Annotated in this window: 37 protein-coding genes and 1 pseudogene; 15 read left to right on the forward strand and 23 right to left on the reverse strand. The window is 58.3% G+C overall.

Annotation, left to right across the window (positions count from 1 at the left end):
* The 5 genes from MPC4_RS13845 to MPC4_RS13865 all read right to left on the reverse strand — a co-directional run.
* Nucleotides 1–166 (reverse strand): PEP/pyruvate-binding domain-containing protein (locus tag MPC4_RS13845; RefSeq protein WP_174512458.1); only part of this gene is annotated, 166 nt, incomplete at its 3' end.
* A gap of 976 nt (nt 167–1,142) precedes the next feature.
* A complete protein-coding gene (locus MPC4_RS13850; protein ID WP_174513030.1) occupies nt 1,143–1,934 on the reverse strand; it encodes an SDR family NAD(P)-dependent oxidoreductase in 792 nt (263 codons plus the stop codon).
* 11 nt (nt 1,935–1,945) lie between these two features.
* Nucleotides 1,946–3,397: an FAD-dependent oxidoreductase gene (locus tag MPC4_RS13855; protein WP_210253648.1), complete on the reverse strand. Its 1,452-nt coding sequence runs from the start codon at nt 3,395–3,397 to the stop codon at nt 1,946–1,948.
* 44 nt (nt 3,398–3,441) lie between these two features.
* Complete coding sequence (locus tag MPC4_RS13860) at nt 3,442–4,311, reverse strand: isocitrate lyase/PEP mutase family protein (protein WP_174513032.1); 870 nt, start codon at nt 4,309–4,311, stop codon at nt 3,442–3,444.
* Nucleotides 4,312–4,348: 37 nt separating this feature from the next.
* Nucleotides 4,349–4,954, reverse strand: a complete 606-nt coding sequence (locus tag MPC4_RS13865; protein WP_174513033.1) for a cysteine hydrolase family protein — start codon at nt 4,952–4,954, stop codon at nt 4,349–4,351.
* 201 nt (nt 4,955–5,155) lie between these two features.
* Here MPC4_RS13865 and MPC4_RS13870 point away from each other — a divergent pair, with 201 nt between their 5' ends.
* The 4 genes from MPC4_RS13870 (at nt 5,156) to MPC4_RS13885 (ending at nt 11,524) form a co-directional block, all read left to right on the forward strand.
* Complete coding sequence (locus MPC4_RS13870; RefSeq protein ID WP_210253649.1) at nt 5,156–5,821, forward strand: GntR family transcriptional regulator; 666 nt, start codon at nt 5,156–5,158, stop codon at nt 5,819–5,821.
* A gap of 351 nt (nt 5,822–6,172) precedes the next feature.
* Nucleotides 6,173–7,654 (forward strand): carbohydrate porin, encoded by a 1,482-nt coding sequence (locus tag MPC4_RS13875; protein ID WP_174513035.1) that lies wholly within the window; start codon nt 6,173–6,175, stop codon nt 7,652–7,654.
* A 185-nt stretch (nt 7,655–7,839) separates the two neighbouring features.
* Nucleotides 7,840–9,297: an FAD-dependent tricarballylate dehydrogenase TcuA gene (tcuA, locus tag MPC4_RS13880; protein ID WP_244629014.1), complete on the forward strand. Its 1,458-nt coding sequence runs from the start codon at nt 7,840–7,842 to the stop codon at nt 9,295–9,297.
* A 418-nt stretch (nt 9,298–9,715) separates the two neighbouring features.
* Nucleotides 9,716–11,524 (forward strand): sigma-54-dependent Fis family transcriptional regulator, encoded by a 1,809-nt coding sequence (locus tag MPC4_RS13885; protein ID WP_174513036.1) that lies wholly within the window; start codon nt 9,716–9,718, stop codon nt 11,522–11,524.
* A 106-nt stretch (nt 11,525–11,630) separates the two neighbouring features.
* On the opposite strand, the gene MPC4_RS13890 is transcribed toward MPC4_RS13885, so the two are convergent.
* From MPC4_RS13890 to MPC4_RS13925, 8 genes are all read right to left on the reverse strand, one after another.
* Nucleotides 11,631–12,656: an electron transfer flavoprotein subunit alpha/FixB family protein gene (locus tag MPC4_RS13890; protein ID WP_174513037.1), complete on the reverse strand. Its 1,026-nt coding sequence runs from the start codon at nt 12,654–12,656 to the stop codon at nt 11,631–11,633.
* Nucleotides 12,653–13,432, reverse strand: a complete 780-nt coding sequence (locus tag MPC4_RS13895; protein ID WP_174513038.1) for an electron transfer flavoprotein subunit beta/FixA family protein — start codon at nt 13,430–13,432, stop codon at nt 12,653–12,655. The genes MPC4_RS13890 and MPC4_RS13895 overlap by 4 nt, the downstream gene beginning before the upstream one ends.
* The gene (locus MPC4_RS13900) at nt 13,429–14,844 is read right to left on the reverse strand and encodes an FAD-dependent oxidoreductase (RefSeq protein WP_210253650.1); all 1,416 of its coding nucleotides are present in this window, start codon (nt 14,842–14,844) and stop codon (nt 13,429–13,431) included. The genes MPC4_RS13895 and MPC4_RS13900 overlap by 4 nt, the downstream gene beginning before the upstream one ends.
* On the reverse strand, nt 14,841–15,662 hold the full coding sequence (locus MPC4_RS13905) for an aspartate/glutamate racemase family protein (protein ID WP_174513039.1): 822 nt from the start codon (nt 15,660–15,662) through the stop codon (nt 14,841–14,843). Before MPC4_RS13905 ends, MPC4_RS13900 begins: the two co-directional genes overlap by 4 nt.
* Nucleotides 15,663–15,689: 27 nt before the next feature.
* Entirely contained in the window at nt 15,690–16,985 is a 1,296-nt protein-coding gene (locus tag MPC4_RS13910; protein WP_174513040.1) for an acyl-CoA dehydrogenase family protein, read from the reverse strand.
* 49 nt (nt 16,986–17,034) lie between these two features.
* Complete coding sequence (locus MPC4_RS13915; RefSeq protein WP_174513041.1) at nt 17,035–17,580, reverse strand: flavin reductase family protein; 546 nt, start codon at nt 17,578–17,580, stop codon at nt 17,035–17,037.
* Nucleotides 17,580–18,347 (reverse strand): alpha/beta fold hydrolase, encoded by a 768-nt coding sequence (locus MPC4_RS13920; protein WP_210253651.1) that lies wholly within the window; start codon nt 18,345–18,347, stop codon nt 17,580–17,582. Before MPC4_RS13920 ends, MPC4_RS13915 begins: the two co-directional genes overlap by 1 nt.
* Nucleotides 18,348–18,486: 139 nt before the next feature.
* Entirely contained in the window at nt 18,487–19,377 is an 891-nt protein-coding gene (locus MPC4_RS13925) for a VOC family protein (protein ID WP_174513043.1), read from the reverse strand.
* A 442-nt stretch (nt 19,378–19,819) separates the two neighbouring features.
* Between MPC4_RS13925 and MPC4_RS13930 the strand changes: the two genes are divergently transcribed.
* From MPC4_RS13930 to MPC4_RS21795, 4 genes are all read left to right on the forward strand, one after another.
* Nucleotides 19,820–21,427 (forward strand): electron transfer flavoprotein-ubiquinone oxidoreductase, encoded by a 1,608-nt coding sequence (locus tag MPC4_RS13930; RefSeq protein ID WP_210253652.1) that lies wholly within the window; start codon nt 19,820–19,822, stop codon nt 21,425–21,427.
* Between the two features lie 7 nt (nt 21,428–21,434).
* On the forward strand, nt 21,435–22,184 hold the full coding sequence (locus MPC4_RS13935) for an electron transfer flavoprotein subunit beta/FixA family protein (protein ID WP_174513045.1): 750 nt from the start codon (nt 21,435–21,437) through the stop codon (nt 22,182–22,184).
* Nucleotides 22,184–23,119, forward strand: a complete 936-nt coding sequence (locus MPC4_RS13940; protein ID WP_174513046.1) for an electron transfer flavoprotein subunit alpha/FixB family protein — start codon at nt 22,184–22,186, stop codon at nt 23,117–23,119. The genes MPC4_RS13935 and MPC4_RS13940 overlap by 1 nt, the downstream gene beginning before the upstream one ends.
* A 520-nt stretch (nt 23,120–23,639) precedes the next feature.
* On the forward strand, nt 23,640–23,921 hold the full coding sequence (locus MPC4_RS21795; RefSeq protein WP_425312477.1) for a tyrosine-protein phosphatase: 282 nt from the start codon (nt 23,640–23,642) through the stop codon (nt 23,919–23,921).
* Here MPC4_RS21795 and MPC4_RS13950 read toward each other — a convergent pair.
* The 4 genes from MPC4_RS13950 to MPC4_RS13965 all read right to left on the reverse strand — a co-directional run bounded on the left by MPC4_RS13950 (nt 23,859) and on the right by MPC4_RS13965 (nt 28,168).
* Nucleotides 23,859–25,079 (reverse strand): MFS transporter, encoded by a 1,221-nt coding sequence (locus tag MPC4_RS13950; RefSeq protein WP_174513048.1) that lies wholly within the window; start codon nt 25,077–25,079, stop codon nt 23,859–23,861. The two genes, MPC4_RS21795 and MPC4_RS13950, sit on opposite strands and share 63 nt — an antisense overlap.
* A gap of 334 nt (nt 25,080–25,413) precedes the next feature.
* Nucleotides 25,414–26,451 carry a 4-hydroxy-2-oxovalerate aldolase gene (gene dmpG / locus MPC4_RS13955; RefSeq protein ID WP_174513049.1) on the reverse strand — a complete coding sequence of 346 codons (1,038 nt, stop codon included), beginning with the start codon at nt 26,449–26,451 and terminating at the stop codon, nt 25,414–25,416.
* Nucleotides 26,451–27,392 (reverse strand): acetaldehyde dehydrogenase (acetylating), encoded by a 942-nt coding sequence (locus MPC4_RS13960; RefSeq protein WP_174513050.1) that lies wholly within the window; start codon nt 27,390–27,392, stop codon nt 26,451–26,453. Before MPC4_RS13960 ends, dmpG begins: the two co-directional genes overlap by 1 nt.
* Entirely contained in the window at nt 27,389–28,168 is a 780-nt protein-coding gene (locus MPC4_RS13965) for a 2-keto-4-pentenoate hydratase (RefSeq protein ID WP_174513051.1), read from the reverse strand. Before MPC4_RS13965 ends, MPC4_RS13960 begins: the two co-directional genes overlap by 4 nt.
* Before the next feature lie 95 nt (nt 28,169–28,263).
* Between MPC4_RS13965 and MPC4_RS13970 the strand changes: the two genes are divergently transcribed.
* Complete coding sequence (locus MPC4_RS13970; protein WP_174513052.1) at nt 28,264–29,022, forward strand: IclR family transcriptional regulator; 759 nt, start codon at nt 28,264–28,266, stop codon at nt 29,020–29,022.
* 335 nt (nt 29,023–29,357) lie between these two features.
* Here the strand turns inward: MPC4_RS13970 and MPC4_RS13975 are convergent, their stop codons facing one another.
* From MPC4_RS13975 to MPC4_RS13995, 5 genes are all read right to left on the reverse strand, one after another.
* Nucleotides 29,358–30,413, reverse strand: coding sequence for a branched-chain amino acid ABC transporter permease (locus tag MPC4_RS13975; RefSeq protein WP_174513053.1), 1,056 nt, complete (start codon nt 30,411–30,413; stop codon nt 29,358–29,360).
* 9 nt (nt 30,414–30,422) lie between these two features.
* Nucleotides 30,423–31,286, reverse strand: coding sequence for a branched-chain amino acid ABC transporter permease (locus MPC4_RS13980; protein WP_174513054.1), 864 nt, complete (start codon nt 31,284–31,286; stop codon nt 30,423–30,425).
* Between the two features lie 6 nt (nt 31,287–31,292).
* Nucleotides 31,293–32,012, reverse strand: coding sequence for an ABC transporter ATP-binding protein (locus MPC4_RS13985; RefSeq protein ID WP_174513055.1), 720 nt, complete (start codon nt 32,010–32,012; stop codon nt 31,293–31,295).
* Nucleotides 32,013–32,015: 3 nt separating this feature from the next.
* On the reverse strand, nt 32,016–32,753 hold the full coding sequence (locus MPC4_RS13990; RefSeq protein WP_174513056.1) for an ABC transporter ATP-binding protein: 738 nt from the start codon (nt 32,751–32,753) through the stop codon (nt 32,016–32,018).
* Nucleotides 32,754–32,833: 80 nt separating this feature from the next.
* On the reverse strand, nt 32,834–34,174 hold the full coding sequence (locus tag MPC4_RS13995; protein WP_174513057.1) for an ABC transporter substrate-binding protein: 1,341 nt from the start codon (nt 34,172–34,174) through the stop codon (nt 32,834–32,836).
* A 743-nt stretch (nt 34,175–34,917) separates the two neighbouring features.
* On the opposite strand from MPC4_RS13995, the pseudogene MPC4_RS14000 reads away from it, so the two are divergent.
* Nucleotides 34,918–36,109: pseudogene (locus tag MPC4_RS14000) on the forward strand (multidrug effflux MFS transporter).
* A 47-nt stretch (nt 36,110–36,156) separates the two neighbouring features.
* Here the strand turns inward: MPC4_RS14000 and MPC4_RS14005 are convergent.
* A complete protein-coding gene (locus tag MPC4_RS14005; protein WP_210253653.1) occupies nt 36,157–36,879 on the reverse strand; it encodes a GntR family transcriptional regulator in 723 nt (240 codons plus the stop codon).
* 483 nt (nt 36,880–37,362) lie between these two features.
* Here MPC4_RS14005 and MPC4_RS14010 point away from each other — a divergent pair, with 483 nt between their 5' ends.
* The 5 genes from MPC4_RS14010 (at nt 37,363) to MPC4_RS14030 (ending at nt 42,319) form a co-directional block, all read left to right on the forward strand.
* Complete coding sequence (locus MPC4_RS14010; RefSeq protein WP_244629013.1) at nt 37,363–38,106, forward strand: fumarylacetoacetate hydrolase family protein; 744 nt, start codon at nt 37,363–37,365, stop codon at nt 38,104–38,106.
* A gap of 29 nt (nt 38,107–38,135) precedes the next feature.
* Complete coding sequence (locus MPC4_RS14015) at nt 38,136–39,728, forward strand: AMP-binding protein (RefSeq protein WP_174513058.1); 1,593 nt, start codon at nt 38,136–38,138, stop codon at nt 39,726–39,728.
* 17 nt (nt 39,729–39,745) lie between these two features.
* Nucleotides 39,746–40,132 (forward strand): Zn-ribbon domain-containing OB-fold protein, encoded by a 387-nt coding sequence (locus MPC4_RS14020; protein ID WP_174513059.1) that lies wholly within the window; start codon nt 39,746–39,748, stop codon nt 40,130–40,132.
* A gap of 13 nt (nt 40,133–40,145) precedes the next feature.
* The gene (locus MPC4_RS14025; RefSeq protein ID WP_174513065.1) at nt 40,146–41,294 is read left to right on the forward strand and encodes a thiolase; all 1,149 of its coding nucleotides are present in this window, start codon (nt 40,146–40,148) and stop codon (nt 41,292–41,294) included.
* Nucleotides 41,295–41,362: 68 nt separating this feature from the next.
* The gene (locus MPC4_RS14030; protein WP_174513060.1) at nt 41,363–42,319 is read left to right on the forward strand and encodes a VOC family protein; all 957 of its coding nucleotides are present in this window, start codon (nt 41,363–41,365) and stop codon (nt 42,317–42,319) included.
* Nucleotides 42,320–42,777: the final 458 nt, after the last annotated feature.

Below are 42,777 nucleotides of genomic sequence, written 5' to 3' on the forward strand. Positions count from 1 at the left end.
CGAGCGCCGCGTTCACATCGGCTTCGAGTTCGGGCGGGTAGCTCTTCCCGTTCGTGTAGAAATAGGTGCAGACTTCCGTCGTAATGGTGAAGCCGGGGGGCACGGGAAGGCCGAGATTGGCCATCTCGGCGAGGTTTGCGCCCTTACCGCCGAGAAGGTCGCGCATTTTGGTCGTCCCTTCGGCCTTGCCGCCGCCGAACGCGTAAACCCATTTCGTCTTCGGCGCGCCGCTTTCTGTCGTCAAAGTCCCGCCGAAGCTTTCTATGCTGTGATGCTGCGCTGCTTAGGCTTTGCAAAATCTAAAGGTAAAAAGTCTCGGCGCATTTTGCGAATGCGAGCTAGATGCATGGCCTCAGCACGTGGTTGAAAAAGGAGGCGGGTCCAGAGGATGGCTCGCATGGACCCGCCCGAGTTTACAGCCAATAGGGAAGGAGTTTGGCCGTAATGCTAAACAGGAAACAAGGGAGCGAGTGACCCGAATTCGTTCTCGCGCCCAAGTTGGCTTAGGGGATTGAGAGCCGCATCACGGCCGGCACGCGGAACCGCTCGCCGCCTATGACAGTAAGGCGCGCCTGGACGATATCGTTCTTCTGCCATCCCAATAGAATTTGATGGTCAATGTCTAACGCCCGTCACTTGAGGTCTGAAGCGGCCATACCGCCAAACGTCAACGAAGCCTTAGCCGGTAAACTGCGCACTGTCAACAGTTATCCATAAATCCCAGGTGCCTTTTGGCCTTTTGCGCCCGTAGTCTGAAATGCTTCAAGACCGAATTCCAACGAAAGCGATCAATGCCGATCCGGTTTTAGGAGGTCAGACGCTGTAATTTCTTCGACCCGCATCAATTGATCCCAGAATTCCCCAAGTATCGGCGAAAACCCAGCCACCGTGAGGCAGTTCTCGAACTTTTGCCGAATTATTAGCTCTGACGACGCTTCGAAGCGGCTGCGGTGAACGATGGGGGCCGCGGGGCTTTACTACGATCTCCACGGGTGATGTTCTCGGCCTCTCGCGGAGGCTCTCGATGATCTCCACCCAATCGGTGAGCGCCAGCAACGCGGAGTCAGCAAGCGCCTGCGGATTGAGTGTTGCAAGGTCAATGGATCCGATTGTCTTTCGATCTCGTGTCGGATTGAGTTTCGCTAATCCATCCACAACCCGCCGTTCACGTCGACGATCTCGCCGGTGATGAAAGCGCTTTCCTCAGCTGCGAGGAAAGCGATAGCGGCGGCCACCTCCTTAGCGGAGCCCATCCGACCGACCGGGAGCTGGCGCACGAGCGCGGCCGGGAAGTTTGTCGTCATCGGACTTGCGATCGGGCCGGGCGCCACGGCGTTGACGGTGACGCCGTGCGCCGCCAACTCCTTGGCGAGGCAAAGGGTCAGCGCATGCACACCCGCCTTAGCGGCCGCATAGGCGGCATTGGCCGCCTGCGCTTGTTCACCCGGGTCGAGCCACGGCCGTGGGTTACCGCCGTTCTTGGCGAGCGCCGAACCGACGTTGACAATGCGCACGTACCCTTTCGCCTTCATCGGCGCGATGACAGCCTGGTTGCACAGGAACACACCTTTTAGATTAATCGCCTGAACCCGTTCCCAATCCTCCACGGAGATCGATTCGAACGATCCCAAAGAGGTAATTCCGGCTACCGTCACCAAAATGTCGACACCCCCGAAAGCGTCGACAGCGGCAATGACTGCATCTTGAACTTGCGCTTTGTCGGATACGTCAGTGGGCGCGGTGAGAATGCCGACGTCGAAGCTCGATAGTTCGGCCGTTAGCGCCGCGAGATCGCCGATGCCGGCGAGGCAGAGGTTGGCGCCGCCGGCGGCCAAGCGCAACGCGACAGCGGAGCCGATGATCCCCGCCGCGCCAGTCACGATGGCCGTCCGCCCCGTAAAATCCACGGCCACCTGACCGGTACGCAAAGTCATAGCGGCTTACCCTAAAGAGCGGCGGCGTGTTGAGCGGCGAGGCGCCCAAACACCGCTCCGCGCAGGACGGAAGTCGAGCCGGTATAGACTCGGTAATAGATGCCTGCCGTCTCGCCAGCGGCGTAAAGCCCGGGCAAAGGGTCACCATCCGTGTTCAACACTTGGGCGTGGCGGTTGATCTTGAGTCCGCCAAAAGTGAAGACGTTGGCCGAGATGATAGGATAGCAGCGATAGGTCGGCGTATCGATCGGCCGCGCCCAGTTCGACTTCTTCGGCTCCAGTCCTTTGGTCGCCAGACCATCTAGCTCCAATGGCTTGTACACGCCGTCGCGGCAGGCGGCGTTATAGGCGTTCACCGTTTGCTCCAAAGTCCGGGGGTCGAGGCCGATCTTGTCCGCCAGCTCTGCTAGCGCGCCGCCGGTGATCGGCGATTGATTGGTGCGCAGGCTCTTTTTCCAATTCGGCACCTCCTCGATTTTGGCGTCGAGGATTAGGTAGGCAATGCCGTCACGCTGCTCGTAGATGCGACGGGTAACGCTCTCATATACGGCGTCGACCGTACCCGGAGCCTCATCAGCGAAGCGCTGACCATCCTTGTTCACCAGAATGCCATAAGGGAAGGTGAATACCGCGGGCTCGGCGACGTCGGAGCGCGGGTCAACCGGCTCGGCGTGGTAACTGCCAAAATCACCGTTCGGCGCGGCTCCAATTTCAAGCGCCATGCGGATGCCTTCGCCTTTGTTGTAGTAGCCGCCGCGCGCTACAGGCCGCAGGTTGATGGAGCGCGGTCCGAGGTATTGCGCTAGCATTTCCGCGTTGCCCTCGAAACCGCCACAGGCCAACACGATGGCTTTGGCCGACACCGCGCGACGCTTACCTCGCTGCTGAACAACAAGACCTGCAACGGCGCCCTCAACGTCCGTCAGGAGCTTTTGTGCGGTAGAGTTAAAATGGATAGCGACGCCCTTTTCCTTGGCCTTGGCGGTGAGCGTCTCGACCAGGGCTAGCCCCCCGCCCACGGGCAAGAGACGCGTCGTTGTCGTGGTAATGAACGCGGTCGGCAGGAACTCAAACTTGACGCCAAGCCTTTCCAGCCAGCGTAATGTCGGTCCCGCGTTCTCTGCGAGACTTCCGATAATCTCCGGGTCCAACATACTGAGCGAGCGCATCAGAGGCGACCAATTCTGGTAGTCGCGCGTCGCTTCCTGTAGGAAGCTCGGGTCGATGTAGCCGCCAGCGTTTTCGGCAAAGTGATATTCGAAGTCGTCGGCCGTTTCATCCACGCTTTTCATGCGCAGATAGGCCTCTGTGTAGCGCGTGTTGCCTCCATGCTCGCCCTCGGCCGCGCGTTCGACTATCCCCACTCGCTGGCCGGATTCAGCCGCGGTAACCGCCGCCGAAAGGCCGGCGATACCACTGCCGACTACGACGATATCGTAAGCGTCCCTTTCGTTATCCTGCACGATTGTCCTTTCCCCTCGGCCCGTCTTTGGCATATTTTACAAGTTTAGCTCACCACGTGATAGCGCGCCTCTCGCTTGTCCCACGTCCCCTTGGCGACGACGCGCTGACGCTCATCGAACGACGCGAGGCGATCTGCGACCGACACCAAGGAGCGTTCATCCTTCAACACACTCAACACCTCACGCGACGCCTTCAGCGCAGCCTGTAAGGCCGCGTTCGCATAGAGCACGATCGAGAAACCCAATTCCGTCAGGTGCCGCTGGCCAAGGTCTGGCGTCTTACCGCCAAAGACGATATTCGCCACCTGCGGCGAGGTAATCTCTCGACCGATGCGCTCCATTTCGGCAATCGTGGTGGGCGCCTCCACAAAGGTTGCGTCCGCGCCTGCTTCAATGAAGGCGTGCGCGCGGTCGATGGCGCGGTCGATGCCCTCCACCGCGATAGCGTCAGTACGGGCGATAATTTGGAGGTCGCTATCATGGCGCGCGTCGACAGCAGCCTTGATCTTCTGGACCATCTCGGCGCAGGGTATCACCTCTTTACCCGCAAAGTGACCGCACTTCTTGGGAAAGACTTGATCCTCGAGTTGGATAGCGGCAGCGCCGGCACGTTCGAACTGGAGTACCGAACGGTAGACGTTGAGCGCATTGCCGAAGCCAGTATCGGCGTCGACGATCAGCGGCAACGACACCGCGTCGCTGATCGCGGAGACAGCGTTGGCGATCTCAGTAGCAGATGTCAAGCCGATGTCGGGCATTCCCAATTGCATGTTGGCTATGCCGGCGCCAGTCACATACACGCACTCGAAACCGAGATCTTCGATGACCCGTGCGAAAAGAGCGTTCGCTGCCCCGGGTGCGGTCACAGCGGTCCGACGCGCCATGATCAGCTTCAATCTCGTCGTGTTCCGCATATGGGCGTCCTCTGGGGTCCGTAATGAAGTCATCGCCTTACGCCGCGAACTGTGGCGAGGTCGAAATCGTGGCGAACAGAGGCAGCATCTTTTCAATGGAGAAAGCATGCCATTCGGCACTTGGCGCGGCGCAGACGTCTTCGAGTACAGTCACTGCGAGACCGGCGTCATCGGCTGCGCGGGCTGTCGCCTCCACGACGAGATTGGTGACGACGCCGCCAAGGACGACATGCTTTACGCCGCGTTGCAGGAGCCAGTTGAGGAGCCCTGTGTTGAAGAACGGGTTAACGCATTGCTTGGTAAAAATCAGCTCATTCTCGGCGGGGGCGAGGATCTCCGGGAATTCCGTCCCCCAGGTTCCGAGGATCGCTGCGTTATGCTCCTTTAGTCTTGAGATGCGCGGGGCGACGCTGACGGCGTCGGCATAGTCCGCCCGGAAACCCAAACGTACATGAATAACCGGATTGCTGCGCGCCCGCGCTGCGTCCAAAGCTCTGCGTGCGTTCTGCAGCACCTTCCGTTCGGCGACGATCGGCGCCAGTCCGCCTTTCCCGATTTTGCCGGTTGGGTCAACCATTTCGTTTTGCAGATCAAGCAGTAGCAGCGCCACGTCTTGCGTCATATTGGTGCGATTCGTGGCCATTATCGATTTCCTTGAAACTTCCTATTTCCGAGTGTTTTTTCAACGCCACCGTGGGCAGGAGAGGTTGCAGCGCCGGAAACGACGACTATCATTGACTTTGTATATTGTCGACAGTTTTCTAGCAGTGGCCCGTGAATTTACGAAAACTGTTGACAGTATCGCGATGCGCATTACCATTTGTCCATGGACCCTGAATCCAGCATGCACCCCGTCGAAGCGCATTCGCTCGTCGACGCAATCGCACGTCAACTTGAAGGCGCGATTTTCAGCGGCGAACTGGCGCCGGGCGCCAAACTGAGCGAACTTGGGCTTGCCAAGAGGCTAGGCGTGAGCCGTGGGCCGTTGCGCGAAGCGATTCGTCGGCTGGAAGGCAGAAAGCTTATTCAGCGTATCCCCAACATCGGGGCGCGGGTTGCCGAACTATCGCCTCGCGACCTGCATGACGTCCTCGTCGTCCGCGAGGCGCTTGAAGGCATGGCCTGCCGGTGCGCGGCTGAACAGATGGACGATGGTGAGATCTCCTCATTACGCGACCTGTTGAATGAACATGGCCGACAAGAAGCCGTCAGCGCTGGCACCGGCTATTATCAGGAAGGGAAGGATTTCGACTTTCATTTTCGGATTATCAAGGCAAGCAAAAACGAGCGCTTGATCGGCATGCTATGCAACGACTTGTACGACCTTTTGCGTGTTTATCGCTACAAATCGAGCACTTTGCAGGGACGCGCTAGGAAGGCGTTCCACGAACATGAAGTCATAGTCGACGCCTTGGCTGGGCGCGACCCGGACCGTGCCGAAGCCGCGATGCGTCGGCACCTACGCAATGCTCGCGCACATATCGAGAAGCGCGCCGCCGCCAAGGAATGAGGCCCGCTCATCCGCCAAGTCGCAGTCGCACCGCACGGCGCTTTAACCGACGTATCATCCTTTCAGAGGAAAATATCTCCCCGTCGCACTCGCGTTTTGCTTGACGCATCCGAGATCGTTGGCGCGCGCCGATGCGACAACGCGCCCTTATTAGTCGCGATTTGCGACCGTCCGCGAAGATCGGGTTCTAAGTTTGCGCCTCCATCTCTGTTACATAAAGGTCGCACGAGACCGAGACCCGCCAAAGGGACCTGCTACCGAGATCGAAAACTGTAGACAGTTGTCATTATTCCTGAGTAAATCGCTTATGAGTGCCTCGATGCATTTCACATAAACGAGCGGGAGGAATATATGAAGCTGCGCGGCGCCGCTGCACTAGTTGTCAGTTTACTTCTTGGCGGGGGTGCGCTCGCCGACGAAAAAGCGAATCTTACCGGCGACATGGACAAGGGATCCACGGTGCCGCCCAAACATGAGACAGCGAAAACCAATCGCAAAAAGATACAAGCTATAGGCAAAGCCGACGTCATGGGTCCTCCGCCACAATCTGCCGAAGCGGCGTTTGCGGCTACAATGGCGGCCTCGCCGGCTCGCTTTGATCAGGCTTTTGGCTGGAAAGGCTGGAACATTCCGTTTCCTTCTTTCGGCGACAGTCTGTTGCAGGATTACGGCGGCTGGCGCTCAACTCTCGCTAACAATGGATTCGCAATTATTGCTTATAACGTAACTATTTTCAGCGATAATATGTTATCTCATCCGCAATCTAGCGCTCCTGGGCTTCAATCCTATTGGGGCCAAAGGCCCAGCTTCTTAAATTCGCCGCAAGTTTTTTTGACCGTCGATCTTAGCCGTTACGGCATTCCAGACGGTCAAATAGGAATCGCCGGCGTCCAGACTGCTTCCACGATGAATAATTTCACCCCTAGACAATTCGGGCTCGGCGGCTTGCAATATTATCAGACTCTCTTTGATAAAAAAGTAGAAGTGCTAGTCGGCTATCTTCAAGGCTCTCAATCCTTCGTCGGCACATATATAGGCGGCAATGTCGCTAGCCCATTCGGTCCTTCCGCGTCAATTCCCTTTGAACTCGGACTGTCAAGTCCAGGTGAATCCGCGCCGGCGGCTATCATTACCTATCACATGACTGACGCCCTCTATAATGAATTTGGCATACAACGAAGCCTTAGCCCCACACCCAACGTGTTGGTGGATACCATAGCAAAGAACCCGACAAACTTGCGGTTTACCGTGCCGAGCTGGGCGCCGCTCCTGATTGACGAAATTGGCTACAAAAACGCCGCCGCGCCAGGCGAGCCGCAGACTTGGGCGCGGTTCGGCATCATGCACAATTTTTCGCAATATCAGAATTTTGCTACCGGCGGCACGAGCCAAAATAACGCCGCGTATTTCCTTGCGGACCGCCAGCTCTGGCAAGCCGATCCGTCGATGCCCTTTACCGCTTATCGCGGCATATACGCCGGCGTGTCCGCAATGTATGCGCCGCCGGAGACGGCGGCCTTCAGCCAATATTACGAGGGCAGGCTCTATGCGATTGGCTTGTTCGACGCTCGGCCGCAAGACATGATAAGCGTCGTGTATAATCATCAAGTCACCAGCCAATATATCGCGGATCCTACAAATGCAGTCTCGACGCTAACAGGAATATCCGCCCGGCACGCAACCAATTCAGTGACCGCCTCCTATTTGGCCCATCTCATGCCTGGTCTATATTCTTCGGTGGGCTTGAGCTACACCGATCATCCAAGCCTAACCTATTATCCAGGGGAAGGCAGCGCACTCCTCTTTCTGGCGAGCGTCTTTACGATGTTTTGACGCTGGATAGTGAGAACAGGATGAGCCTTAGATAGAGATCGAAGTGTCAAGCGCATGTCGTCGAGCTGCCTGATCGATCTCGGTTAGGCGTAGTTTAACGCCAACGTGGTTCGCGAAGACCGTCGGCCACATTGGCGTTATTACGATTTGTCGCATATGCCGTGGGGGACTATGGATTGAGCCAAGTGGTGATTGTAGGGGCCGGCAATGCAGCGATGTGCGCTGCGCTCTCGGCCCGTGAACAAGGTGCGTCGGTCACCGTGCTAGAGCGGGCTCCGGAAAATCAGAAAGGAGGCAACAGCGCCTTCACTGGCGCAGCCTTCCGCGTCGCCTATAATGGCGTGGCAGATCTCTTGGAAGTCGTCCCTGACCTAACGACAGCGGAACAGGAGAACTCCGATTTCGGCGAATATACCCAATCGCAATATTTTGACGATCTTGCCAGGTTGTCACAGTATCGAATGGATGCCGAGCTAGGCGAAATACTTGTGTCTGACAGTCTCGACACATTGGTGTGGATGCGCCGCTATGGAGTGCGTTTCGTACCCATTTACGGCCGACAGGCGTTCAAGGTAGACGGTCGATTCCACTTCTGGGGTGGCTTGACGGTAGAGGTATCCGGTGGCGGGCGGGGGTTGGTCGACTCACTGCACGCTGCGGCTGGGCGGCAGGGTATTGAAATCCTTTACGGCGCCCGCGCTATATCGCTTGTGATGGACGGACAGACTACGACTGGAGTTAAGGTCATCAAGGACGGCCATTTCCTGACGCTTGAGGCTGATGCGGTTATCTTGGCCAGCGGCGGCTTTCACGCCAACGCGGAGTGGCGCGCTCGCTACCTGGGGGAAAACTGGGACTTGGCAAAAGTCCGCGGTAGCCGATTCAATACTGGCGACGGCATCCGCATGGCGCTTGACGTTGGCGCTCAGCCTTACGGCCACTGGTCCGGTTGTCACGCTGTAGCATACGATCGCAATGCCCCGGAATTCGGGGAGCTGGATCTCCTTGGCCAACAAAAAAATGGCTTTCCTTTCGGCATCATGGTCAATGCGCGGGGCGAACGGTTCTTCGATGAAGGCGCGGATTTTCGAAATTATACCTATTCCAAATTGGGCAAGGCCATTCTCGAACAGCCCGGGGGTATCGCGTGGCAGGTGTTTGACCAGAGGGTCGCGCACCTGCTGAGCGACGAATACCGCATTCGCCAGATCACGCGCGTCGAAGCCGCTACCCTTGAAGAACTGGCGGCGAAGCTGGAAGATGTCGATTCGACCGGCTTCCTGCGCACCGTAGCCCACTTCAATGCCTCAGTGCGCGATACCGTGGCGTTTAATCCCAACGTCAAGGACGGGCGGAGTACAGATGGGTTGGAGACGCCAAAGTCCAACTGGGCTAATCCGCTGGACACGCCCCCTTTCATCGCCTTTGGTGTCGCATGCGGTATCACCTTCACCTTTGGCGGACTCCGCATCGACAGCGACTCCCGGGTTCTGACGCCGGAAGGCGACCTCATCAGAAACCTCTACGCCGCTGGCGAGCTAGTGGGCGGCCTTTATTACGTAAGCTACCCAGGGGGAGCCGGTCTGATGTCGGGGTCGGTATTCGGTCGCCGCGCCGGAGCGCATGCCGCTCGCGGATGTTGACCTCCCCGGCTCGGCGAGGGTTGTTCCGGGAGAATGTGCGAATTGCACGAGGAGGTCTTGACGAAGGAAAACTCGTGTCTTGCGCATCCCGCGGCACATGGTCGATTTCCCAGCGAGTGAAGTGCGAGTTTTCCGGTTTCCTAAAGGGCCACTGTCTTTAGGCGATCAACCCGCCGCTGCGCGAGTAGGCGCATTTGAGTTGGCGATACGCATTCTAACTGGCACCTTCAACCAATGCATAGTAAATCCGTTTTGGGCAAGGCAGACCACGTCCGGAGATGTCCTTACCCTCTTTCGTTGAAGGATGGCGCAGAAAATAGAAAATTGCTCTCGCACATGCTGCCCCCGTCGTCGCCGTCGTCCATGCGGCACGGTACAGGACAAAAAAATGGCGGGATGAAATCCGGGAGGAGTCGTTATGATTGAGGTGCCATGTAAAGCTCCCAAAATAGGGGGAGAGTTCTTGCGGGATGCTGCCGCGGCGGCCTCGGGCAAAATCACGGCCCCCGAAATTGGGGATCTGACGGAGCGGCTGCACTTCAATCCGTCGGACGGGCGCATCTGGTTGGACGACCGGCGGATGATCCTCATGCATTCAGAGGCGTTCGCTACGCTTCGGCAGGAGATGATTGAGTCCATGGGGTTGGACGCGGCGCGGGGGATGTTGACGAGAGTCGGTTATATTGCCGGGTCACGCGACGCAGCAATTGCCTGGAAGGTCCGTGGCGGTTGTTCGCAGCTGGATCTTTTGGCCGCGGGCGCCCAGTTCCACGCACTTCAAGGCATCGTTAGCGTAGAGCCGATCCGGATCGAGATCGACAGTGCCAGTGGTTATTGCTACGGCGAGTTCATTTGGAAGCACTCCGTAGAGGACGACGTCCATTTGATTGCCAATGGCGTCGGGTCAGAACCTGGCTGTTGGATGGAGGTGGGCTACTGCTCTGGCTTTCTCACCGCCCTGATGGGCAAGCGTATCCTCGTCCGCGAGGTGGAATGCCGGTCAATGGGCAATGCGCAATGCCGCGTTATCGCCAAGCCGCTCGAGGCGTGGACCGACCCGGAGGTTGATCTTCGCTATTTCGAGTCGGGGGCCGCCAAACGTTCCCAACTCTTCGTACCTCGCGTCGCCTCGTCAGGACCGGCCTCGGTTCCAACGAAAGGTAGCTCGCCCCAGTCGTCAATCGGACCTATCGTCGGAGCTTCCGCCGCATTTAGCTCGGTCATACAAAAGATCCATCGGGTGGCGCCGACCAATGCAACTGTGCTCCTGCTAGGCGAGAGCGGCGTAGGCAAGAGCATCTTCGCGCGTGAGATGCATGCGCAGAGTCTGCGCGCAAAGAATGTCTTAATCGAGGTCAATTGCGCCGCGATACCAGAGCAACTTATGGAATCGGAGCTTTTCGGCGTCGAGCGCGGAGCATTCTCTGGTGCCACTGCATCTCGCGCAGGTCGATTCGAGATCGCCAACCAGGGGACAATCTTCCTCGATGAGATCGCCATGCTCAGCCTTACAGCGCAAGGCAAACTTCTACGCATCCTGCAGACAGGAGAGATGGAACGGCTGGGCAGCACCCACACTCGGAAGGTCGATGTTCGCGTCGTGGCCGCTACCAACGAAAATCTACCCAAAGCCATCAAGGATGGACGCTTTCGAGAGGACTTGTTCTACCGACTCAACGTCTTCCCGCTCACGGTTCCACCTCTGCGCGAGCGCAAGGACGACATTCCTGTTATGCTCGAGTTCTTTCTCGACAAATTCTGCCGCTCCCATAACCGCCACGTGTCCGGGACCACGCCGCGCGCGCTGAGGGCCTTGCTAAGCTATTCTTGGCCTGGCAACATTCGTGAGTTCGAGAATGTCATTGAACGCGGCATCATTCTGGCTGACGAGGGGGAGCCACTCGACTTGCGGCACCTCTTTAGCGTTGACGCGTCCTTCGAGACAAATCGTTTGCTGGGGCTCAGCGACTCTGGAGCACTGACGCCTAAGCTTGATCTCCTAAATAACGACTATGATGCTGGCGATCCACTACGTGACGACCACGAAACAATCACGAATTGGGCGACGAGCGTCGTCAAGAACGAATCAGCATCCTTATACGATGTCGAGCAGGCTCTGATTAAGGCGGCGATCCGCCAATCCAACGGCAACATCTCTAAGGCTGCTTCACTCTTGCGCATTAGCCGTGCCCAAATGGAATACCGGGCGAAAAAGCTTGTCGTATAATTGCGAGGCGCTGATTGGAACGGCGAGTTCGACGTCCATTTAGCCCGTGTTCCAGACCATGATAGGCGCGAAGATCTTGCCAGAAGCGGCATAGCGCCGCCGCCAATCACGCTCCAGATTGCCCTTTTTCAGCACCTCGACCCGCCGCCGCGAGAGTAAGGGAATCAGGTCCTTCGCGCAGGCGCCCGATCAGGCCAGGCAATATCTCCTTCCAGTCAGCGACTATTCCGACCTCGGCAAAGCGGAAAATGTCGGCGTCGGCATCCTTGTTGATGGCGACGATCCGCGTGTTTGATCCGATGCCGGCCATATGCTGCGGCGTACCCGAGATGCCAACGGCGACGTAGACATCTGGTGTGACAAATTTGCCGGATTGGCCAACCTGGCGAAATACAGGCGCCCAGCCAGCGTCCACAGTTGGGAGGCTCCCACCGAGCGCAGCGCCTAGGCACGTTGCTAGTTCGTTGAGCTCGGCAAAGCCCTCCTCTCCCCCCATGCCGCGTCCACCTGACACAACCACCTTTGCTCCCTCGAGATTCGGTGTACTCAGGCCGCTGTCGCGTCGGGCAATCGGCAACGGCGTGGGAAGGGCGTTGGTCAGTTCCAAGCGATGGACTGGCCCTTCGCCAGCTCTCGCGTCTCTCGCCTTCGGCCGCCGCATGGCGCCGAAGCACGGGGCATCTGTGGTCAGCGTCATCTGCGCCCGTCCCCCATAGGCGGCGCGATGGGCGGCGACGCCAGTTTCCGTGAACGTTATATTCGCACAAAGGCCCAGCGCGGCAGCGTCAAAGCGCACCGCTAGTGTCGCCGCGATCGCCTCGCCGATTGGCCCCGCTGGGAGCAGCGCCAAACGGAAACCTTGCAACTCGGAACGGGACAGCATGTCAGCGAAGACGGCGGAAACCTGATTGACATCGGCCGGCTGCACAACGTCTGGATGCGCCACAATCCACACGGCATTCGCGCCCATCATAAGTGCAGCGCGAGCTGTCTCGTCATCCCCTCCAATGAGAACCGCCGCGACCGCCGCTCCTCCGCCCTGCGCGATCGACGCAGCTGCGGCGACCGGCGCCAACCAGTCGACCGCATCTTCGAGGATCACGGGCGCGAGCGCCAGGATAGGACTGCTCATGGGCGGGCGCTCCAGGGCCCCAGGAAGGCTGCAAGTTCCGCCACCTGCGCGTCAAGCGGCCCATCCAGGACCCGACAGGCCACCTCACGCGTCGCGGCGGCGATCCCACAAATTTCTGCGAGCGACACTCGAGAAGCGCCTACCTTGGGTGGCGTAACCGTGACAATGTTCATGCGTTTGGCTTCCATGACATTCTTCATCAGCGGGTGGCGCAGCCGATTGCGGCGGTCGTTCGTCACGCTCGCCACCAGCGGTCCGGTCACTGACGCCTTCTCCTCGATGCTGCCTTGCTCGCGCAACAGCGACAGGCATTCGCCGTCCCATTCGGCGTGCTGGGTCAAGCCGAAGAAGGGCCAGCCCAGCGTCGCGGCAAGGCAAGGCGGGAGGCCGCCGGCGTCGCAGTCGCCAAACTCTCGTCCAATCAGGATAAGATCCGCCCCAGCATCGAGCTCGGCCAGCGTCGCGGCCAGCCGGGCAGCCAAAGCGCGCGAGTCCCATGGAGACAATGTCCTAGCGTCTATGCGCGCTACGCGGTCAACGCGGTAAGCCGCGACCTTACGCAAGAGAATCTCGCTCTCCGGGCCGCCGATCATCGCAACAGTGAGCCTCGTTCCAGGCCACCCGTCACGAATCTTCATGGCGGTTTCGAGCGCCGCCTCATCAAAGGGGCTGAGCGCCACATGATTGTCGGCGCGCGCTTTGACGACGTCAGTCGATACGGCAGATAATGGCCATTTTGGATCGGCGATCCCGGCCAGAAACACGACCACATTCATCGAGCAGCTTCTCGCGACGCCGTGCGCCCAGCGATACGGCCAAAGATAGCCGCCTTGCCGAGCGCCGAGCCAGTCATATACGCTGCTCCATGCAGGCCGCCTACAACCTCGCCGGCCGCCAGCAGGCCTGAGATGGGTTGACCAAAGACGTCGATAACCCGCATTGATGCATCAACGCACAGCCCACAGTAGGTCCCAAATACCACTGCGGTGGATGGATAGGCGTAGAAAGGCGCCCGTTCGATTCGGCGCAAGGACCCATGGCGGTGAACGAGGCGCTTGCGTCCGAAATCGTCATCTACGCCCTGGTCGACGAAATGGTTATAGCGCGCTACGGTTTGGATCAGCGCGTCGGCGGGGATCTCAATCTTCTCCGCCAGCGCCTCAAGGCTGTCGGCTTGGATGAACAGTCCCTCATCCAACCGACGCTCGAAATCCATGATCCGGACACGATTGTCGCCGCTTTCCAGAATGTTCTGATCGAGAATCTGATACGTCGTGCTGTAGGGCTGGAGCATGCAGGCGTCGCCAAGCAATTTGTAGGATAATGATTCGTCGACGTAGCGCTTTCCATTCTGGTTGACTGCGATGGCGCCTTTGTAGACCGCCAAGCAACTGTGCTGGTTGGCCTCGTCGGTCGGATGCTTGCCGTAGGTGCCCTTGATATAGGCCATGTCGCGGAAGTCGGCGCCGAGGGCCCATGCCATACGCAGGCCATCGCCCTCGTTACCGTCGCCGCCAATGAAGATCGCCGCATCGTATTGCGGCGCGAAGCGATGGACCAGTTTAGCGTTGCGGCAGAAGCCGCCGCTTGCGAGCAAAACTGCTCTTGAGCCACTCACGGTGATACAACTTCCCTCATGCTCCACCGCCGCTGCGACCACACGACGCTCGGCGTTCCCATGCAACAGCCGCGTGGCGCGAGCGGAGGCGATTAGCTTGACCTTGCCCGTCGCTTTGGCTCGCGCTGCGAGCTGGCGGACAAGATCGGCCGGATCAACCGTGTGGGCGCGCGGCACCGACTGCCCCGACGCCGCCTCTATGATCGAATTGAATTCAGCGCCGCAGTCCTTCAGCCATTCATAGGTCGCGAGCTGCTCATCGGCGTAGGCGCGCACGAGCGCCTCGTCGTTTTCGAACTGGCCGACCTCCCGCAGATCTTTAAAAAGCAGATCTGATGAATCTTCGATGCCATGGCTGCGCTGGATATCTGTTCCCGCGAAGGCGAGGCAACCTCCGCTCATGGCCGAGGAACCGCCGGTCTCCGGCTGCTTTTCAAGCACTACCACGTCAAGTCCTGCCTCAGCCGCCGTCAGCGCCGCAGCGAAGCCGGCAAGGCCGCCGCCGACGACGAGCAACTCTGTACGTATGTCCATGTCTTGACGATCCAAATTGCTTGAAAAGCCGGTCACAGCGTTTTGCCCGAGAGCCGTTGGCTGACGCCATAAAAGGCCAGAACTTCGTCCACCCGAGCCCGTTCGGGCTGGCTCGAGAAGTAACCACGCAAGCTGCGACCCGCGCCTCCGGCGCGGCGCGAATCGACCATGGCTTCGGCGTGCTTCACCCATGCTCCGAGCGAATCAACGATCGCCGCCCCATCGACTTCGGTAACGCCCTCTCTGGCGAGTAGAACATTGAGGGGCGCCTCGCCCGGGATGATGACTTCGGCGCCGTCCGCGATCAGCGCCTTCGCGGCAACAAGGAATTGCTCGATTAGCGGTTGTGGATCGGCGAAAGCCTTCAGCACGTCGGTGAAACGGAATCCAACGTGGCGGGCGCCGGCGAAGCGCGTCGCCAATCCGTGCCGGGCAGCGTTCTCTGTGACCAGTTCCGCGAGTTCCTCGATGAACACCAGCACGCCGAAGCTGTGACCTAGCTGACAAGCGGTCAGCATGGCGGATTCGCCATAGCCGACGACGGGAATGTCGACTAATGAGCGGATCTCCCGCAACGCGGGTTCCGGCAGGGTGCTGAGGGCGTAGGCGTCGAAACCCTCCTGATCAGCGCGCAACGCTGCGGCAATGAACTGCAGAGAGTGGAGGTGCTGCAGCGCCGCGTGCTTAATGTCGTCGCCCGGATAGTTGGTCCGGTAAGTGCCCGGATGCATGCCATGCATGACGACCTCAGTGTCGGGCCGGGCGATATTGCGGAAATGCTCTTGCAGAGCGCGATCGTAGGCGCCCAGATCGGACAAGACGGTAAAGCTCTGATGCCAAATACGAATGCCCATGGGGTCGGTTCGCCTTCTCAAGATACATCAGGGGCAGCCGAACGAGGCGGATCTATCGCCCGCGCCCGACGGCGGAACTCTTGCCTCGACCCCTGTGACGGCTGGCAGTTCGTACATGAATGGCGGTAGCGGCTGGCCGAGCAAGTAGCCGCCTAGAATACCCGCGAAGTCGTCGGCGTTCTGCGTGATATGGTTGGCGCCGGCGAGAACGTCGCGCAGGACCCGCTGCATAGGATTTGACTTATAAATTCCCCGGGCGGACAGCGACTTGTAAAGCAAAAGGACAGCCTCCTCACACTCGCGACCGACGCGGGCGCCGTCCAACATGTAATGGACGCGATCATCGAGCGGCACCAACTCCCGGCGCGTCACATGCTGCGTCGCCTCGTTCATAACCTGCTCTAGCCGCATTCGCGAGGAGCGGATCCGGGCAACCGCGTTGCCGAGCCGATCCTTGACATAAGGGCTGAGCGCAGTGGGCAAGCCAGTGGCGGTATCGCGACGCGTCTGCATTTGTTCTCTGAAAATGTCCACCGCCGCCTGCGCGAAGCCGATGATCACCGACGATACAGCGCTGAAAAACACCATGTTAAAAGGATAGAGATACATTTCGCTGCGGCCGGAAGACCGGTAATCAACCATGCTGTGTGCGCGGTGCTCGGGCACGAACACGTCTTTGAGGATCAGGCTTTTGCTCCCGGTTCCCGCCAGGCCGAAGACGAACCAATCGTCGAAAATCTCGTAGTCAGTCCGCGGGACGAGCAGTGCTTTGCGGTCGAACATCGCGCCGCTCGCGTCGAACTGGTTTGCTCCGATGAAGGCCCACTGGCCATGATCGGTGCCGCTAGACGTAGGCCAGCGGCCGTTCAGCAGATACCCACCCTCGACCCTGGTGAGCTTGCCGGCAGGCGGATAGGAAGATGCGATTATAGTGGTGTTGTCCTTTCCCCACACATCGTCGCCGGCGCGCGGATCCATCAGGCCGAATTCCCACTGATGGATCCCAAGGATCATCATATTCCAGGCGCTGCTGCTGCAGCCCCGGCCGAGCTCCATCAGGATGCGCATGAAAACGATAGGGTTCATCTCCCAGCCGCCCCAGCGCTTCGGCTGAAGAATCCTGAAGAAACCCGCTTGCTTGAATTGCTCGATCGTTTCGCGCGGCACCATGCGCGCCTCCTCGACCTCGTCGGCCTGCGCTCGCAGCTTCGGGACCATGGCGGTGGCGCGGCGGACCAATTCGTCGCTGGAGGGAACGGGATCGCCACAAGAAATTGAGGCGGTATCGACCTGGGAGGAAATGATGGCGGTGTCGGCGGTCATGATATGACTCCACTCAAGAACAGAGATGATTAGATTGGTTGCAGCGCGGTCACGACACGGCGGCGAAACGACCGTTGAAATACAGAAGCGGGGTGGCGTCGGGATCAGCGACGACCGCGTCGACGACCGTGCACAGGAAGAGACTGTGCGTGCTCGTTGGAATCGTCTCGACGACACGGCAGTCGAAGCTGAACAATGCGTCCTTTAGGATCGGCGCCCCAGTGATCGCTGTTCCCCAATCACTCCCCAGGAAGCGATCTTCCGCCGCGACCCCCTCGACCATGCCAGCGAAACGCTTGGCGACGGGCTCATGGCTATTCGCCAAGACGTTGACGCTCAGCGCCCTGGAGTCCGAGATGAGGGCGTGTGCGCGGACCTTTCGGTTGACGCAGACCAAAAGTTGCGGCGGATCAGCGGTCACTGAACATAGTGCAGTGGCGGTGAGACCCGCCCGATCGGTCCCGTGTCGCGCAGCGACGATTGCGCAACCGGAGGCGAACAGCCGCATCCCAGCGAGGAATCGGTCAGCGGTCACGACAGGGGACGCCGCTGTTGGCAGGTCGGGCGCCGCCGCGGTGATGGACGACATTGGCATCAGACTTCTCCCGTCTGGAGATAGCGATGCACCACATCGTTGAACTCTTGCGGCGCCTCGTACTGCGGCCAATGGGCGGCCTCAGCCTTCATCACGTAGAGTTTGCCCCTTGGCAAGCGCGGCAACGCGCTTTTGGCGGCGGCGACGTCATGGATTGGATTATGCAGCGTCCAAAATAGCAGCGTGTCGCACTTGATCTTCTCCAACTCGACCATATCCGGCGTCGTGTCGCCGCTGGCCGCCTTTGCGAGGCGACTGAACACAAGTGGAGCCACTTTCTGGAAATCAGGATTTATATAGAGCGCCAGCCTGCTGTCGATCAACTCGTCGGTCAGCAAATTCCAGTTACCCTCGTAAATCAACCACTGCATGCGGGAGTGAACGCTTTCGGGCGTCGGCAATTTGCCAAAGTTTCTGGCGCTGAGCTCCGCGAGATTCTTGAGATCTTGGCGACCTTTCTCGGTGACGATAGGAATCCCGCCGGTAGTGTTCAGGATCGCCTTATTGATGCGATGCGGATACTTGATTGCGAAGAAGCCGGCGATCATTCCGCCGAGCGATTCGCCTGAGATATGCGCCTTTTCGATTCCCAACGCGTCCATCAGTTCGAGCAACTGCTCGACGTAAACATGGGGCGTGTAATCGATGTCGGTCTTCTTCTCCGACAGGCCATGCCCGACGAAGTCGAATGCAACAACGTGATAATGCTTGCCCAGCGGAACTACGTTCTTGGAGTAGGCCTCGATATGGCCGCCGATGCCGTGCATGAGTATGAGTGTCTCTGGTTTGCCGTGGCCGCTCTCGGCGATGCGGGTGCGGCCGAACGACGGCGTCTCGACGTATCGGATTTCGGCGCCTAGAAAATCAAGCCAAATTGTCATTACATTACCCCGAACAGAGTTTTCTTCAGAAATGCCGCTTATGGCCCCAGTCGCTCAACTCCGAGTAGTTGACGATCTTCCACGTGTCGTCGTCGACGACGATGCCTCCGGAGCCAATTTCGATGGCGAAGCCGGATGGGGTCTTCACATAGAATGAGAACATGCGGTCGTTGGGGTGGTGACCAAGATCCAACACGAGGGGAACCCCGGCTCTCTGCGCGCGGTCGAAGGCCATCCCGACGTCGTCCATCGACTGGTATTGGACCATGAAGTGATTGAGCCTCTTGCCTGCCGGAAACTGGGCGGTGGCAAGCGAATGGTGGCGGCCGCTGGCCGAGTGCAGAAACGTTGCGTCAACGACTTGGCCGGGAGCTATCTCGGCGCGAATATAGTCGCTGATGCGTAGTCCGAGAACCTTCTGGTAGAAACCGACGGATTCTTTGTAATCGTTGGCAGCCGTGAGGATATGGCCAAGACCGAGCGGACCGGTCTCGAAACCGAGGCCCTGCAGCACCTTGGATCGGAAGGGTTTCGAAATCGGGATGATAGTAGGACCGAAAAACAACTCGTGCGTATAGCCCGTTGGATCATCGCAGACGTAAATCTTCTCAACGCGGCGGCGCTCCGCGAGTTCATGACCGCCGTCCCTGATGCGTCCCCCAGCCTTTGCAGCAGCATGGACGAATTCTTCGAGTTCCCCCTCAGTATCGAGTTCCCATCCTGCCACGAGGATATCGTCGGCGTTCCCTTGCTGCAGCCAGACGCGCTGCTCGTATTCGTCCATGCGCAGCGACAAGAGCTTTCCTTCGTCGCGTCGTCCCACCTGCATACCGACAATGTCGACGGCAAACTCCTCCCACTTTGGCAAATCGCTAACGTCAAAGACAACATACGCAAGATTGGATATCTCGGCCATCACAGCTCGCTCCCTTTCGATTCTCTGCATTTTGAGACTGGAACCGCAAGGCGCGTGCCAAATGTTCATTGAGATAAATTGTGCGGCGCACTCATACTCTACACCACTATCTTTGTTGTTGTTTCGATGCTTGCCTAACTTTGCCATTGTGCGGTTGCGTCATGGAGATCTGCGAAAGAGATTTCAGAATTTGATGAACTCCGGCCAGAACAAGAAAGTGAACGTTTACGAATTTTTGAAATTCGATCTTGCAGTTTCCACCTAGCGCCTAAGGGACGAGGAGCAATGTCGTTGACAGATATCGCTAACTGTTGACAGTAATAGGTTCCGATCCGATGCTTTCCAAGCCGGGGGCGAAGTAGCCGTAGAGGCGCTGTGGGAGCGAAATCACGATGAATTTGAGAGCGCGCTTATGCGACAGGTAGCGGTAGCTCGCGAGAGCATGGAATATGACATCGTTATCGTTGGCGCCGGACCCGCGGGCCTGTCCGCCGCAATTCGGCTTAAGCAACTGGCCAGTCAGGCTGGTCGCGAGATTTCCGTTTGCGTCCTCGAAAAGGGCTCTGAAGTTGGCGCGCATATTCTGGCAGGCGCCTGCCTGGAGCCAACAGCCCTTAATGAGTTGATTCCGGACTGGCAGGAGCGCGCCGCGCCACTGAACATCTCAGCAAAAGATGACCGGTTCTTGTTTCTATCGGAAAAGCGTTCGATCCGATTGCCCCTGCCACCGCAAATGAACAATCACGGCAACTATATCATCAGCCTCGGTAATTTCTGCCGGTGGCTAGGCGGCCAGGCAGAGGCGCTGGGTGTCGAGATCTATCCGGGCTTTGCTGCAACCGACGTTCTGTTCGATGAGACTGGGCGCATCATTGGCGTCGCGACTGGGGAAGTGGGAATTGGCCGGGACGGCAAGGTGACCGACAACTACCAACCCGGGGTAGAGCTCCATGGCAGGATCACCATCCTCGCCGAGGGCTGCCGAGGGTCCTTGTCCAAGCATTTGAATGCGCGATTTGGATTGCGCGATGGCACCGCCCCTCAAAGCTATGGCGTAGGCATCAAGGAGCTTTGGGAAATTGATCCGGTCGAGCACCGGGAAGGACTAATTATTCACACGGTTGGCTGGCCTCTGGATACGGCGACCTATGGTGGTTCATTCCTCTATCACCTCGAAAAGAATCAGGTCGCAGTTGGGTTCGTCGTCGGACTCGATTACCAAAACCCGACGCTTTCCCCCTTCGAGGAGTTCCAGCGCTTCAAGACTCATCCTGATATTCGTCCCTATTTCGAGGGCGGCCGACGCATCGCGTATGGCGCGCGCGCGCTCAATGAAGGGGGCTTCCAGGCGATCCCGACCTTGAGTATGCCCGGCGGCTGCCTCATTGGCTGCGCGGCGGGCTTTCTCAACACGCCCAAGATCAAAGGAATCCACACGGCGATGAAATCAGCGATGATCGCCGCTGAAGCGATTTTCCAAGATCTTGAATCAACGTTGGTATCGGCTGATTACAGGGCCGCGCTGACGCAATCCTGGCTGTGGAATGAGCTCTACCAGGCCCGAAACATTCGTCCGGCCTTCGGATGGGGTTTGTGGGGTGGATTAGCCTATTCTGCAATGGATACCTATCTTCTGCGCGGTAAGGCGCCATGGACGCTGAGGTACAGGCACGCCGACCACGAAACGTTGAAGCCAAAGGCGAGTGTGACGCCAATCGTCTATCCCAAACCTGACGGCAAGATAAGCTTTGACAGGCTATCCTCGGTTTTCATCTCGAATACGAATCACGAAGAGAACCAGCCTGTTCATCTCCAGCTTAATAATCCTCAATTGGCGATCACCGTGAACTGGGGCATCTACGGCTCGCCCGAGCAATATTACTGCCCGGCGGGCGTCTATGAGATCATTGAACACAATGGTGCACCGCGATTACAAATCAACGCCCAGAACTGCGTTCACTGCAAAACGTGCGATATCAAGGATCCCACCCAGAACATTAATTGGGTCGCGCCCGAGGGCGGCGGCGGCCCCAGCTATCCAAACATGTGAGTAAAACATGAAAGCAATTGTCGCAGTGAAGCGAGTCGTCGACTACAATGTCAAAGTTCGCGTGAAGTCGGACGGGACTGGCGTAGACACTACAAATGTCAAGATGTCCATGAATCCGTTTGATGAGATTGCCCTAGAAGAAGCTGTACGTCTGAAGGAAAAAGGGATCGTCACAGAGATCGTGGCCGTATCTCTTGGGGTCCCGCAATGCCAAGAGACGTTGCGCTCCGCCTTGGCGATGGGGGCGGATCGAGCGATCCTGGTCGAGACCGTGGCGGAGTTGCAGCCGCTGGCAAATGCGAAGCTGCTCAAGGCGATTGCGGGTCGGATCGAACCTCAATTGTTTTTGCTCGGCAAGCAGGCGATCGACGACGATTGCAACCAGACGGGCCAGATGCTGGCGGCTTTGCTGGACTGGCCGCAGGGAACCTTCGCTTCGAAGGTGACGCTGGCCGACGGACGCGTTGAGGTCGTCCGCGAGATCGATGGCGGCCTCGAAACCGTTTCGCTGAGCCTTCCCGCAGTTGTGACAGTTGATCTGCGTTTGAATGAGCCGCGCTACGCGTCCCTGCCGAACATCATGAAGGCAAAGAAGAAGCCCCTCGACGTGCTGACTCCGGAGGCTCTAGGGGTCGACGTCACGCCGCATCTCAAAACGCTTAAAGTTGCGGAGCCACCCAAGCGTCAGGGCGGAATTAAAGTCGGTTCGGTGGCCGAACTGGTTGATAAGCTGAAAAATGAAGCGAAGGTGATCTGATGACGATCCTCGTCATAGCAGAGCATGACAATCTCACCCTCAAGCCCGCAACGCTGCACGCGGTAACGGCGGCGGTCGAGATCGGTGGTGACATCCACGTTCTCGTCGTCGGTTTCGGCGCCCAGGGAGCAGCTGACGCCGCTGCCTCGGTGATTGGCGTAAGCAAAGTGCTCCGCGCCGAAAGCGATGGTTACGCCCATCTGCTGGCTGAGCAGTTGGCTCCCGTGATCGTCGGCTTGGCGCCTGGCTACAGCCACATTGTGGCGACAGCGACTTGCGCCGCGAAAAATACGCTTCCTCGAGTGGCGGCAATGCTGGATGTGGCGCAGATCTCGGATATCTCGGCAATCGTTTCGGTGGATACTTTTGTCCGCCCGATCTACGCCGGCAACGCGCTTGCGACGGTCGCATCCTCCGACTTTATCAAGGTGATCACTGTCCGGGGCGCCAGCTTTGCCCTGGCGGCGGCCTCGGGCGGCGGCGCCGTAATCGAGACCGTCTCGGCCGGCCCAACCCCGCACTCATCGCGTTTCGTCGGACAGGAAGTCTCCCCGCGCACACGGCCAGAACTGACGACAGCCAAGATCGTGGTCTCGGGCGGCCGCGGCATGCAGTCAGGCGAAAACTTTCATCTTCTGGACGCGATTGCCGACAAGCTTGGTGCAGCAGTGGGCGCCAGTCGCGCCGCCGTTGATGCCGGCTTTGCACCAAACGACTATCAGGTCGGCCAGACAGGCAAAATCATCGCCCCGGAGCTTTATATTGCGGTCGGCATTTCCGGTGCGATCCAACATCTCGCCGGAATGAAAGACTCTAAGGTCATAGTCGCGATCAACAAGGATGAGGCAGCCCCGATCTTCCAAGTCGCTGATTACGGCCTCATCGGCGATTTATTCAACGTGTTGCCGGAACTTCTGAGTGAACTTGACAACTAAGCTCCGAGCGTTACCGGCTCCCCTCGGCCGCGTAGCCCAAATCCTCGTAGGGGACGAAGATTGGGTGCTGGAACTTGCACTGGAGCGAAAACCGGCGAGGCGGAAGCTGTAGGTCACGGGAGAGAATGGCCTTCGCCATCACTCCGATGGCAACCCGCCCATCGGGATCCCCCTGCATACTTGGGGGAAATACGGACAACACACGGCGAGAGTGATCCCCGGCTTGTTCATCGAAGTGGTAGCCACTCTAACTGATCTTAGTCATCACTGATGATTACGCTCAAGGTCACGGAAAGGAAAGCCGGCCGAAAATGTAGCTAGGCCTTTGGGCTTAAGCGGCAAGGCGATGGTGGCCGTTCCCGGCGCGTCGCTTCGGGGCATGTGTCAAAGCTTGGTCCAGCGACAAACCAAAAAGCTGAACTCAGCTATACGTGTCGTTGGCTTTGATATTATGACAACAGGCTAGTGATTGTCGATTTTGTATTGGAGGGCTAATGAGCCAGTGTTTGTACAATTTGGTGTGATTGAGCGCTGCGGCCAAGGTCCGCGATTGCGGTGGATACGTCACTGCCGGCGTGCGGCGCGTGCGGCGGGGTGTTTTTTCCGGTCGAACGACCTGTCGCGACTGACAGCGGAGGATTGTAAGATCATCGATCGTCTCGGAGTAAGGACAATAATCGATCTGTGGACGGTCTCTGAGCGTGCAGAACGCGCTCCCCCCAGACATGCAATTGATAGCCTACGACCTGCGCGGCTTGGCGAAACGAGGTACGAACAACGCACAAGCGGCGACGATCGCTAGTGAGGCCAAGATCATCACGGCCAAGCCATAGCCAAACTGTGTGATAATGAGAGCCTGCGGATAGGGCATCACAAATACGCCTATGCTGAAGACCGTGTTTAGGAGCGCCTGCGGTCCGGCTCGCTCGTTTGGTTCGAGGCCTTCGCTCATCCACGCTGAGAGGATTGGATAGATGACGCTATAGCCCATGCCAAAAAAAGCGCCGGCTACGGCTATCAGCCATGATGTCTCAGCGACGGCGACAAGCATGAAGCCAGAGCCCTGCAACAGAAAGCCGGCTGCGACGAGAATGTTCCAGTTGATCATCTCGAACGAACGCATGGCGAAGAGGCGACTTGCGAACATCACCGTCGTCGATGCCAAAAAGAATGCTGCTATCGGGATAGCTCTGGCCTCTAACATTGCGGCGAGATAGGCTGTGACAAAACCGAACATTGTCCCGTTGACGAAGATCGCGATAAAAGCCGGAACGCGATCTCGCCGCACGCCGGAAAAGAAGTCGAGGCGGCGCGCGATGCGGGGCCAGGGTATCGGCCGCAGCCCGAACATCAGCGTTAGGCCGACGCAGGCCGGAACAGTAGCTTCGAGAAACATCGCTTGGGTGCCGAAGGCGTTCAGGACGAGTGCACCGATGGGCGGTGCAAAAGCCTGCGGCAACATAAGCATGCTCGAAAGCAAACCGAGCAAATAGACGAAACGCTTCACATTGAGTCGGCTCTGCCCATAAGTGACGAATGAACTGAGGAACAAGCCCTGTCCCACGCCTTGAACAAGACGCGAAGCGACCGCGGGCCAAAATTCGGCGGAGGTATAGCGGAGGCTGAAAAAGCCTATCATAAGAAGGGCGATAGCGAGCCGACACGTGTTCAAAACGCCGATGCGCGCTGCGATCGCCCCTGACAGAAAAGTGAAGAGGATGACAGGTAAGGCATAAAGCGAGATCAAAAGGCCGATCGTATGCAGATCGAAATGTTCCCGCGCGAATACAATGGCTAGAAGGGAACTATGCGAATTCAAGTAGGCGGTGAAAAACCCAGCAATACCGAGTTGTATATATTCGCGGCGCGCCCGGGCGTCGATAAAGCCAAATTCGATCGCGGCCTCGTCTGCCTTCTCAGGATTTTGCACGGTGCGCGTGCCGCTTAAAACGAACTTCATGCGGCAAATCAAGATGAGGCGGACTTGGCGCGGCGCAACAACCAGCGCCGATCGGGACCGCAACTCTTAGCGTTCGGCGCGTTACCCTTGATTACGCGCGGGCGAAAATGCTGTTGTTCGGATTCAGCTGTATGACACTTAAAGATGAAAATGCCCTTTCCTTCTCAAAATATTCGACGTTCGAACAAAAGTGTCGAGAAAAGCTACCGGGTTTGAGAACTGGTGGAAATCGAGCCTACGGCAGCTTGGCACCTCGGGAACGCAACCCGGCGCAAAACCTCTTATTTCCTGCGACGCTCTTTCCGCCGCTTTCGCCTTTTGAACTCGGCCCAATTCAGTCTGCACCGCTGCGCTCGCGAACCATATCGAGAGCGACGTCGACGATCATGTCCTCCTGCCCGCCGACCATGCGCCGACGGCCGAGTTCGACCAGAATCTCCCGTGTGTCGACGCCATAATCGGCGCTGGCTTTTTCGGCGTGCCGCAGGAAGCTGGAATAGACGCCGGCGTAGCCGAGGCTGAGGGTCTCCCGGTCGACGCGGACGGGGCGGTCCTGCAGCGGGCGCACGAGTTCTTCCGCAGCGTCCATCACCTTGAAGAGATCGACGCCATGATTCCAGCCCTTGAGGTTCGCGGCGGCGATAAAGACCTCTAGCGGCGCATTGCCCGCCCCCGCCCCCATGCCGGCAAGGCTCGCGTCGATGCGGACCGCGCCTTGCTGGGCGCCGACGATCGAGTTGGCGACGCCGAGCGACAGATTGTGATGGGCGTGGATGCCGCGCTGGGTTTCGGGCTTCAGGACACGATCGTAGGCGAGGAGGCGTTCGCGATAGCCGTCCATGTCAAGTGCCCCGCCGCTGTCCGTGACATAGACGCAGGTCGCGCCATAGCTTTCCATCAATTTGGCCTGGGCGGCGAGGGCGTCCGGCTCGATCATATGGCTCATCATTAGAAAGCCGACGGTGTCCATGCCAAGATCCCGAGCAGCGGCGATATGTTGCTTCGAGACATTCGCCTCCGTGCAATGGGTGGCGACGCGCACGGAGCGGACCCCCAGCCTGTAGGCGTGCTTCAAATCTTCAACCGTGCCGATGCCGGGAAGCAGGAGCGTCGTCAGCGTCGCGTGTTTGACGACGTCCGCGACCGCCTCGATCCATTCATCATCGGTATGCGCGCCAAAACCGTAATTGAAGCTCGACCCATTGAGGCCATCGCCATGGGCCACTTCGATGGCGTCGACCCTCGCCTCGTCCAGAGCCCTGGCGATCTTGCGCACATGATCGAGCCTATAGCTGTGACGAATGGCGTGCATGCCGTCGCGCAGCGTGACATCCTGGATATAGAGCTTGTCCTTGGTCGGATCGAACGCCATTACGCCAGTTCCTTGCTCAGTTTGCGCGCCGCCATTCCTTCTGCGGCGCGCAAGGCCGCGGAGGTCATGATGTCGAGATTTCCGGCATAGGCGGGCAGATAGTGCGCCGCGCCCTGGACTTCCAAAAACACGCTGGTCTTCAAGCCCTCGAATTCGCCGAGTCCCGGGATGCGTACCGGATTGTTCGAGCCGAAGCGCTCGAATTGCACCTTCTGCTTCAGCCGATAACCGGGAACATAGCTTTGCACCTTGGCGACCATCTCGTTGATCACTTCGTCGATCGTCGCTTCATCGGCGCCAGACGACAAGGTGAAGACGGTGTCGCGCATCACTAGAGGCGGTTCTGCGGGATTGAGGACGATGATCGCCTTGCCTTTCGCGGCGCCGCCGACCTGTTCGATGGCTTTCGCTGTCGTCTCGGTGAATTCGTCGATGTTGGCCCGGGTCCCCGGACCGGCGCTCTTTGATGCGATCGAGGCGACGATCTCCGCGTAATGCACTTTGGCGACGGAAGAGACGGCGGCCACGATCGGAATTGTCGCCTGACCGCCGCACGTCACCATATTGACGTTTTCGGCGTCGAGATGGGATGCTCCATTGACCACAGGGACGACGTAGGGGCCGATGGCCGCCGGCGTCAGGTCGACGACGATTTTGCCGGCGGCGATGCAAGCCTCGCTATGCCGCTTGTGGGCGCCGGCGGAGGTGGCGTCAAAAACGATTCCGATCTCGCTCCAGACGGGCAGCTTCATCAGACCGTCGAGACCCTCGTGGGTGACGCTGACGCCAAGCCGCGCCGCACGCTTCAACCCATCCGACTCCGGATCAATGCCGACGAAGGCGCCCATCTCAAGAATTGTCGAGGTGCGCATAATCTTGATCATCAGATCGGTTCCGATGTTGCCGGAGCCGATGATGGCGACCTTTACCTTTTCACTCATGCCTTGCCGTCCTGATAGGTGAAGGAAACGCTTCCGAGACCGCCGATCTTGGCCTCGACGAAATCGGCCGGATGAATAGGGACCATCGGGCCGAGAGCTCCTGTGAGCACGATGTCGCCGGCTTTCAACCCCTCGCCCAAAGCGGCGAATGTTCGAGCCAGCCAGGCGGCGGCGATGAGCGGATGGCCAAGGCAGGCGGCGCCGGCGCCCAAGGAGACCAATGCGCCATTGACCTCGAGCGCCATGCCGCAGGTGTAAAGATCAAGACCGGCCAGTTTCTTCTTCTCATCGCCAAGCACGAAAAACGCCGATGATCCATTGTCGGCGACCGTATCAGCGAAGGTGATCTTCCAATCGGCGATTCTGCTGTCCACAATCTCGATCGCCGCCACGGCATAGGCGGTCGCGGCGGCGACGTCTTCAGGCGTCGCATCGCGATTGCTGAGATCGCGCTCAAGCACCAGGGCGACTTCAGCCTCGGCCTTGGGCTGGATTAGTGCGGCGGAGAGGCGACCTCCCGAGGCGATAGCCATATCGTCGAACAGCACGCCGTAATCAGGCTGATCGACGCCGAGCTGCGCCTGAACCGCTTTAGAGGTAAGCCCGACTTTGCGACCGACAATGCGCCGTCCTTTGGTCAGCCAAGCCCGGGTGTTGATGGCCTGAATTTCATACGCAGCTGCATCGGTCGGAGCCAACACGTCACGCAACGGCGGCACAGGGCCCTTGAAATAGGCGTCGCGCAAACGCGCGGCCGCATCTTCATAGGATACCATTCATTCCTCCCAGATTTTGCTTGACGCAAACTATTTGTCCATTCACAGCAGCACAAGCGGCGGAAAAACGATATTCTCATTTGGCGGGAATTTCGATGAGCGAAGACATACCGGCGGACAAAACGACTCTTCTCGAAAAAGGGATGGCGCTTCTCGCGCTCGTGATTCGCGACGGCGGGCGCGGTCCGCTCCGGCAACTGGCCGGCGAGTTGAATATTCCGTTGTCCACAGCCTACCGACTGATCGGTGAGCACACGCGGGCAGGGTGGCTCTGTTCTGTTGGGCGAGGACGCTACGTGCCTGGCCAGGAATTGCTGGACCTTGCGTCGCGCATCGATAGTCGCTCGGTGCTGGCCAACATCGCTCGCCCGCACCTACGGGGCCTAGCGCGTCGGCTTCACCAAACCGTTCACCTCGGCTTTCTCGAGAACGACATGGTGACCTATATCTTGAAGGAACGCGGCGGCGGGATCCCGGTCTTCACCCAGGCAGGCATGCAGCTCGAAGCCTATTGTTCCGCCATTGGCAAGATGTTGCTGGCGTCCCTTCCCGACGATCAGCGGGAACAGTATATCGCCGCAGGTCCCTTTGTTGCGCTCACGCCCCGGACGATCATCGATCCGGCCGAATTGCGTAAAGCGCTCAATGCCATCTGGCAGGCCGATTATGCGGTTGACAATGAAGAAGTCTCAGAAGGCCTGCGCTGCATTGCGATTCCCCTGCGTGATCGTCGGGACAAGATCGTAGCGGCGATCTCCATGTCTCGGACCATCGGTCCTGGCGATGTGATCGAAGATATTGCTGTTCTGAATCTCCTGCGCGGCTGCGCCGACCAGATCAGAGCGCGCTTGTGATGGGTAGGCTGCGCCCTCGAGTGATTCCTGGCGACGTAGGCCGATCGCCATCTGACCGGCTTTACGTATGTTCACAAGAATGCCGGCGCCTGCGATCTCGGCTGAGTCGCTAACGCGAGCGTTAGATTTAGCCGGGTCTGATAAAGCCCGCCCCTCTTGCCACACAGCAATCAATCCATCTTAGATTCCTGCATAATCGTCTCTCCATCCGCAGCAAACTTACCGCATCCTTGTTGCGCCGAATCTCCCCTCCTTGAGCACCTCAAAGATGATGCGATTATATTTCTCGACGAGACGGATATCGGAAACCTCCGCGTCCCAGCGGGACGAAAAACTCAACAATCAATGTGTCTGGCGCCGCTAGAGCATTTTGGGGTCGCCTCCAATGGTATTCGTGCGGTGAATTCGCGCGACGCATGACGCGATACGAAAATCAGATCGAATTTTAGGTATCGACGGAATAATCCCCACAGGCCTCGCGGCTCGATGAGCATGATGCCAATCGAGAGCAATCCAAGGATAATTAGGCGCCATGTAGCCACGTCGGCAAGATATTCGCGTAAGACGAAGAACAGCAGCGTTCCGATGATTGGTCCTTCGAGGCTACCGATGCCTCCGATCACCACGTTGAAGATGACGAAAACGGTCCATTCGTTGACGCTGAAAGAGGCCTGCGGTGAAATCCTCAGTTTCTGCAGGGTGATAATGGCGCCGGTCAAGCCGAGGAAGGGCGCCGTCAGCAGGAAGCATAGGATTCGCGCGCGCTTCAAATTGACGCCCATCGCGCCCGCCGCCTCCTCGTTATCTCGCATCGCCGTAAGTCCGAGGCCGATCCGAGAGCGCAACAAAACAAATGTTGTTGCGAATGCTGCTACGGCGAGGCTAAGGGCGAGCCAATAAATCGTGGCGAAGCGCGTTGTTGCATCAGCTCCAAGGCTTCGCGCGACAAACACGGGAAGGCTGGCGCCTGAGCCCTGGCCAAGACCCGGCAGCTTGCCGGAGAGCAGCATTAGGACCTCAGCGATCACCCAGGTCCCAACCGCGAGGTAGACAGTGCGCAAACGAAAGACGAGCGCCATAGCCGGCACTGCGATCAGCAGTGCGATGAGGCCCGAAAGGATGATCGAGGTGTAAGGATCAAGCTTGGCGAGTACCGTGAAGGCATAGAGCGCATAGGCGCCGACGCCGACGAAACCGTGCTGACCGAGCGACACGATATCGGCGTATCCGGCGAGTAGGTTCCACATGAGCGCAAGCACAAGTAGGCAAAAAAATTCGGTCAGCAAGGTTAATCCGACATTGTCAAACAGCCAAGGTCCCGCAATGAGGACGACGACCCCTGCGGCCAGAGCGGCTCGGACATATGGAGCAATGCGCGTGAGTTGACCCACCAGTGGCTCCTAGTATTTGGGAAACAGGCCCTGGGGACGCAGCGCCAGGACCAAAAGAAAGACAAGGTGGCCCGCCAGCGTTTGCCACGCAAAGTCGATCTGGCCGCCTATCCCTTGTGCAATGCCGAGCACAATCCCGCCAGCGAGGGTGCCCCACAGACTGCCCAGGCCGCCGAGAACCACGCTCTCAAATGCGATCAGGAGGTTGGAAGGGCCGCTCGATGGGTCGAAATTCATTCGCAGACCCATGAAACATGCAGCCACGGCGACTGTGACGCCGACGATCCCCATGGCGAGGGCATAGACCTGGTTCGAGGATAGGCCGATCAGCCCCGCCGCCGCTACATCATCTGACACGGCCCGGATCGACGAGCCAAGCTGTGAGCGATAAAGCAGGCGGTCAAGCAAGAAGATCAATCCAACGGCCGCGGCGAATGTCAGGAGCGGCATCAGGCCAAGTTCGAAGCCGAAGATGGAGACAACCTCAGTTTCGAGCTTGCCGCCGGGCAGAATCATCGGGTAGGCGCCATAGGCTTCGAGCAGTCCATTCTGGGTGATGATGGCTAGGCCGAAGGTCACGAGGAGGGGAGCAAGAACGGCCTTTCCCGTCACATATTGCAGCAAATAGCGCTGCAAAACATAGCCGCCAAGGAATGTGATCGGGAGGACGACCGCGAGCGCCACAAATATGTTGACTTCAAAGCGTGCGGCGATCGTCAGCAGTAGATAAGAGACGAGGACGATAAAATCGCCATGCGCAACGTTGACCGCGCGCATGACGCCGACCGAGAGCGACAAGCCGAGAGCGAAAAGGGCGTAGAGCCCACCGATCAGGACGCCTTGAACCAATGTGTTAATGATGGATGCTGCCATACTACGTCACGATCCAAAATAATATCGGGTTATCGTTTCTCGGTCGAACTCGCCAGGGCTGCCGGACAGGGACACGCGCCCCTCCAGCAAGCAATAGAAGCGAGCCGCGGCCGCAAGCGACCGGCTGATGTCCTGTTCGACAAGTACGATGCCGATTCCGCGATCTCGGATCGCCGGTAGGAGCGCATAAAGATCGGAAATGACGGTCGGCGCCAGGCCCAGGCTAATTTCGTCGCACAAAAGGATGCGTGGATCTGCGAGGAGCGCGCGACCGAGCGCTACCATTTGCTGCTGGCCACCAGACAACTGCCTTGCTTGCTGCCGCCGCTTTCCCTTCACGAGCGGGAAAAGTTCGTAAACCTCATCGAGGGTATAGCCATTCCGTCGACCGACCTTCCAGCCGAGCAGCAGATTCTCCTCGACCGTCAGGGAAGGAAACAGCCGACGTCCTTCCGGCACCAGGACGATTCCGTCGCGGATGATGGCCGAAGTCGCTTTGTCGTTGATCTTCGTGCCACCGAACATGATCTTGCCGTCGCAGCGATCCACCTGGCCAATAATCGCCTTGAGTAGCGAGGATTTGCCGGCGCCGTTCGCCCCGATGATCGAAACGATCTCGCCAGCGTCGACGGAGATCGTGACATCATGGACGGCGCGGAACTGATCATAATAAACTGACAGTCCTTCGACTGAAAGTAGCGGGGCAACGGCGGATGGAAGCTTCATTGCCTACTCGCCAAGGTAGATTGATTTGGCGCGGGCGTCGGCGAGGACTTCTTCGGGAGTGCCGTCGACGACAAAGTTGCCGCTGTAGAGAACGACAAGTCGCGTCGCGAGGCGGCGCAGCGCATGGATCACGTGCTCGATCCAGATAATCGCCGCGCCGCGCGCATGGACATGGCGGATAATGTCGAGCAGCACGTGGCTTTCCGCGTCAGTCAACCCACCGGCAATCTCATCAAGTAGCAGCAGGCGCGGCCTGATGGATAATGCTCGGCACAGTTCGAGCCGTTTCAGGTCAAGGAGCGTCAGTTGGCCGGAGGGGATCGCGTGCGCGTGGGAGAGACCGGTTAGGTCGAGGGCACCTTCCACCTCGTTATGGGCGTCACGCAAGGGTAGGCCACCGCCGTGAACCGCAGCGACGAGCACGTTTTCATAGACCGACATGTGGGCGTAGGGTTTCGGCACCTGATAGGTGCGGCCGATGCCAAGCCGGCAGCGGTCCCAGGTCGCGAGCCCCGTGATGTCGCGCCCTTCAAAGCAAATACTCCCCCCCGAGGGCCGCATGACGCCCGCGATGAGATTGAAGAATGTCGTTTTGCCGGCGCCGTTGGGACCGATGATTCCCAGTATCTCGCCGGCATCGAGACGCAGATCAAGCCTGTCGATGACGTTTACTGCGCCAAAGGATCTGCTTAAGCTATCAGCCACCAAAATGCTCAATGCGTCACTCCGCTTGGTCCACATGTTTCGCGGCGTGATCAGCCAATGCGGCGAACATGAAGTTGTCCGTGAAAGGCGTCATTTCATCGCAGCCTTCGCATGCTTTAATAGGCTATAGCCTGAGGCTCGCTATTCACAGGAATATCCGTAGCAAGCGCATTGTCGACGATCACAAGGTCAAGGGGCCACTTTTTGCCTTTACGCCATTGGCCACCAACAACCAGCGTATCCGCAGTGTTTGGAAACGGTCCCTTCTGGAAATTAACAGTACCGGCGACGGTCTTCAAATTTGTGTCGCGTAGTGCGTCCCGGATCGACTCGCGCTTCGTCACATCCTGTGTTCTTTTCAAAGTGTCGAACACTACTTCGAATATCGCGTGATCGTAGCCAAGCGCCATGGAGGATTGCACGTTGGCGAATTTCTCGAAAGCACCGGCAAGCTCGGGGCAGCTTTGCCCTGTTAAACTCGACACGAAGGGGAAATAACGGGACCACCACACTTCGATATTAAAATTGATCGCGCGGTCGCCGAATGGCGTGACGCCAGCAGGAAACTCGCCAACCTTACCGGGCGTGAGTACCTTCGGTCTATATCCTTGCTGGGCTGCTTGATTCCAGAATACGGTAAACACGGGTGCCGGCGCAACAATTAAGCATATATCGGCGCCGTTGCCCTTCAACGCCGCGATCTGCGTGCTGAAATCGCTGACGGGGGTGTCGAAGCGGCCCGGATCGAAGACTTGATAGTTACCGATGTCATTCTGCTTGGCGATCTCCGGAAAGATTCTAGCGAATGTGTTTCCATCGATATCATTTGGGAACAGAACACCGATCCTTTTGTCGGTTTCGACGCGCTTCCAAATGTTGATAAAACTCGCCATCCCCTTTGCCGCAGAGATAAAGAAATTAAAAGTCCAATCGAAACCTTTTTTTGGATCGCCGTTGCGGCCAAGGAACCATGCTTCGAGGGGAGTGCCTGTGGTCACGCAGGGCACGCCATTCAACTCGCACTGGTCGGCTACCGGATTGGTCGTTTCAGGCGTAGCTGAAGCGCATATCAGATCGACCTTGTCCTTGATGATGAGGTCCAGCGCTACCTCGGCGGCGCGATTGGGGCTCGACTGACTGTCCTTGAGGATAATCTCATAGGGGTAGGTGGCGCCCGCTATCTTGATCTGTCCTCCGTATTCTTTTTTTATCTGCTCTATCACAAAAACCGAATGTGCGGCAAAGAGCGCCAATGGACCGGTCTGGGGGATAACCCATCCGATTTTGATCGTCTTTTGAACGGCGAGGGCCGGCTTGGAAAGGGTAACAGCCACGCCGGCGGCAGAGAGTCCTTGCAATAAGGTGCGCCGGCTGAATCCAAGTCCACCACGGTTCATTTCGTTTCCCTCCCTTATGTCAACGAGCGTTTCGTTGCTTTCGTGGTCCTGCTCGGCCAAACGATCAGTCTCTATGGCGCTGCGTTGTTCTGATTTGGATCGCCGTCCCCAAAGAAACTCCAGCTAATGTTCCTAACGGGTCGATCGGCTGCTTCGAGGATCAAGAATGGGCAGGGTCTTTGAGTCTCGGTCGACATAGCGCTTCCCCATTTTAGTAGGCCTTGCGAAGAGGCTAATCTTGGCTCGCGACACCCGGCCGGGCATCACAAGCGAGCGGCAGAATGCCAACTTGTCTGTGGACTGTCTACAGTTTTCTGGAGTTTTGGCTGCTTTTGGTTTGGCTGCTTATTAAGCGCCAGGGACCGCGGCGAATGCGACATTTCTCCAAGCAACCCGCTTTGAGCACGCTGTTTCGCGATTCTGAAGGGAGTGCCTGACAGACGCCGAGTGAACTCATCCTCCGGGTCGCCGCGCCGGGTCCTCTGCTCGCAGGTCGTACCTCTGCGCCAATGGTTGACTCTCACCTGTTAACTGTATACATTGCTACGGATCATCGCTGGAAATGATTTTCCGTTCGAAAAGGGGGAATCTTCATAAATATCAGATCTATCAGCATCGTCTTCGTCATCGCAATGATGACGAGTTTCAGGCTTTCTTACCAGATCTAGGCGATGAAGCTCTCGAAAAATACGCCTGATCAATGCCGCTGGCCGTTGCCGAATAACTCGGGGCCAATTGCGCAGCGAGACCGTGTTTGACCTTGCGAGCGCGCCCGCGAAGCTGAAAATCAAAGGGACGTGCTGATGATGTCAAACTACGTAAGGAACGCCGTCGTCCTCGGCCTCCTCTCGGCTCTCGGGCCTTTCGCGATCGACATGTATCTGCCCGCGTTGCCGAGCATCGCCGCCGATGTGCATGCTTCGGCGGCGGCAACGCAGATGACACTGACGGTCTTCTTCATCACTTACGGCGCCTGCCAAATCGCTTATGGGCTGGCGTCGGACACGTTCGGCCGAAAGCCACTGCTCTATTTCGGGCTAGCGCTCTTCCTCATCGGCTCGATCGGATGCCGCCTCGCCAAGCATCGGCTGGCTCCTCCTGTTCCGCTTCGTTCAAGGGATCGGCGCGTCCGCCGTCGTGGTGATTCCGCGGGCCGTCATCCGTGATCTTCACACCGGGATTGAAGCGGCGCGCCTGATGTCGCTGGTCATGCTCGTATTGAGCGTTTCGCCCATTCTCGCACCGCTCACAGGCAGCGCGCTTATCGCGCCATTTGGCTGGCGCGCCATCTTTGTCGCGGTGACTTTCGTTGCAGCGCTGGCTTTCGGCCTGACCGCGCTTTGCCTCCCCGAGACTCGGCCGCCCGAAGAATGCGTGAGGTTCGGTCTTGCGAGCGCGGCGGCCGGCTTTGCACAGCTTCTGCACCATGAGCGCTTCGTCGCATTGACCTTCATAGGCGGCTTCAGTTTAGCGAGCTTTTTCGTTTTTCTTGCGGGCTCGTCTTTCATCTACATTGATCATTTTGGCCTCACACCGAGGCAATTCAGCGTGGCTTTCGCGGTTAACGCAATCGGATTCATCGGCTCGTCGCAATTCGCCGCTCCGCTCGCCAAGCGGTTTGGGATGGTGCGCGTGGTCATCATCGCGGTTTTCCTTTATGCGTTCTTCGCGCTCGTCCTTTTCGGCGTAACCGCCGCTGGCGTCGATAGCCTCGCGGTCTTGATGGCGCTGTTGTTCGCCATTTTCGCCTGCGTCGGCCTGGTTGCTCCTTCGGCGATGGTGCTCGCTCTTGAAGAGCACGGCCCCGTTGCGGGCGCGGCTTCGGCCCTCGCCGGCACGCTTCAGATGCTGGCCAGCGGCGTCGTGATCGTGGTCGTAAGCATGTTCTTCTACGAAAACGCGCTGCCGATGGCGGCGGCAATCGCGCTCTGTTCGATGGTCGCGCTGGCGCTGAGCTTTTTCACGTTAGGTTGGCCTGAACTCGTGCCGCAGTGAAGCGCGTCAGCAACCCTCACATCGGAACGCCTCAACCAGAGGCCGCATTAGGTGGGACCGCCTGACCGCATATCCTGTGTAAGAAGAGGCGACGTCAGCAGATCTCGGGCGGTCGTCAACAAGTGCTGCGTCAGCAGCTTCCGGGCGCGGTCAGGATCACGGTCTAGCATGGCCTGCAATAGCGCTTTGTGTTCCCCATCGACATCGCGACCTCGCCCAACGAGCGGCACCGTCAAGCGACGATAGCGTTCGCTTTGCTGGTACAAAGCGCGCTGCATCCGCAGCAGCCATTGATTATTGCAGCCGGATGCCAGCGCATAGTGAAATTTGGCGTGCGCCCGCGACTTTGCGTCGGCCAACTCATGGCAGTCGCCCACCACTACGCTGTCTACCTTTCTCAGTTGGTCCAGCGCCGCGATGCAGGCTGATTCCCATTGCAAGTCGCCATGCTTGATCGCTTCGGTTAAGCAAAGGCTTTCAATCTCGATCCGGGCTTGGGCCAGATCCGACAAGGATTGGCTGGAGACCGGACTGACGCGGTATCCCCGTTGCGGTTCCGCCACGACAAGATCCTCCGCCGCGAGCGACGCCAACGCTTCGCGTACAGCGCCCAGGCTGACGCCGCTTTCCTCTGCCAAGGTAGTGATGCTCAGCTTCGCGGCCGGCAGCAAACGACCGGAAATGATGTCCGCGCGCAGGCGATTGATAACCTGTTCGACCTGCGTCAGCGACTTTTCTTGCTTGTCCAGATCGATTAGCGGAAAAAACAAAACAGGCTCCTTGTTCAACTGCGCTAAATTTCACCAAAGCGCATTCAGCTCGACATCTTGTACCGGGATGCGAGCTCGTGAATTAAAGCACAATCTAGCCTCATCCGTCCGGGTGGCCGACCATCCAGGCCAACGGCAGATTGCAATTCTATCACCATCCTAACCAAAATCCTGCGGCGGCGTCGGCTTTGAATCCGAGAGGGCATCATGGCTAAAAAATATATTTACAACAATATAAATATATGATTGATACGACAAGATAGATTTGTTTCGGACGATTAAAGCGCCGTTCGAGGCTCATGCGTCGTAGCGATGGGCAAGATTCTATTGCTAAGCATTCGTGCCTTGTTCACGAGCCAGAGAGTATCCGTAATGAGGTTCATTGCATTTTCATCCCCTTCGGGGCCAGCGCTCGGGTTGCGCCTAGGAGAGGAACTGGTCGACCTGACGGACGCGGGCCTACCCGCCACGTTGGAGCCTCTGTTGCGCGAGGGCGCCGATGGCTTGCAGGCAGCCAAGGACGTCGCCAATAAGACGCACGCCCGCATTCCGCTGGAGGAGATCATTTACTTGGCGCCGCTCAATGCCCCGGCCAAGGCGATCGCGGTCGGGTTGAACTTCGTCGACCATGCCGCCGAAAGCAAATTTCAACCGCCCACCTATCCGGTTTTGTTCAATCGTTTCCCGTCGTCTTGGGTGGGGCATAACACGCCCATCGTCCGGCCCCGGGTCTCGACCAAATTTGACTACGAAGGCGAATTATTGGTCGTGATCGGGAAGGCCGGCCGCTATATTGACGCGTCGTGCGCGCTAGACCATGTCGCGGGCTATTCCATTTTCAACGACGGCTCAATTCGCGATTACCAGACCAAATCCACGCAATGGATGATGGGAAAGAATTTTGACCGCAGCGGCTCCTTTGGCCCCGAATTCGTCACCGCCGACGAATTGCCCGCGGGCGCCAAGGGGCTGCGTTTGCAAACGCGCCTAAATGGCCAGGTGATGCAGGACGCCAGCACCAGTTCGATGATTTTCGATGTGGCCACACTAATCGCTCTTATTTCGGAAGCGTTTGAACTTGTGCCGGGCGATATGATCATCGCGGGAACGCCCGCCGGTGTCGGCGCCGCGCGGCAGCCACCAGCATTTATGAAAGCCGGCGACCTCTGCGAAGTCGAGATCGAGGGCCTCGGCCTGTTGTCCAATCCTGTAGCCGACGAAGGCTGATTCCCTTCCGAACGTTGTCAGGAGTCCCAATGCCTCGACGCCACGATGCGATTATCCATCCCTTTGCAGGACTTGATCTCCCTTGGTTGTTGCAAACCCAAGCCCAGGCTTCTCCGGAGAAGATTTTGCTCACTTGGGCGCCGTTCGATGCGCCGCCGCGGGCCTATAGCTACGCCGAATTCTACGACTTGGTCGGGCGTGCAGCGGCCGGGATCAAGGCGCGGGGCGTGGCGGTCGGCGACCGGATTCTGGTCCATCTGGAAAATTGCCCGGAGTTTTTAATTGTATGGTGCGCCATCGCCGAATTAGGTGCCATCGCGGTCACCACCAACACTCGTAGTTCCGTACCGGAGTTGGATTACTATATTGAACATAGTGGTTGTTCCGGCGCAATCACCCAGCCCTCCCTGCTGGCCTGCGTGGCCGAGGCGGGGCGGAACCTCGGTTGGATCGTCACTACCGAGTACGATGCCGGACAGTCGCCCGCCAAGGGCAGTCAGCCTGGTACAATCGATAGCTTCTCCGCGCTTATTGCACGTGATCCGCTTAAACCCCGCCGTCAGGCCGCGGCCGATCCGCGGCGGCCGATCGCGGTCCAATACACGTCGGGCACCACGTCGCGGCCCAAAGGCGTCGTGATCACGCATGGTAACGCGCTGTGGGCAGGCCGGGTCAGTTCGGCGCATGAAGCTCTACTGCGCGAGGATGTGCATTTGATTTATGCGCCGTTGTTCCATGTGAATGCGCTGGGCTATTCCTTTTTGCCGGCATTGTGGGTAGGGGCCAGCGTCGTGCTGCAGCCACGTTTTTCCAAAAGCCGATTTTGGCGGACGGCCTGCGATCATCGCGCCACTTGGGGATCAATGATCATCTTTGCTGTGCGGGCGTTGACCGAAGTCGAGAATCCGACTTGGCAGCCTTTTCGGTGTTGGGGCGGGGCGGGGGCGAACGCCCTATTAGCGCAAAAGATAGGCGTTCACATGCTCGGCTGGTATGGCATGACCGAGACCATTTCCCACCCGATCTGCGGTTATCCCGATTTGCCTAACCGGACCGATTTCATTGGTCGGCCAGCGCCCGAATATGGCGTTCGTATCGTTGATGCAAACGATAGCCCCTCGCCATTTGGGGAGACCGGTCTTCTGAAGGTGCGCGGCGTTATGGGCGTGTCCCTGTTCGGCGGCTATTTAAATGATGAGGCGGCCACAAAAAACGCATTTGACGAGAACGGCTGGTTCATTACCGGCGATCGAGTGGTGCCGTATGAAGACGGCTCAATCCGCTTTGCAGAGCGCGACAAAGATATGCTGAAAGTCGGCGGCGAAAATGTCGCGTCTTCGGAAGTCGAACGCGTGATCGCCGCCATCGAAGGCATCATTGAAGTTGCAGTTGTCGGCAAACCGCACCCGATGCTGGACGAAGTGCCGGTGGCGTTTATACGTTTGTCACCCGATGTGCCGGACGATGCCCGCAGCATGTTGATCGAGCGTGTGCACGCGGCCTGCGCTAGCGCGCTGGCTGATTTCAAACGGCCCCACGATTTGATCATCATCGACGAGTTTCCTCGCGCTGTCCTTGACAAAATCGCAAAGGCGCAATTACGCGCCCGGCTGATCGCCTGATGCCCGGAGATCTGTGCATGAAATTGAACCATCCAGATGCCGAGTATTTGGACTTCTTGCGTCAGGGCAAATTCATGCTTCCGCGGAGCGCGGAGAGCGGGCGCTTTATGTTCTATCCACGTGTAGCAGAACCCGGCACCGGTTGCACCGATTTGGAATGGGTTGTGGCCAGCGGACGAGGTGTGGTTTATGCGGCGACTACCGTTCGCCCGCGCGCGCCGGAACCGCCCTACAATGTCAGTCTGATCGACTTGGAGGAAGGGCCGCGTATGATGAGCCGCGTGGAGGGGCTTGCGCCCGAACTGGTGCGTATTGGCCTTCAGGTGCGTGCTCGCGTTGCTCGGTCGGGCGATACCTCGATGGTCGTATTTGATCCGGTCGACTATGTGGACAAAGGATTGTGACAAGGAACGCAAGATGAGGTTTCCGCGCGGGGAAAGCGCCATCGTTGGCGCGGCGACCCATGGCATTGGCGAAGCGCCTGGCTTTTCCTCTGTGGAACTGGCGGCATTCGCTTCAATCAAGGCGTTGCGTCAGGCGGGCCTGAAGCCGCGCGATGTGGATGGCGTCTTCGGCTGTATAGCGGGAAGTACTCTTTGCGGCCTGACTCTGGCGGAATATTTCGGCGTTCATCCCAAACTGACGAATAATAATCGCGTTGGCGGCTCATCGTTTCAGACGCATGTCTTGTGGGCTTCGCTGGCGTTGTCGGCGGGCTTGTGCGATGTGGCGCTGATCAGCTATGGCAGCAACCAGCGCAGCGCCATTGGCAAATTGGGTGGGGCGCCCAGGCCATCGATCTATGACGAGCCTTATAAGGCTCTGCGGCCCGTGTCCGCTTATGCTTTGGCGGCAGCGCGGCACATGTACGAATATGGCACCACCCGGGAACAATTGGCTGAGGTTGCGGTGGCGGCGCGAAAATGGGCGCAGTTGAACCCTGAAGCCTTTATGCGCGAACCGTTGAGCGTGCAAGATGTCCTTTCCGCACGTCTGGTATCAGACCCACTTGGCGTGCGCGACTGCTGCATGGTGTCCGATGGCGCGGCGGCATTGGTCATGACACGCGCCGACCGTGCCGTTGATCTGTCCGATCGGCCTGTTTATGTCCTGGGCGCGGCCGAGGCCACGCATCATATGGATGTATCCAGTAGCGGCGATCTGACTACCACCGCCGCCGCCGAGTCCGGAGCAAGAGCCTATGCGCAGGCGAGCGTAGGGCCGCGGGATATTGATGTCGTTGAGGTCTATGACGCTTTTACCATCAACACGATCTTGTTTCTGGAGGATCTCGGCTTCTGTCCTAAGGGCGAAGGGGGGCGTTTTGTCGAGGGCGGGCGAATTGCGCCTGGAGGCGTCTTGCCCGTCAACACCAACGGTGGCGGCTTGTCTTGCGTGCATCCCGGCATGTATGGCCTGTTCACGCTGGTCGAGGCAGCGCAACAATTGATGGGGCAGGCTGGCGCCCGGCAGTCGCCCGGCGCCAAACTTGCGATTGCGCACGGCAATGGGGTGGAATTATCCAGCCAGGCCACGGTGATATTGGGGACTGGCGACACGCTTTAATGCGTTACCTTGTCATTGGATAGGTCATTTCGGCCGACAATGGCGCTTGCAGATCTAGGGAGAACCAAATGGTAGCCGTAACCGATGTCGCATTTGTTCGCTATAGCGCTCCTGATCTCGATAGGATGGAAGCGTTTCTACTCGATTTTGGCTTATTGACCGCCGCACGATCACCGGACGCCCTTTACATGCGCGGGTATGGTAGTGCGCCTTTCATCCATGTTACAGAGCGTGGCCCGGAAGCCTCGCTGGGAATGGGCTTTTTTGCTGCGTCGGCTGCTGATCTGGAAGAGCTGGCAAAGATACAAGGGCGGACGATCGAGGCCAATACTGAACCTGGTGGCGGGATCCGTGTGCGCCTTACAGATCCGGCTGGATTCCAGGTCGATGTAATCCACGGTTTTGAAGCGTTGGCGTCTGTGCCACATCGAAGCCCGATCAGAGGCAACACAGCATTCCAGCCCAATCGTCAGGGTGAAACGGTGCGAGTCAGCCTCGGTCCCGCTCACGTGGAGAGACTGGGCCATTTGGTGCTACGGTGCCCAGACTTCGCCGCATCGCTAGCCTTCTATACCGATGTGTTGGGGTTTAAACATTCCGACAGGCTTTACGATGGATTACCGGACAACACAGTCGCTGTTTTCTTGCATTGCGGATTGGGTGAAAGGTGGACCGACCATCATACTCTGGCCGTTACCAGATCCCGCGATGGCCGGGCCGGTTTCGGTCACAGCGCTTTTGAAGTGACCGATCTCGACGATCTGGTTCAAGGCGGCGCTTATTTGGAAACTCGCGGACGTACGCATAGTTGGGGTGTTGGCCGCCATATTCAGGGTAGCCAGGTGTTTGATTACTGGCGCGATCCTTTCCGCAATCAGGTGGAACACTGGACTGATGGCGATCTGGTGAATGACAGCACACCGGTTAGCGAGGCGCAAATGGGTCCTAACGAGTTGTATCAGTGGGGGCCGGACGTCCCGGCAGACTTTTTCGAGCCGGGGCCGAGCATTAAAGCGGGCCGGTAAAGCGATAATGACGCCTGTAATATGACCCAAAAGTCTTGCGATGCGTCATCCCATGAGGGAATCGTCATTTAGGTAAATTGGATATCGCGTGGAAGAATCGCTCAGAAAGAGCTTAGGTGCACAGCGCGATGGGTGTTTCGCTGTTTGCATTGGACGAACTGGTATATTCGATCCAAGCGGCATTTGTTTAAGCAGCTGCGCGATAGGCTTATGACTACCGGGAGTGCGGCCGGCTGGGCGGCCTTGGGCGCCAAAACTATCGCCATTTTCTTGACGTCGGGGCAGCGGCGGCGAGCAAGCACTGACAGGCGACGCGGGCAAGGCTTCGGAAGCGTGTCGATTTCCACTGAGAACTGACCCAGGCAGCCCGGGTTTTTCCGCCGAGAACTGACCCATGTTCGAACCTTACCCCTTTGGCCTGGCCGGGGGGCGATGGAGTGATCGACATGGAGTTATTG

It is taken from the genome of Methylocella tundrae, from assembly GCF_901905185.1.
Classification (GTDB): domain Bacteria; phylum Pseudomonadota; class Alphaproteobacteria; order Rhizobiales; family Beijerinckiaceae; genus Methylocapsa; species Methylocapsa tundrae.

Bases quoted from the DNA above. Each gene is read 5' to 3' on its own strand.
- MPC4_RS13850 (WP_174513030.1), bottom strand. From the start codon at position 1,934: ATGACTTTGCGTACCGGTCAGGTGGCCGTGGATTTTACGGGGCGGACG.
- MPC4_RS13860 (WP_174513032.1), bottom strand. From the start codon at position 4,311: ATGCGGAACACGACGAGATTGAAGCTGATCATGGCGCGTCGGACCGCT.
- MPC4_RS13865 (WP_174513033.1), bottom strand. From the start codon at position 4,954: ATGGCCACGAATCGCACCAATATGACGCAAGACGTGGCGCTGCTACTG.
- MPC4_RS13870 (WP_210253649.1), top strand. From the start codon at position 5,156: ATGCACCCCGTCGAAGCGCATTCGCTCGTCGACGCAATCGCACGTCAA.
- MPC4_RS13875 (WP_174513035.1), top strand. From the start codon at position 6,173: ATGAAGCTGCGCGGCGCCGCTGCACTAGTTGTCAGTTTACTTCTTGGC.
- MPC4_RS13885 (WP_174513036.1), top strand. From the start codon at position 9,716: ATGATTGAGGTGCCATGTAAAGCTCCCAAAATAGGGGGAGAGTTCTTG.
- MPC4_RS13890 (WP_174513037.1), bottom strand. From the start codon at position 12,656: ATGAGCAGTCCTATCCTGGCGCTCGCGCCCGTGATCCTCGAAGATGCG.
- MPC4_RS13895 (WP_174513038.1), bottom strand. From the start codon at position 13,432: ATGAATGTGGTCGTGTTTCTGGCCGGGATCGCCGATCCAAAATGGCCA.
- MPC4_RS13905 (WP_174513039.1), bottom strand. From the start codon at position 15,662: ATGGGCATTCGTATTTGGCATCAGAGCTTTACCGTCTTGTCCGATCTG.
- MPC4_RS13910 (WP_174513040.1), bottom strand. From the start codon at position 16,985: ATGACCGCCGACACCGCCATCATTTCCTCCCAGGTCGATACCGCCTCA.
- MPC4_RS13915 (WP_174513041.1), bottom strand. From the start codon at position 17,580: ATGCCAATGTCGTCCATCACCGCGGCGGCGCCCGACCTGCCAACAGCG.
- MPC4_RS13920 (WP_210253651.1), bottom strand. From the start codon at position 18,347: ATGCACGGCATCGGCGGCCATATCGAGGCCTACTCCAAGAACGTAGTT.
- MPC4_RS13925 (WP_174513043.1), bottom strand. From the start codon at position 19,377: ATGGCCGAGATATCCAATCTTGCGTATGTTGTCTTTGACGTTAGCGAT.
- MPC4_RS13930 (WP_210253652.1), top strand. From the start codon at position 19,820: ATGGAATATGACATCGTTATCGTTGGCGCCGGACCCGCGGGCCTGTCC.
- MPC4_RS13935 (WP_174513045.1), top strand. From the start codon at position 21,435: ATGAAAGCAATTGTCGCAGTGAAGCGAGTCGTCGACTACAATGTCAAA.
- MPC4_RS13940 (WP_174513046.1), top strand. From the start codon at position 22,184: ATGACGATCCTCGTCATAGCAGAGCATGACAATCTCACCCTCAAGCCC.
- MPC4_RS13950 (WP_174513048.1), bottom strand. From the start codon at position 25,079: ATGAAGTTCGTTTTAAGCGGCACGCGCACCGTGCAAAATCCTGAGAAG.
- dmpG (WP_174513049.1), bottom strand. From the start codon at position 26,451: ATGGCGTTCGATCCGACCAAGGACAAGCTCTATATCCAGGATGTCACG.
- MPC4_RS13960 (WP_174513050.1), bottom strand. From the start codon at position 27,392: ATGAGTGAAAAGGTAAAGGTCGCCATCATCGGCTCCGGCAACATCGGA.
- MPC4_RS13965 (WP_174513051.1), bottom strand. From the start codon at position 28,168: ATGGTATCCTATGAAGATGCGGCCGCGCGTTTGCGCGACGCCTATTTC.
- MPC4_RS13970 (WP_174513052.1), top strand. From the start codon at position 28,264: ATGAGCGAAGACATACCGGCGGACAAAACGACTCTTCTCGAAAAAGGG.
- MPC4_RS13980 (WP_174513054.1), bottom strand. From the start codon at position 31,286: ATGGCAGCATCCATCATTAACACATTGGTTCAAGGCGTCCTGATCGGT.
- MPC4_RS13985 (WP_174513055.1), bottom strand. From the start codon at position 32,012: ATGAAGCTTCCATCCGCCGTTGCCCCGCTACTTTCAGTCGAAGGACTG.
- MPC4_RS13990 (WP_174513056.1), bottom strand. From the start codon at position 32,753: ATGTGGACCAAGCGGAGTGACGCATTGAGCATTTTGGTGGCTGATAGC.
- MPC4_RS14015 (WP_174513058.1), top strand. From the start codon at position 38,136: ATGCCTCGACGCCACGATGCGATTATCCATCCCTTTGCAGGACTTGAT.
- MPC4_RS14020 (WP_174513059.1), top strand. From the start codon at position 39,746: ATGAAATTGAACCATCCAGATGCCGAGTATTTGGACTTCTTGCGTCAG.
- MPC4_RS14025 (WP_174513065.1), top strand. From the start codon at position 40,146: ATGAGGTTTCCGCGCGGGGAAAGCGCCATCGTTGGCGCGGCGACCCAT.
- MPC4_RS14030 (WP_174513060.1), top strand. From the start codon at position 41,363: ATGGTAGCCGTAACCGATGTCGCATTTGTTCGCTATAGCGCTCCTGAT.